A 57671-nucleotide genomic window follows, 5' to 3' on the forward strand; every position below is an offset into this window, starting at 1 on the left:
CTTTTTTCACTTCGGTGGTGCAGTCAGCCAGCACCTGAAAGTGGCCGTACCACTTAGAAACATTTTTCAGGGAAATCATCAAACAGTCCTTTTCTTCAAATAGTTAACCAGCATCGACGCGGAAAAACTGATAACGAAATACACCAAACCGGCAAACAGCACCATTTCGACCTGAGTCCCGTCCCGCTCACCAATGGTGGTCGCGGTGCGGAAGAAATCCGCCAGACTAAGGACATACACCAGCGATGTATCCTGAAATAATACAATCCCTTGGGTTAACAGCAATGGCACCATGGCGCGGAACGCCTGGGGCAGAATAACCAGTCTCATTGACTGACCTTGGGTCATGCCCAACGCCAGAGCTGCGGAAGATTGCCCACGAGAGATGCTTTGGATCCCGGCACGGATAATTTCTGAGTAATAAGCCGCTTCAAATAATGAAAAGGCTACCATGGCAGAGATTAAGCGAATATCAGTTTTTGGTGATAAGCCCAGCACATTTTGTAATAAGCTCGGGACCACCAGATAAAACCACAGCAGCACCATCACCAACGGAATAGAGCGGAACACGTTGACATAGGCGGTAGCGAACCAACGGATGGCTTTAATCGGCGACAGCCGCATCACGGCCAGAATCGTGCCCCAGATAATCCCAAAGACAATGGCGATAAGGGTTATTTTGGCGGTAACGGCCAAACCTTGCAGCAGATATGGCAGGCTGGGGGCGATGGAACTCCAATCAAATTCGTACATTATTTACTCCCCAGATTGCCGGGCAACTGCACTTTCTTTTCAACTAATCGCATCAACAACATGATTACAGCGTTGATCAGTACATAACCAAGGGTGATGGCAGTAAACGACTCATAGGCGTGAGCTGAGTAATCCAGCAATTTCCCTGCTTGTGCCGCCATATCCACCAGCCCGATGGTTGATGCAATTGCCGAGTTTTTAACCAAATTGAGCATTTCTGAGGTCATCGGAGGAATAATGACCCGATAGGCATTGGGCAATAAAACATAGCGATAAGTCTGCGGCAGAGTTAACCCCATCGCCAGACCCGCGGCTTTCTGACCTCGAGGCAGTGATTGAATCCCGGCACGTACTTGCTCACAAACACGGGCGGCGGTAAATAAACCCAGACACATCATTGATGAGAGGAAGAACTGGATATTCGGATCTAACTCACTTTTGAACCACATGCCAAGATTGGCCGGTAAAAGCTCAGGGACCACCAGATACCAGGTAAAGAATTGCACAATGAGCGGCACGTTACGAAACAGCTCGACGTAAGTGGCCCCTATAGTAGACAGAATGCGGTTGGGAACTGTTCTTAAAATCCCAAATAATGAACCAACGAAGAAAGCGATAACCCAAGCGCACAATGATAATGCGACAGTGACCTGAAAGCCGGACCAAATCCAGCCGAAATAGGTGGTATTACCGAAAGGGGCAGGTTGCAAGAAAATGCCCCAGTTCCAGTCTATTGACATAGCAAACTCCCTTAAAAGGATGGATAAGCCACCCTGATGACTGATGATCCAATGCGCTGCGGCTTCCCGAGGATTAACAAAAAAATGCGGAGTGGGGAACGGCCACCCCGCATCCTGTCTACCCATCGGTTCATCATCAATCTGTAGGGTAGGCATCGCCCACCCTGATTATTATTGTTAGTTCAATGCTTTATCGTTAGGGGCTTTGAACAGCACCTTCATTTCATCAGACAGTGAGAAATTCAGGTTAAGATTTTTAGGTGGAATTGGGTTTTTGAACCAGCGATCAAAGGACTTCTCAGCCACACCAGAGGTTTGTGCGGAGGCGATGGTCTCATCCAGCAGAGCTTTGAAGGCTGGGTCGTTTTTACGCAACATACAGCCGTAAGCTTCCTGAGATTGCGCAGTACCGACGATGTCCCACTGATCCGGTTTCTTGGCTTTTGCTCGCTCGCCAGCCAGCAAAGCATCATCCATCATAAAGGCCACTGCACGGCCACTTTCCAAGGTACGGAAAGAGTCCCCGTGGTCTTTGGCGCTGATGATACGCATATTCATTTTGTCTTTTTCATTTAATTTATTGAGCAAGACTTCAGAGGTGGTACCCGATGTCACGACCACAGGTTTTCCGGCCAAATCTTTGAAGTCTTTAATTTCAGAACCTTTTTTGGTTAGTAAACGGGTGCCGACAACAAAAATGGTGTTAGAGAATGCGGCTTGTTGCTGACGCTCGAGGTTATTCGTGGTGGAACCACACTCGAAATCAAAAGTCCCATTTTGCAATAACGGAATGCGGTTCTGCGAAGTAATGGGGATGAGTTTCACTTGTAGGTCGGGTGCATTAAGTTTTTTCTTGATCGCATCGACGATCAAGTTGGAATAATCTTGTGAATAACCAACCACTTTCTGTTGATTATCATAATAAGAGAATGGAACGGAAGACTCACGGTGGCCGACCACGATAACGCCGTTATCTTTGATCTTCTTCAGTGTGTCAGCAGAAGCATCTGCCTTTACTGCTTCTTCTGCTTGGGCTACACCACTTGCCATCCCAGCTAACAGTAGCGCTAACGCCAATTTACGCATATGCATGGTCCAACTCCTCTAATGTTGTTTTTTACTTAATATTTTCTAACTCGATGTTGTGAGACTTAAAATGTAGTCATGTTAAAAACAAGAAATACCCAAAAATCGTCTTATTTTTTGGTGCTTGCATAACCAAAGATATTTGTTGGTCAACCCGCTATTTTCATTGTTACTTGTATCAGATTATCTTTAAAAAATAGCAAATTGTTATGCAAATGATGAATAAATGTTTGTTTTTTGGGACGCAAATCGCACCAAATAGAGGCAGTAAAACAGTGTCGCACTATTATGGTGCGTGATGAGCCCCATAAATGTGCGGGCGAATAACCGCTATTCCTTCATTCGAAACTGACCTTCGCCGATTCACTGAGGGAATCCCCTTTGATGGCTGAATACAAGCTAGATATGAGGAAATAACTAACACTATTTGATTAGAAACAATGCAAGGTCTGTGCCAGTCGAGGGAAAGTCGTGCGGATAAATAGCCCTGTTTATCAGGGCTATGAAATATTATCTGGGGGAGGTGAGTAAATTAACCCGTAGCCAATTATGAAATACTATCAATTAGCTTAAGTATTACTCAGTTTAACAGCAGATTAGCTTAACTGATGACTAACTTAATTGATGATTATTGATAGCCAGATGAGCTTTAAAAACTTCCAGCGCTGTTGGAACGTTTTCTTTATCTACATGTTTCTCTGGGTTCCACAAGTCAGCAAAGGTGATTGCGCGGCCACAATGGATAAATACTTCATCGACTTCAATCACTAACACGCTGCGAGCGGGGTGGCCGTTTTGGCTAAAACGCTCACACAGTTGTGGGTCGATGGATATTTTTGCCCGGCCATTCACCCGAAAACCTTCAGTCCAACCAGGGATCAAGAACAAGATGCCGACAAATGGGTTATGCAGCAAATTACGAATACCATCCAGGCGGTTATTGCCCGCCCTGTCTGGCAACATCAGTGTTTTGCTATCCTGCACATGAATAAAACCCGCTTCCCCGCCTTTGGGCGAACAGTCTATTCCATTAGCGCCCAGAGTCCCCAACACCGCGAAGGGGGCTGCGGCAATTAGCTTTTTGGCATAATCATCAATGTGATCTATTTGTTTTTTCAGCACATTCTGATTGGGCGAAGCGTAATGCTCACTTAATTGTGCTTCAGTCGTGAGGATATATTCAGGTTTCAATGACATAAGGTGCTCAGGTTACTTTGGTTTATTTTTGTCAGGGCGACAGCGGACAGCACGATATAACGTCAATGCCCCCAGTACCAAGGTGATAATCCACATTGGCCACGAGCCAAAGCGGGCATAAGGGGTCGTGCCGGTCGTTGGCGTGACCTTCACTTCCAGGACTTGCTGGGTGAACTGTGGAATTTGTGCCAAGACTTCACCGCTTGGGCCAACTGCCGCCGTAATACCATTATTGGTACTGCGCAACAGAGGGCGACCTAATTCAAGGGCGCGCATGCGTGCCATCTGAAAATGTTGCCATGGCCCGATAGAGTGACCAAACCATGCATCATTAGAGACCGTTAGCAAGAAGTTGGTATCCGGCCTGAAGTTATCCCGAACCTGCTGGCCCAAGACGATTTCATAACAAATAGCGGCAGTCAGATTAAATCCGGCCACATTCAACTGTGGCTGTACATAATCGCCCCGGCTGAACGTCGACATAGGTAAATCAAACAACGGTGCCAGTGGGCGCAGTAGGGACTCAAGCGGCACAAACTCACCAAAGGGAACTAAGTGGTGTTTGCTATAGCGATTACGGGTCGGATATTGGTAGGGCTCTTTATCGCCTAACACAATGATACTGTTGAAGAAGTGGTAACCATTACCCTCCGGTCGGCGCTGTGCATCTACAATCCCGGTGATCAAGCTGCTGTGATTGGCCCGCATTAGGTCATCAACCATCGTTAGGAAGCCGGTTTGATCAGTTTCAATATCAGGAATGGCAGATTCTGGCCAGATGATAATGGGAGCTTTACCCATAAATGGGCGAGTCTCATCCAAATAGACTTGCAGGGTTGAGAGCAGGACTTTAGGGTCCCACTTCATTGACTGAGCAATATTACCTTGCACCATCGCTACATTAACCGTGCGTTCAGGTTCCGGCGTGAACCAATGTAATTGGCGCAGCGGCCACGGCAGTAATAACATGGCTACTGCAATAATTGCCGCAGTTATCCGGCGTTGATAACAGGCGTAAACCAGTAATCCGCTGATGGACATCAGCATGAAAGTGATGCCATCGACCCCAAGAATGGGGGCAATACCGCGGAGTGGGCCATTAATTTGGCTATAACCAAATTGTAGCCATGGGAAGCCAGTTAATACCCAGCCGCGCAAGAATTCAGTCAGTTGCCACACCACGGGTGCCGCAATCGCCAGTCTCCACCAAGTCGCCTTCGGGCATATGCGGGCTAATACACCGGCGAACAGCATGGTATAGAGCGAAAGATACGCCGCCAGCAATACCACCAGGAAGATATTGATGGCCGTCGGCATGCCGCCAAATTCAGAGATACTGACATAAACCCAGTTAACGCCAGTGCCAAACAGCCCCATACCCCAACAAAAGCCGATAAAAACGGCTTGTTTGGTACTGCGATTCAATGTCAGGCTGAGTAAACCAAACAGTGAAACAATAGCTGCGGGCCAACTATCAAATGGTGAATAAGCCAGCGTACCGCAGGCGCCAAAAAATAGCGCCAGTAGGGCGCGAACCCACTGGCGTTGAAGGAGTGAAGCGATAGGCATCGAGGATTTATTCTTCCAGTTTTGGTTGCGGAGCATCATCCGGGATTTTCACATGAACCTGAATAATACGTCGGCTATCTGCCATGGCAACTTTAAATAAGTAACCTTCAATTTCAATGGTTTCACCGCGGGCAGGTAAATGACCAAACGCCTGCATCACCAAACCACCGATAGTGTCCACTTCATCGTCGCTGAAATGGGTATTGAATACATCATTGAAATCTTCAATGGGTGTCAGCGCACGAATGGTATAAGTGTGCCGGCTGAGCTGACGAACGTCTCTGTCTTCTTCATCGTCATACTCATCTTCTATTTCGCCAACGATCAGCTCAAGAATATCTTCAATGGTCACCAGGCCTGAAACACCACCAAACTCATCAATGACAATAGCCATATGATAGCGTTGGGAGCGGAACTCTTTCAGCATTCGATCGACACGCTTACTTTCCGGCACGACAACCGCCGTCCGTAAGACTTTATCAATGCTGAATGGCTCGGAATCTGTGCGCATAAACGGCAGCAAATCCTTGGCCATTAGGATACCTTCGATGTGATCTTTATCTTCACTGATCACCGGAAAGCGGGAGTGAGCGGATTCAATAATCACATCCAGACACTCATCCAGCGTTTGATTACGCTTTAGTGTGACCATCTGAGAGCGAGGGATCATGATGTCCCGGACGCGCTGTTCGGCGATATCCATCACGCCTTCCAGCATGTCGCGGGTATCGGGATCGATCAAATCGTTTTGCTCAGAATCACGGATAAGCTCTACCAGATCGCCACGGTTCTTAGGTTCGCCGTGGAATAACTGGTTAAGAATGAGAGTAAAGAACCCTTTCTTGGGACTGGGGCTATCATTGTTTTGTGAGTGGTCGTCGCTCATGGCGTTTTAGTTAAGTTTACCCATATAAAATTAAATTTTATCGGCAGTGGTAAACTCACACCGCCGACAGCTTTTTTACTCATTCCCATCAAATAATTCATACTAATATGATGGGTTACTCGGGGTCTTTCTCTGAAATATACGGGTCTGGATAACCCAAATTTTGCATTATTTCAGTTTCGATCGACTCCATTTCTTCGGCTTCATCGTCAACGATGTGGTCATACCCTAGCAGATGGAGACTGCCGTGAACAACCATATGCGCCCAATGAGCCAGTAGTGCTTTCTCTTGCTCAACCGCTTCTTGTTCAACTACCTGACGGCAAATGATTAAATCACCGAGTAATGGCAGTTCAATCTCCGGTGGGGCCTCAAAGGGAAAAGACAAGACATTGGTCGATTTATCTTTACCGCGATAGGTCAGATTCAGCTCATGGCTTTCAGCTTCATCAACCACACGGATAGTGACTTCGGAGACTGCCTGAAATTGCGGTAATACAGCTTCCAACCAATGCTGAAAATCGGCTTCGGTCGGTAAGCCCTGGTTATCGGCACAGGCAATTTGTAAATCGAGAATAACTTGGCTCACGGAGCCTCCTGCTCAGACGGGGCGTGGGTTTCCCGCTTACGTTGTTCGGCAATCGCATCTTTACGTTTTTGTTCTGCGGCTTCCCAAGCTTCATAGGCAATGACGACGCGAGCGACAACTGGGTGGCGCACCACATCTTCGCTATGGAAGAAATTAAAGCTCAATTCCTCTACCTCTGATAACACTTCAATGGCATGGCTTAAGCCCGACTTCTGGTGGCGTGGCAAGTCAGTTTGCGTAATATCACCGGTAATCACCGCTTTGGAGTTGAAGCCCATGCGGGTCAGGAACATTTTCATCTGTTCAACTGTCGTGTTTTGGCTTTCATCCAGAATGATAAACGCGTCATTCAGTGTGCGGCCGCGCATATACGCCAGCGGAGCCACTTCAATTACATTGCGCTCAATCAGTTTTTCAACACGCTCAAAGCCCAGCATTTCAAACAGAGCATCATAGAGCGGGCGCAGATAAGGATCGACTTTTTGGCTGAGATCGCCGGGTAAGAAGCCCAGCTTTTCACCAGCTTCAACTGCTGGGCGGGTCAGTAAAATACGCCGCACATTTTGGCGCTCCAGAGCATCGACCGCCGCAGCAACAGCCAGGTAGGTTTTACCGGTACCGGCCGGCCCAATCCCGAAAGTAATATCATGGTCGAGAATATTGGCGATGTATTGTGCCTGATTTGGCGTGCGAGGTTTGACCATTCCGCGTTTGGTGCGGATGTTTACGGCTTTCCCGTAATCCGGCACACTCTCGGCGGTTTGCTCTAATACTCGACTTTCTTTCACCGCGAGGTGGATATCTTCGGGTGTGATATCCGGGATAACACCACGAATCGGGGCGGTATCGACATACAGATGGCGCAGGATATCTGCCGCTGCAACAACGCAGATATTCTTACCGACTAACTTGAAACGGTTATCTCGACGATTAATTTCAATACCTAACCGGCGTTCCAACTGCTTGATGTTGTCATCAAAAGGGCCGCATAAACTCAGCAGGCGCTGATTATCGGCGGGTTCCAGCAAGATTTCTTGTGTCACTACGTGCAAACTGTTTCTCTGAGTCACTGCGTTCCTCTGGGTCACTTAGGGCCGGTTTATTTGAAGCTTGGCTGTAACTCCCATTTCTGGGGGATATCATTCTCGAAAATTGGTTGTGTGATATCACTACGTCAATCATACATGTCATTTGTGAATTATTCATGGTGCACGGTACTGACGCAAGTTTACTTATGAATCCGTGCCTTCGACCCCTATTGAAATAGCGGCTCATAGATGGCGCAACTTAAAAAATCTGAATCTGCGCAGCGCGCCGCTAAAATAAAATAGGCACTGACAATGCAGTGCCTGCTGGTGCGGGCTGGCTCGAAAAATCGAAATCAGGGCTGATAAAGGCCGACACCTATCTCATTTTCTTTGCGGGTTCGGGCAATGACTGATTGCGGTGACTCATGAGTCCGCAGATCCATCTGGTCCTCAGTACGCACCAAAATGCCGCGGAGTGAACTGGCATAAACGTCAACAATTTCAACATCAACGAATTTGCCGATCATCTCAGGAGTGCCTTCAAAGTTGACCACCCGGTTATTTTCGGTGCGGCCCGCCAATTCCATGAGGTTCTTACGGGATGTGCCTTCCACTAAAATGCGCTGCACGGTGCCCACCATCTCGCGGCTGATTTCCATTGCTTGCTGAGTAATGCGCTCTTGCAGGATGTGTAATCGCTGTTTTTTCTCCTCTTCAGAAACATTATCCGGGAGTTCTGCCGCAGGTGTGCCGGGGCGTGAGGAGTAAATAAAGCTGTAACTGGTGTCAAAACGAATATCCGCGACCAGTTTCATGGTTTGCTCAAAATCTTGCTGAGTTTCACCGGGGAAACCGATAATAAAATCAGAGCTAATTTGGATATCAGGACGCGCCTGACGCAATTTGCGGATAATAGCTTTGTATTCCAGCGCGGTATGCGCTCGCTTCATCATGGTCAAAATGCGGTCAGAGCCACTTTGTACCGGCAGATGCAGGAAGCTCACCAGCTCGGGCGTATCTTGATAAACATCAATGATATCATCAGTAAATTCAATCGGATGGCTGGTGGTAAAACGCACTCTATCAATACCATCAATAGCGGCAACTAGCCGCAATAGCTCGGCAAAACTACAGATATCGCCGTCATAAGTAGCGCCACGATACGCATTTACATTTTGCCCGAGTAGGTTCACTTCCCGCACGCCTTGAGCCGCTAACTGTGCGATTTCAAACAAGATATCGTCGCTTGGTCGGCTGACTTCTTCACCTCGGGTGTAAGGTACAACACAGAATGTGCAGTATTTATTGCACCCTTCCATGATGGAGACAAAGGCCGTAGGGCCATCAGCGCGCGGTTCAGGTAGGCGGTCAAATTTTTCAATTTCCGGGAAACTGATATCCACCACCGGGCTGTGAGTGCCTTTTACGTGGTTAATCATTTCCGGCAAACGATGCAGAGTTTGTGGTCCAAAAATCACATCAACGCAAGGGGCGCGCTGGCGCAGATGCTCACCTTCTTGTGATGCGACACAGCCGCCCACACCGATAATGAGTTCCGGATTTTTTTCTTTTAGCAGCTTCCAGTGGCCTAGCAAGCTAAACACTTTTTCTTGGGCTTTTTCGCGAATAGAGCAAGTGTTGAGCAGCAATAAATCCGCTTCTTCCGGGATGTCTGTTAACTGGTAACCATGGGTGCTGGCCAGTAAATCAGCCATTTTAGACGAATCATATTCGTTCATCTGGCAGCCCCAAGTTTTGATGTGTAGTTTTTTTGTCATTGTTTATCTACCGCCAAGGTTTATCTACCGCCAAAAAATTCATCTTAAAAGTCACATCGCGCGGCGCAGTGCTCTGGGCTGTGCGCCGTTATAGAATAGTGGGTAGCACAAAGACTCCGTGATTATAGGGCTATTGTAGTCATTTGCAGTTGCGATGACCACCGCATAACGGCTTACTTATTCTGTGGAGTGATGAAAAATCCGGTACACTGCATGCAGACAAAATGCAGGTGTTATTTTAACTTTGAAGAATAGCCAAAATGAATAAATCGCAACCAAATTATGATGTTGTGGTCGTGGGTGGCGGTATGGTTGGGGCCGCCGCCGCACTTGGGTTAGCACAATCCGGCTGGTCAGTAGCGTTACTGGAGCATGAGGCTCCGCTGCCATTTGAAGCTGAAAGTGCTCCGGATTTACGGGTTTCCGCGATTGGATGCACTTCGGTGTCCTTACTTAAACAGCTTGGGGCCTGGTCACCGGTGCAGCAGATGCGCTATGCGCCTTATCGCCGGCTGGAGACATGGGAACAGCCGGGTTCTCAAGTCGTCTTTGATGCGGCCTCGCTGTCTTTACCTGAATTAGGTTTTATGGTCGAGAACCGGGTTTTACAGTTAGCGCTGTGGCAACAGATGGCAGAATGCCCCAATTTGACGTTACTGTGCCCATCACGACTGCAAACGATGGCCAGAATAGATGACTACTGGAAAATCACCTTAGATGCGCAGCAAGAGATACAGAGCCATTTAGTGATAGGCGCGGATGGAGCCAATTCTTTGGTACGCCGTTTAGCTGGAATTGGCACCAGTGGCTGGCAATATCGGCAGTCTTGTCTGTTAATTACCGTCGAGACCGATACTGCCCAGCAAGACACCACCTGGCAGCAGTTTTTCCCTTCTGGTCCAAGAGCATTCCTACCTTTGTTTGATAACTGGGCATCATTGGTTTGGTACGACAGCGCGCAGCGCATTCGGCAGCTTCAAATGATGCCGATGGCACAATTGAATCAAGAAATTATCGCAGCTTTTCCGTCCCGTTTAGGGGTCGTTAAGGCTATTGCCGCAGGTTCTTTCCCCTTAGTTCGTCGTCATGCGCAGCAATATGTGCAGCCGGGGTTAGTATTATTGGGCGATGCAGCCCATACCATTAATCCGTTGGCCGGGCAGGGGGTTAATCTGGGATATCGGGATGTGGATGCTTTGCTGGAGGTATTGAATCAGGCCCGCGAACAGGCTGAATCTTGGCATAGTGAGTCGGTGTTATTACGTTATCAGCGCCGTCGCCGTACCGATAATCTGATTATGCAAAGTGGGATGGATGTGTTTTACACCGCATTTAGTAATGATTTACCTGTTGTAAAATTTGCGCGTAATTTGGCACTGATGGCTGCTCAACGCGCCGGTAAACTTAAAGAGCACGCGTTGAAGTATGCATTAGGGCTGTAGATATTTTAATGACTTGTCGCCAGAAAAATTGTTTCCTGGCGACTGCGGGCGCAGTTCTTTTCATTTTGCTGAAAAGTAAAACTCAAATTTCATCGCAGCGAAAAACAAAATGCAGAAAAGCAAAAAGCCCGCCGAAGCGAGCTTTTCTAAATTTGGCTGGGGTACGAGGATTCGAACCTCGGAATGCTGGAATCAGAATCCAGTGCCTTACCGCTTGGCGATACCCCAAAAGATGGTGGCTACGACGGGAATCGAACCTGTGACCCCAGCATTATGAGTGCTGTGCTCTAACCAGCTGAGCTACGTAGCCATCTTAAAATCTTTAACCTTGAGAAATTGTATGGCTGGGATACCAGGATTCGAACCTGGGAATGCCAGGATCAAAACCTGGTGCCTTACCGCTTGGCGATATCCCAACTGAAATACAATTCTTTTACTGACTTGGCACAACTCGTGTCTGACAGTGTTTGTGTTTAACGACAAACCATTCCAGAGAAATGGCTGGGATACCAGGATTCGAACCTGGGAATGCCAGGATCAAAACCTGGTGCCTTACCGCTTGGCGATATCCCATCTACTGTGACAACCGATGAAAATGGTGCGGGAGGCGAGACTTGAACTCGCACACCTTGCGGCGCTAGAACCTAAATCTAGTGCGTCTACCAATTTCGCCACTCCCGCATACATGAAAAAAGATGGTGGCTACGACGGGAATCGAACCTGTGACCCCAGCATTATGAGTGCTGTGCTCTAACCAGCTGAGCTACGTAGCCATCTTTTTTCTGCACAACCTTCATCGGCGTTGCGGGGCGCATTATGCGTATATGGCCGAATTGCGTCAACTAATTTTTTCCCAAAAAAGCGCTGAAGGGGTTTGTTTGTTTGGCTTGTGAACAGTCTGGTGATTAAAGCAGCACTTATGGTGATTAATTGTTGAATTTGCCAACAAAAGATAAGGCCACCCGTGGGCGGCCTTGAGAGCAGAATAGTCGAACAAGCAGAGTCACTCCCTGCCAGTGGGTTCAATTATTTATAGGCATCCTGATGCACACCTACAGCGCGCCCTGATGGGTCATCCATGCTTTTGAATGATTCATCCCACTCAATAGCTTTAGCTGATGAACATGCGACTGACGGGCCGCCAGGTACGCACTCAGCGGCGCTTGGGAGTGGGAATAACTCTTCAAAAATTTCGCGATACAAATAACCCTCTTTTGAAGACGGCGTATTGTATGGGAAGCGGAAATGAGCAGTTTCCATCTGTTGATCAGTGACTTGCTCGGCTGCTTTCTCTTTCAATGTGTCAATCCAGCTGTAACCCACACCATCGGAGAATTGTTCTTTCTGACGCCATGCAACACTATGTGGCAGGTAGGATTCAAAACATTCCCGCAGGACATGTTTTTCCATTTTGCCATTGCCGCACATTTTATCCTGCGGGTTAATGCGCATCGCGACATCAAGGAAGTTTTTATCCAGGAAGGGGACTCGGGCTTCAACACCCCAGGCAGACATGGCTTTGTTGGCACGGGCACAGTCATACATATGCAAGGCTAATAGTTTGCGCACAGTTTCTTCATGCAATTCTTTGGCGTTTGGTGCTTTGTGGAAATAGAGATAACCACCAAAGACTTCATCAGAGCCTTCACCCGACAGCACCATTTTGATGCCCATCGCCTTGATTTTACGTGACATCAAGTACATTGGTGTTGAGGCGCGGATAGTGGTGACATCATAGGTTTCAATGTGATAAATCACATCACGGATGGCATCCAGACCTTCCTGCACGGTGAAATGAATTTCATGGTGCACCGTCCCTAAATGGTTGGCGACTTCTTTTGCGGCCCGCAAATCGGGGGAGCCAATCAGGCCAACAGCAAAGGAGTGCAGTTGTGGCCACCAAGCTTCACTGCGCTCATCGTCTTCGACACGGCGAGCGGCAAATTTTTTGGTGATGGCAGAAATCACAGAGGAATCCAGCCCACCGGACAGCAGCACGCCGTAAGGCACGTCAGACATCAAATGACTTTTTACCGCGTCTTCTAATGCATTCGCCAGTTCAACTTTGTCAGTTACGTTGTCTTTGACATTATCGAAATCAAACCAGTCACGATGATAATATTCGCGAATTTCGCCATCCTGGCTCCACAGATAGCTCCCAGCAGGGAATTCTTTGATGGTGCGGCAAACCGGAACCAAGGCTTTCATTTCGGAAGCAACAAACATATTACCGTGTTCGTCGTGGCCCATATACAGCGGGATAATACCCAAATGATCACGGCCAATCAGATAGGCATCTTTTTCTGTATCGTATAAAACGAAAGCGAACATACCTTGCAAATCATCAAGGAATTCAGACCCTTTCTCCTGATACAGCGCCAGAATAACTTCACAGTCAGACCCGGTTTGGAATTCATAGCGGTCAGCGTATTGTTGGCGCAATGCTTGATGATTATAGATTTCACCATTGACTGCCAGAATGTGCGTGTGAGTAGCATTATACAGCGGCTGAGCACCGGTATTGACGTCAACAATAGATAAGCGTTCATGGGCGAGTATGGCTTTATCATTTGCCCACACACCAGACCAGTCCGGGCCGCGGTGGCGCATTAAACGTGACATTTCCAGCGCTTTTTTGCGTAATTCAATGGGGTCGGTTTTAAGGTCGAGGACCCCGAAAATAGAACACATAATAATCTCCCTAACTTTCTGCTTTGGCGGTGATGATGTTGAATTTTAGTCGGTCATCGCTGGAACTGTTTTCTCATGCTTGCCTGTGATTGATGCAGGCGATGCCCAATGACGATGCATTCATCCGATTAGTTTGTAGAAAATATGCAAAAAATACGCCAATTTAGAACGCGATAGATTTGTCGCTATAGCTGGCATGACGGTGAGCACACATAACGAAAATGCGCCAAAATAGGGAGGATTAGCAAGAAGCTTTGGTGCGCTGCACTAAAAAAGGGCGGAGCTTGGAAAAGGATAATGGTGAAAAGGGGAGTATGGCGGTCATGACCGCCAACTGAAATTAGATGATGTCAATTTCTGCAACAGAGGGGTAAACGTAGCTTGGGCGGAATGGCATCGCTTCAATATCCGTTAATGTCGAGACACCGGATAGCACCAAAATAGTCTCAAGACCCGCCTGGAAACCGGCCAAAATATCAGTGCGCAGATTATCGCCCACAATGACGGTGCTTTCTGAATGCGCCTGCATTTTATTCAGTGCGGCACGGATAATCCACGGGCTAGGTTTGCCGACATAAAATGGCTTACGGCCAGAGATTTTCTCGATTGGGGCACACAATGCGCCACAGGCTGGTGAAAAACCGTGACCATGACTATCGGGGTTGGTGGCAATAAAACGCGCCCCATTGGCGACGAAATAGGCCGCTTTATGCATCATATCCCAGTTGTATGAGCGGGTTTCACCCACAATCACAAAATCAGGATTGATATCAGTAATAGTAAAACCTGCTTTATACAATTCGTGAACTAATGCACCTTCACCCACCACATAGGCTTTTTTACCATCCTGACGGCGCAGAAAATCGGCCGTTGCCATTGCGGAGGTATAAAAAGCACTTTCCGGCACTTCCAGCCCAGCAGAATGAAAACGGTTAGCCAGATCCTGAGCAGTTTGTGAGGGATAGTTGGTCAAAATAACCAGCGGCATTCCGGCTTCTTGAATTCGGGCCAGAAATACATCAGCACCGGGTACGGGGTGATTATCATGCAACAACACACCATCGATATCGCAAATAACACTTTTAATTGTCATTGTTTAAATTACTCTTTTAGCCGCAGCAATGAGTCACTATAACATGGCCGATGGTGAAACTGACCCTGCCGTTGTCTTATCTATAAGGGATTAATTTTCCAGCAAGCGTTGCAGTAATACGCCGTTCAACATGGCGCGCTTGGCCAAAGCAAAAGCCCCAATGGCTGATTGATGGTCAAGCTGAGAAGTGACCACGGGGAGATTTTGGCGGAAGTTTTTCAGCACTTGCGTATTTATGCAACCTTGAATGGCCGGGAGCAGGATTTTATGGGCTTCAATAATTTCCCCGGCAATCACGACTTTTTGCGGGTTAAACAAGTTGATCGCAATGGAGATGGCTTTCCCCAAGTAGCGGCCGACGTGTTCAATCACCTCACTTGCCAGTAAATCGCCTTTGTTTGCGGCCTTGCAGATGGCACCAATATGGCAATCATCCAAGGTTAACTTGCTCGGATAACCCTGCGTGAGCAGGTGACGTACGCGGTTTTCAATGGCCGCATTAGATGCCACGGTTTCCAGACAACCAAAATTACCGCAATAGCAGCGCTCGCCCAGGGGATCAATCTGAATATGGCCTATCTCACCTACGTTGCCATTACTGCCTAAAAATATTTGGCTGTTAACAATGATGCCAGCGCCGGTACCGCGGTGCAGACGAACCAAAATGGAGTCCTCGCAGTCACGGGTCGCCCCAAAATAGTGCTCAGCCAGTGCCAAACTACGAATGTCGTGGCCGACGAAGCTGGTGACATTAAACCGATTTTGCAGATTTTCGACTAACGGCCAGTTGCTAATGTTGATATGTGGCATATAGCGCACGATACCTTTGCTCGGCTCAACCAAACCGGGGAGAATGACGGCGATGGCGATCAGTTCACGTAATTTGCGCTGATAAGCTTCAATAAACTGGCTGATAATATTAAATAATGCGTGTTCGAGAGTTTCTTGTGTGCGCTCAGGTAGGGGATAGTGCTCTTCACCCAGCGACTTACCGCTCATATCAAACAGCGTGATAGTGGCATCATGGCGGCCCAAACGGACGGCGATAGTATGGAATTGGCGATTCTCGGTCACGATAGAAATCGCCCGGCGACCCCCGGTGGAGGCTTGCTGATCGACTTCTTTGATCAGCCCGCGCTCCAACAGTTGGCGAGTAATTTTGGTGACACTGGCGGGAGCGAGCTGGCTGAGATCGGCAATTTGAATGCGCGAAATCGGGCCTTGCTGATCAATGAGCCGATAAACAACGGCGCCATTGAGTTGTTTCACAAGATCCACATTACCAATTTGTGACTGTACGCCGGTGCTCATCAATAAAATTACTCGCTTATTTTAAAACCTCGTTACCGTTAACGATGGTTTTAGTGATTTTATAATCGCGGGTAAAGGCAGTCAGGTTGGCCACTTTGCCAGCTTCAATACTCCCTAACTGCTTATCCACGCCAATCGCGCGGGCCGCATAAAGTGTCGCCATGCGTAATGCTTCATCCAGCGCAATGCCAACATGCTCAACACTATTTTGTACCGCTTCTATCATGGTCAGTGCTGAACCGCTTAGTGTGCCATTTTCATCCACACATAAACCATTACGATAGTATATTGTTTTACCAGCAAAAATAAATTGATCAATTTCAGTACCTGCGCCAGCCGGAGCAGTGGCATCAGTGACCAGCACCAACTTCTCGCCTTTCAGCTTCTTCGCATTACGAATGTTGGCCCAATCTACATGCAGCCCATCAGCAATGACGCCGGTATACACTTCTGGCGTGTCGAAAATTGCCCCAATCAGGCCCGGTTCGCGCCCCGAAATGTAAGGCATTGCATTATAAAGGTGCGTGGCAAAGCGGATACCGGCGGCAAAACCTTGACGGGCTTGCTGATATGTCGCATTTGAGTGACCGGAAGAAACCAAAATACCGGCTTCTGTCAGCTGACGAATATATTTGGCGTCAACCATTTCTGGTGCCAAAGTCACTTTGGTAATGACATCCGCATTGGCACACAGATAATCAATCATTTCAGCGCTAGGTTTACGGATAAACGCCGGGTTATGAGTGCCTTTTTTCTGTGGGCTAATATAAGGCCCCTCCAGATGCAGGCCCAAAGCCTGATGCTGGTTTTTTTGCAGATATGAGCGCATGACATCAACGCCGTGCTTCATATATTCATCACTGCAAGTAATCAGTGTCGGCAGGAAGCTGGTGCATCCTGATTTTTCATTCGCGCGCTGCATGATTTCCAGCGTCTTTTCGGAGATGGCCTCAAGCGAATCATTGAATTGCACACCACCGCAGCCATTAAGCTGAACATCAATAAAACCGGGGGCCAGAATGGCACCACCCAAGTCGCGTACCTCAATGCCAGCCGGAAGTTCATCGGCAGGACAGATACGTTCGATCAATCCGTTAGCCACGACAACAGCGTGATTATCCAGTACTTCATGGCTGGTATAAATACGGCCGTGAGTTAAAGCGTACATCTTAGCCCCCTAATAACTGTTACAGATTCTTGATGTTTTCAGCTTCTAACTCGCTGAAATATTTTACAGTTTTAACCTTCAATTCCATCGTCGATGGTTCGTCACACACCATAATGGCTTTGGCATGCAGTTGTAGGCAACTGATGGTCCACATGTGGTTGATGCTGCCTTCGACTGCGGCTTGCAAGGCTTGCGCTTTACCGCGACCGGTCACCAGAATCATCACTTCTTCAGCATCTAACAATGTGCCGACACCGACGGTAAGTGCGTATTTCGGCACGAGGTTTGCATCACCACCAAAGAAGCGCGAGTTCGCGATGCGAGTTTCTTCGGTCAGGGTTTTGATGCGGGTACGAGAGGCTAAAGAAGAGGCCGGCTCATTAAAGGCAATGTGGCCATCAACGCCCACGCCACCCATGAACAGGTTAATTTTGCCGTAAGATTTCATTTTTTCTTCGTAACGACGACATTCTTCATCGATATCAGGCGCGTTACCGTTCAGTAGATTGATATTTTCAGCAGGGATGTCGACATGATCAAAGAAGTTTGTGTGCATGAAGGTGTAGTAGCTTTCTGGGTGCTCTTGCGGCAGCCCAACATATTCATCCATGTTGAAAGTGACCACGTTTTTGAAGCTCACTTCACCGGCTTTATACAGCGCAACCAAGTGCTTATACGCTTCCATCGGTGTGCCGCCAGTAGGCAGACCCAGTACAAATGGACGCTCGGCGGTGGGTTTAAATGCATTGATGCGGTTAAGGATATAACGTGCGGCCCATTTACCAACTTCTGTGGTGTTTTTCAGTGGGATAAGTCTCATCTTGCACCTCTTTGATTGCTAATAGTGGCTATACTCTACGCGGATTGAATCATTCAGATAAGCGTAACTCAGATTTTGACTCATGCGTTGGTACAATGCTTTGTTCATTTTTCGAATGATAAAATAAGTTTTGTGTCATGGCTAGTGTATTGGTGCTTTTTGACTGGTTTTTGGTGACGTTTATCACAAAATAGGGGGTTTTAATTTGCGTTACGAAATAAATTTTTTACACTCCGCAATGAGTCATTTGTATCGTGAATAAATAGCGCGCCGTGAATAAATAGAAAGTGTGCCATGCGTTTTTCTAAAAGGTAGTGAGTCAAATAAATAAACTACTTAAAGGGTCCGATATCGGACGAATAGGGGGAAAGGTGAATATTCTTAGTTACTTGCAAAAAGTGGGTCGGGCTCTGATGGTCCCAGTGGCGACACTGCCTGCAGCCGCGATATTGATGGGTGTGGGCTACTGGATAGACCCGGTCAGCTGGGGGGGTGATAATGCGCTAGCGGCATTGTTTATCAAGTCCGGTGCCGCCATCATCGATAATATGTCCGTGCTGTTCGCCATTGGTGTGGCTTATGGTATGTCAAAAGATAAAGACGGTGCTGCTGCATTGACCGGCTTTGTCGGCTTCCTGGTATTGACGACTCTATGTTCGCCAGCCGCGGTTTCGATGATTCAAAAGATCCCGGTTGATCAGGTTCCTGCTGCTTTCGGCAAAATCAACAACCAGTTCGTGGGTATCCTGGTGGGTATCATCTCAGCTGAGTTGTACAACCGCTTCAGCAGCGTTGAATTGCCAAAAGCACTCTCTTTCTTCAGCGGTCGCCGTCTGGTTCCGATTCTGACGTCTTTCCTGATGATCGTGGTTGCCTTCATTCTGATGTACGTTTGGCCACTGATTTATAACGCATTGGTGACTTTCGGCGAATACATCAAAGATATGGGTTCTGTGGGCGCGGGTATCTATGCCTTCTTCAACCGCTTGCTGATCCCAGTCGGTCTGCATCATGCCCTGAACTCCGTGTTCTGGTTTGACGTTGCCGGTATTAACGATATTCCTAACTTCCTGGGTGGCCAACAGTCCATCGATAGCGGTAAAGCTGTTGTCGGTATCACTGGCCGTTATCAGGCAGGTTTCTTCCCAATTATGATGTTTGGTTTACCGGGTGCTGCGTTGGCGATTTATCACTGCGCTCGTCCGGAAAACAGAGCGAAAGTGGCGGGTATCATGTTGGCGGGAGCATTCGCTGCCTTCTTCACCGGTATCACTGAACCACTTGAATTCTCCTTCATGTTCGTGGCTCCAGTGCTGTACTTCATCCACGCCGTGCTGACCGGTATTTCTGTGTTCATCGCCGCCAGTATGCATTGGATTGCCGGCTTTGGCTTCAGCGCCGGTCTGGTGGATATGGTGTTGTCTTCGCGTAACCCGCTGGCGACACATTGGTACATGTTGATCCCGCAAGGTCTGGTGTTCTTCGCCATTTACTACGTGGTATTCCGTTTCACCATCAAGAAATTCAACTTGCTGACTCCAGGCCGTGAACTGGCTGTTGAAGGCAGTGAAGAAGATGGTTATGACGTGAATGTTGATAAGACGCCTGAAGTTAACGAAAGCGAAATTAATGGTCTGGCGCGTCGTTACATTGGTGCCATCGGCGGTTCAGATAACTTGACAGGTATTGATGCTTGTATCACCCGCCTGCGTTTGAACGTGAAAGATTCTGCCTTGGTCAATGACGTTGTAGCCAAGCGTTTAGGCGCTTCTGGTGTTATTCGTCTGAACAAACAAAGTGTGCAAGTGATTGTGGGTACTCGTGCGGAACTGATTGCTTCGGCAATGCGTACGGTATTGGCCGGTGGCCCGGTTCCTGCGGCAAGTAGCTCTGTTGCTCCTGCTGCGGCCAAGCCTCAAGCGGTCATTAACACCACGAAAACAGCTTCTCTGATATTGGTTTCTCCCATCACCGGTGATGTTGTGGCTTTGGAAGAGGTCCCTGATGAAGCCTTTGCCAGTAAAGCGGTAGGTGAAGGTATTGCCATTCGTCCGACGGATAAAACAGTGGTTTCTCCGGCGAACGGTACCATCGTAAAAATCTTCAATACTGACCATGCTTTCTGCCTGGAAACTGAAACCGGCGCTGAGATTGTGGTTCATATCGGGATTGATACCGTGAAACTGAACGGCCAGGGCTTTGCACGTCTGGTTGAAGAAGGTGCCACTGTGGTTGCTGGTCAACCGGTGCTGGAACTGGACTTGGCTTATCTGAATGCTAATGCGCGCTCAATGATTAGCCCAGTTGTCGTCAGTAATATTGATGATTATGCCGGTATCTCGGTATTGGCAGGGGGTTCTGTGGTTGCCGGTCAAAGCCAATTGTTTGAGATCCAAGGCAAATAACTTGAGATCAAAGGTAAATAATGAGTTTAAGATTCGCAGTGAAAAAGTGCTGATGTACTGAGTCACTGGTCGGAGTTTTCATCAAAGCAGCGGGAAGAGAGCAATCTCTTCCCGTTTTTTTGTTTTATTTCGGTTGTTTCCAAGTCGGGCTTGTTGGATTATATGCGGTTATATTTGTTGCGTTTGCATTGAGGAATAGAACAATGAGTGAGGCAGAAGCCCGCCCGAGTAATTTTATCCGTCAGATTATTGACGAAGATTTAGCCAGCGGCAAACACACGTCGGTTCATACCCGCTTTCCGCCAGAGCCAAACGGCTACTTGCATATTGGTCATGCGAAGTCTATTTGCCTGAACTTTGGTATTGCACAAGACTATCAGGGCCAATGCAATCTGCGTTTTGATGACACCAACCCAGTGAAGGAAGATGTCGAGTTCGTCGAGTCGATTAAACGCGACGTCGAGTGGCTAGGCTTCACCTGGAGCGGTGATGTACGTTACTCCTCAGACTATTTTGATCAATTGTTCCAGTACGCTGTAGAGCTGATTAACAAGGGCTTGGCGTATGTGGATGAGCTGACTGCTGAGCAGATGCGCGAATATCGCGGCACGCTGACCGCACCGGGCAAAAATAGCCCTTATCGCGACCGCAGTGTGGAAGAAAACTTGGCACTGTTTGAGAAAATGCGTGCCGGTGGTTTTGCTGAAGGCACCGCTTGCTTGCGCGCCAAAATCGACATGGCGTCGCCGTTTATGGTCATGCGTGACCCGGTGTTGTATCGCATTAAGTTTGCCGAGCATCATCAGTCCGGTAACAAGTGGTGCATCTACCCGATGTATGACTTTACCCATTGTATTTCTGATGCGATCGAAGGAATTACCCATTCACTCTGTACTTTAGAGTTCCAGGATAACCGCCGCTTGTATGATTGGGTGCTGGATAATATCTCCATTGAATGTCATCCGCGTCAGTATGAGTTCTCTCGCCTGAATCTCGAATATTCCATTATGTCTAAGCGTAAGCTGAACCAATTGGTGACCGAGAAGGTGGTAGAGGGCTGGGATGATCCACGTATGCCAACCATCTCTGGCTTGCGTCGTCGTGGCTATACCGCAGCATCAATTCGTGAATTCTGCCGCCGTATTGGCGTCACCAAACAGGATAACAACGTTGAGATGATGGCGCTGGAATCCTGTATCCGTGATGATCTGAACGAAAATGCCCCACGGGCTATGGCCGTTCTTGACCCCATCAAGGTGGTTATCGAGAACCGTGCGTCAGGGGAAGAGTGGCTGACCATGCCAAATCACCCGAATAACCCGGATATGGGCACCCGTCAGGTCCCTTTCGACAGTGAGATTTATATTGATCGCGCTGATTTCCGTGAAGAAGCCAATAAGCAATACAAACGCCTGGTTCTGGGTAAAGAAGTGCGCCTGCGTAATGCTTATGTGCTCAAAGCTGAGCGTGTTGAAAAAGACGCAGAAGGCAATGTCACGACGCTTTATTGCAGCTATGACGCAGAGACTTTAAACAAAGATCCTGCTGATGGACGTAAAGTGAAAGGCGTTATTCATTGGGTTTCTGTGAAGCATGCATTGCCAGCGGAAATCCGGTTATATGACCGTTTGTTTAGTGTACCAAACCCAGCGGCGGCGGAAGATTTCTTGTCCACCATCAACCCTGAGTCTTTGATTATCCGTCAGGGCTTCGTTGAGCCAAGCTTAGCTGATGCGACACCAGAAAAAACCTATCAGTTTGAACGTGAAGGTTATTTCTGTGCCGATAGCCGTTATTCACGGCCAGAAGCTTTGGTGTTTAACCGCACTGTAGGTCTGCGTGATACCTGGGCGGCTAAAGTCACTAACTAGTATAGTTGCTGGATTTACCCCAATTGGCGTGGCTTAGTCCACGCCTTTTTCATGCCCATTATAGGGGTGTTGTTAGTTTTACTAAACACGGCCCCATCCTTTCAATTTCTTCTCTTTCCCATCCTATTCTTTGGTCAATCTCGACTGATTGTATTCTTTTCTCTCCTTTGAGTGGCTGTCTGTAAGTCTTTCTTAAATATTCGCTTTACGAATTAACTAAGAAAATAACACTGATTTACTCGGATAAATCTTATGTTTAACTGGTTAAGCTGAAACCATTCAAGATGTCAATATGAGACGATTTCGCTTCTAAATTATCCTCTTATGCATTGTTTTTTAAGCTTTTGTGAACTCTGTAATATTTTTTCACAGTTATGTGCTCATTGTCATACTTTGAATAATTAGCTCCTTTTTTGATTGATAATTCGCGTCGCGAAAAATAGTCTATATTCCAGCAACAATCTTCGTGAGTGTGTATTTCGACAGCGAAGTTTGTTTTTTTAATGAGCAACTGCTGGTGGAGATTTCTTCCCAGCAAAACTTTACCCACTAGGGTTTTTTTGAGGCTAAACCTGTGAGCTGTGGTGGACACAGGGACGGCACTTTAAATGTGATGTCAAAGAGGAATTTTTTCATATGGTTACGCACGGTGCTAAACGTAAAACATTGGCGCTCGCAGTCGCGGGTGCCTTGTTAGGAACGGGGTTTATGGCTGCCCCAGAAGCCAAGGCAGAAGGCTTTGTTGATGATTCATCACTGACGGGTGGTATTTACTATTGGCAGCGTCAGCGTGACCGTAAGGATTTAACGCCGGGTAGCGCAGAGTATGGCAAGTATGTTGCTAACCTGCATCACTCCACCTTTAACGCCAATCTCGATTTCTCATCCGGCTATGCCGCAGATATGTTCGGTATTGATTTAGCGGCTTTCGGTGCAGTTGAAATGACCAACAGCGGCCCAGCGGCTCCAAACGAAATTGGCTTCAGTGATGCCAAAACTCGTTGGGATGAAAAATGGACCGGCGATAAGAGTGGCGTCAGTATTTACAAAGCGGCAGCCAAATTCAAATTAGGTGATTTCTGGGCGCGTGGTGGTTATATCCAACCTACTGGCCAGACACTGTTAGCTCCACACTGGAGCTTTATGCCAGGCACCTATCGTGGTGCTGAAGGTGGCGCGAAATTTGATTTTGATACAGCGGGCGCACTGTCCATGTCTTACATGTGGACTGATGAATATAAAGCGCCTTGGTATCAGAATATGTACAACTTCCGTCAAGCTGATGGCAAGACCGGCATAAGTTACCTGCACTCAATTGGTGCCAAATACGACTTTAAAAACAAGCTGGTACTGGAAACCGCATTCGGTCAAGCCAAAGATTACATGGACCAATACTTTGCGAAAGCCTCTTATGCTTTCCCAGTTGCGGGTAATGATCTACGGACTTCTTATCAATTCTACGGTGCGAAAGACAAAGTTGATGGCGGTTTCAAAGATGTTAATGACGTCTATGACGGCCTTGCCTGGCTACAAGCATTGACTCTCGGCTATACCACTGGGCCATTTGATTTGCGCCTGGAGGGGACTTGGGCCAAAGCTGATGGTAACCAAGGTTACTTCCTGCAACGTATGACCCCAGGCTACGCAACCTCCAATGGTCGCCTGGACGTGTGGTGGGATTCCCGCTCTGACTTCAACGCCAACGGCGAAAAAGCGCTGTTTGGTGGTGTGATGTATGACCTGAAAAACTGGAATATGGCCGGTTGGTCAGTCGGGACTTCTTATGCTTATGGTTGGGATGCCAAACCAAGCACCAATCCAATTTATGACCAGAATGTGCGTTTGAAAGAATCGGCATGGAACTTTGACGTGCTGTACACCCTGCAAGAAGGCCGGGCGAAAGGCACATTATTCAAACTGCATTACACCATGTATGACAACCACACCAATATCCCAAGCTATGGTGGCGGTTTCGGCAACGTATTCCAGGATGAAAAAGACGTCAAATTCATTGTGATTGCGCCATTTACTATCTTCTGATTTTACCCCGTTTGATTGCCATCCCCGGCCACCGTGCCGGGGACATAATGGAGTGCCACCATGAAAAAAGTCCTTTTTATCATTGCCGCAGTAATGGGATTAAGTGCTTGTGCCACACAAGGCCCAATCCAGCCGGAAGACAGCAAACTTAAGCAAGCTTATAGTGCGTGTATCAATGCCAGTGAAGGCCAACCGGAAAGATTGATCCCGTGCAAGGCGGTGCTGAACGTTTTGAAACAAGAAAAAGCGCATCAAGCTTTTACTGACAAAGAGACTGTTCGGGTATTGGATTATCAGCGTTGTATTGATGCTGCCCATACCGGCAATGGTCAGGCCTATGACGCGCAGTGTGGCAAACTGTGGCAAGAAATTCGCAAAAATAATTAATTAAGTTAGTAAAAACAATTAATTAGATGAGAAAAGACAAGTAATTAAGTTCGCGACAGAAATTTAACTAACAATAATTACTGCCAGTAGCGATTTTGGCAGTAATTATTCATTACGGATGAGGTTAGTGATGAATAAATTCAGATTGAACGCGTTAGCGGCAATAACCGCAACCTTTGGCCTGATGGGGTACGCGCATGCGGATACCACCAACCAACAGCTGGTTGATCAACTCAGTACGTTGAAAGTTAACTATAAAATATTGGATAACCGCGCTGCTGAAAATGGCGTGGATTGTGCCAAGTTGGGGGCTGACTGGGCATCATGTAATAAGGTCTTGATGACTCTGACCAACACCGGGGATGAGATTAAAGGCCAAGACTGGGCCATTTACTTCCACAGCATCCGGCGGATTCTGACTGTCGATGACGACCAATTCAAAATTACTCACCTGACCGGCGACCTGCATAAAATTGAGCCTACCGCTAAATTCACCGGCTTCCCCGCCAACAAGGCGGTTGAAATCCCGATCACTGGCGAGTACTGGCAGTTATTTGCCACTGACTTTATGCCGCGTTGGTATGCCACTTCAGGTGATGCGAAACCAAAAGTTCTGAAAAGTACCGACACTGAGGATATTAATGAATATCTGACTCAGTTTACTGGCGATCAGTGGAAGCGCACTAAAGACGACAATAACGTGCTGATGACGCCGGAATCCCGTTTCGTTAAAAACGAAGCAGTGAAAACATTGGCAGCAACTAACCTGCGCGGGCAGATTATCCCGACGCCGATGGCAGTGAAGATTCACCAACAAGATGCTGATTTGAGTAAAGGTGTGGCTCTTGAGCTGAGCACTTTACCAAAACCGGCAGCGGATGCTGCACAACAGCGTTTTGAATTATTGGGTTTGAAATCGGATTCCGCTGGCTTCCCGATTAAAACGCTGATTCAGCCGTCTGCTTTTAAAGGTGATTTAGCCGCTTCTGGTGCATATGAGCTGAAAATCGGCGAAAAAGGGGCGCAAGTCATAGGTTTTGACCCGGCTGGGGTGTTCTACGGTTTGCAATCGATTCTTTCTTTAGTGCCGGTTGATGGTAGCAAGACGATTGCAACATTGGAGGCCAAAGATGCGCCGCGCTTTGAATATCGCGGTGTCTTCCTGGATGTCGGGCGTAACTTCAAAACCAAAGATGCGGTGCTGCGTTTGCTTGATCAAATGGCCGCTTACAAGCTGAACAAATTCCATTTCCACCTCAGTGATGATGAAGGCTGGCGTATTGAGATCCCAGGCTTGCCAGAACTGACGGATGTCGGTAGCAAACGTTGCCACGATTTAACGGAAACCACCTGTTTATTGCCACAATTGGGTTCTGGCCCGGATAGCAATAATCTGGGTTCCGGTCATTTTAGCCGCACTGATTACATCGACATTCTGAAATACGCCAAAGCGCGTCAGATTGATGTCATTCCTGAAATTGATATGCCAGCCCATGCTCGTGCGGCTGTGGTATCAATGGAAGCTCGCTACAACAATTTGATGAAGCAGGGTAAAGAAAAAGAAGCCAACGAATTCCGCCTGGTTGACCCAACAGATGATTCTCAAACGACTTCGGTTCAGTTGTATGAGCGCAAAAGTTATCTCAACCCCTGTCTGGATTCTTCTAAACGTTTTGTCGACAAAGTGATCGGCGAAATGGCTCAGATGCATAAAGAAGCCGGTATGCCGCTAAACACTTGGCATTTTGGCGGCGATGAGGCCAAGAACATCCGTCTGGGTGCTGGGTTCCAGGACAAAAACAGCCCGATTGAGCCGGGCAAAGGCATCATTGATAAGAGTGTTGAAGATAAACCCTGGGCTAAATCACAGGTTTGTCAGGACATGGTCAAGCAAGGCAAAATTCAGGATATTGAGCATCTTTCCAGCCACTTCGCCATTGAAGTTAGCAAGCTGGTGAATGCCCACGGCATCGAAAAAATGCAAGCCTGGCAAGATGGTCTTAAAGATGCCAAAGATTCGAAAGATTTTGCCACCAAACGTGTAGGCGTTAACTTCTGGGATACCCTCTATTGGGGTGGGGCCGACTCAGTCAATGATTGGGCCAATAAAGGCTATGAAGTGGTCGCGTCCAACCCGGATTATGTCTATTTCGACATGCCGTATGAAGTTAACCCAAATGAACGCGGTTATTACTGGGCAACTCGCTTCAACGACGAAGCTAAAGTCTTTAGTTTTGCGCCGGATAATATGCCGCAAAATGCTGAAACCTCGGTCGACCGCGACGGTAATCACTTCAGCGCCAAGAGTGATAAACTTTGGCCGGGTGTGCAGGGTATTTCAGGCCAATCATGGAATGAAACTGTTCGGACTGACGAACAGATGGAATACATGATTTTCCCACGGGTATTGCCGCTGGCTGAACGTGCCTGGCATCGTGCGCCATGGGAACAAGATTACAAAGCGGGCCGCGAGTACAAAGGTGGCGAAACCCATATGGTCGATACCAAGGCGTTGAACTCAGATTGGCAGCGTTTTGCCAATATTATGGGACAACGTGAATTGGCGAAACTGGATAAAGCCGGTGTTGCTTACCGCTTACCGGTTCCGGGGGCGCGTGTTGTTGCCGGGGAGCTGGAAGCTAACATTTCCTTGCCGGGGCTGATTATCGAATATTCCACTGATGGCGGTAAGCAATGGCAGAAGTATGATGCCAAAGCCCAACCTAAAGTCAGCGGTGATGTGTTGATTCGCTCGACAAGTCCGGATGGTCAACGTAGTAGCCGGGCAGAGCCGGTTAAAGTTTGATTATTGCTGTCAAAGTGCTGTGTCTGATGTTAACTCCTGTTTGCCAGATTTTTAGGTAAACAACATTAAGTGAAATTGTGTCGATGGTTTTTCCCCGGCGAGTCCGGGGTTTTTTTTTGCTTAAAATTCAGATGGGTGGCCGTTAAATGAGCAATAAAAAATGAATTTGTCACGAGGAGAGGGATGCAGGATATCAGTAACAAAAATGACCACCTGACTCCCAACTGAAATGACTTGTGGGAAAGGCGGCCATATTGCGAATTGCTTATTTCAGCATTATGTGAAAATCTTTATATGATCAATGAGATAAAACCATATTATTTTGGATCGTGCGCAGACTCATCTTCACGGCAATTGCCACTGGCACAGTGACCATATAGATACAGGCTATGATTAGTCAGCTTAATGCCATGCTTTTCAGCAATATCACGCTGCTGTTTTTCAATCTCTTCATTGCTAAATTCAATCACTCTGCCGCAATCCAGGCAAATCAGATGATCGTGATGATGCTGTTGCGTCAATTCAAAGACTGATTTACCGCCTTCGAAATTGTGGCGGGTCACAATACCGGCATCATCAAACTGGTTCAGTACGCGGTAAACCGTCGCCAAACCAATTTCTTCACCGATATCGATCAGCTTTTTATAAAGATCTTCCGCGCTGACGTGATGGTTAACCGGATCTTGTAACACTTCCAGAATTTTAAGCCGGGGCAGCGTTACTTTAAGGCCTGCATTTTTTAAGGCTTTGTTGTTGTCAGTCATGCGGATTCAGTCCTATTACTATCGATTCAAATTAAGGCCGTTCAGCCTATGACATCCGTGGCGCAATATTCTCAATTGCGTCTCATTATAGAACTGCTAGCCCCAAATGAAAACCGTGGTTGTTAACAAAGATATAATCGCACACTTTGCCCCATTAATCATGCAATGTATTGATGGATGGGATTGTTGCATCATTTAAGTATATGACTGCCAAGCGTAACGTTACAGATTTGTAGCGGTTTATTTTCATTTTGCACGGATGAATATGCGGATCTGTGGGCGGGTTAACAAGTATAGCGAGAGACATAAGAAGTCACGGAAACGCGGTTTGATGTTTAACATCACCCTCGCGTTTCCGACACGGCAAGTTAACCGGTAATTTCAGCGAGATTCAGTTCTTCACTGATCTGTTTTACCCAAGCGCTAACACGTTCATTTGTCAGTTCTGGCTGGCGATCTTCATCAATAGCCAAACCGACAAAGTGATCATCATCCGCCAAGCCTTTGGAAGCTTCGAAGTGGTAGCCTGCCGTTGGCCAGTGACCGACAATAGCAGCACCGCGTGGTTCGATGATATCGCGCACCGTCCCCATCGCATCACAGAAATATTCTGCGTAATCTTCTTGATCGCCGCAACCAAACAACGCGACCAGCTTGCCGTTGAAATCGATCTCTTCCAGTGTCGGGAAGAAATCATCCCAATCACACTGGGCTTCACCGTAATACCAGGTTGGGATACCGATCAGCAGAATATCGAAGCCTTCTAAATCTTCTTTGCTGCTTTTGGCAATGTCATAAACCTCAGCAACCTCTTTGCCCAGTTGCTTTTGGATCATCTTGGCAATGTTTTCGGTATTGCCAGTATCGCTGCCAAAGAAAATGCCTACAGTTGCCATATAACTTAATACCCTTAAATTCAAATAGTTATGCAAATTACTGAGCGCTCTACCCAATAATATAACACATGTATAGGGCGATATAATGCCAGAAAACCTCGCCAGGCCGATATCAAGTTTATGCGATATAAAATTTTTGTGAGCCGCTCAACCTTATAGGGTCATTGCCGATAACCTTTGTGTAACCGAAAGGTTGCAATTTGCGGTGCCAGGGGGAAAACCGCCAGATGAAAATTTGTCGGGAAGGAGTTGTCGTTAGCTGTATGGAACGTCCTTTATTGCTTTTCGGTCATCAAATAACATCAGCGTTTTAACAGTAAGTATCCGATATATAAGGGGAACGAACATGCAGTTTTTAAGAGATATTACCATCAGAGCCGCGCTCCTTTGGGTGCTTGGGGCATTTTGCCTGCTATGGGGTGGTGTATCGGGTTATACGTTGCTGTCACTGAATCAGCTGACACAATCCTCTAATGCCAACAGTGTGTTGGTTGAAAACATGAATTTAGTCAATCAGGGGACGGATCAATATTTTCGGATGGTGACACGTCTGGCCCGCTCAGTGGATTATCGACAGAGCGGTAATCTTGCGGATGCCGATAAAGAACTCAAATCATCCAATGTCGCACTTGAAAATCTGAAAAAAGAGTTGGCGCAGTTTAAAGCCATCGACCATGCACAGATTGATCCCGCATTGGTGAGTGAGGTGATTGATGGGTGGAGTGGATTAATTGATCAGGGGGTGACGCCGCTATATCAGGCGGTAATGGATAAGAATGACGCAGCCTATGAGGATTTAGCCAAAAAGACCGTGCCGGCGCTAAGTCGCCACTATGGTTCTGTTGCAGAGGATTTTACTCATGCTGCTTCACAGGCCATCGGCGTGGCTAAAGAGCAATTTGCTCACCTGACCCGAGTCAGTAGCATGACATTAATCTCTGCTTTGGTGGCGGGATTAGTGATTTTGCTAGTAACGGATCGCTACCTTGTTATCAACATGGTGCGCCCGCTGGATGATATCCGCGCACATTTTCGGGTGATTGCCTCAGGCCAGCTTGGGCAACCCATTGTAGATTTTGGTCGTAACTGTGTCGGGCAATTATTTCCACTGCTACGTGATGTGCAGGCCAGTTTAGCTAACACGGTAAAAGCTATCCGCAGCAGCACTGATGGGATTTATCACGGGGCGGCAGAAATTTCTGCCGGTAATACGGATTTATCATCGCGAACTGAGCAGCAGGCGGCTGCATTGGAAGAGACGGCCGCGAGTATGGAGCAATTAACGGCAACGGTAAAACACAACGCAGATAATGCACATCACGCCAGTCAATTGGCGGCAAATGCTTCTATCACCGCCAAAAAAGGGGGGGCGCTGGTGGCCGATGTGGTGCATACCATGGATGAGATCTCCGCCAGTTCACGCAAAATAGCCGAAATTACCACGGTAATTAACAGTATTGCTTTCCAGACCAATATTCTGGCACTCAATGCCGCCGTTGAAGCGGCCAGAGCCGGGGAGCAAGGTCGGGGGTTCGCCGTGGTCGCCAGTGAAGTCCGCAATCTTGCACAGCGCAGTGCGCAGGCGGCGAAAGAGATTGATAGCTTGATAGCCGAATCAGTAAGCCGTGTTAGCAGCGGTTCGGCATTGGTAGAAAGCGCCGGGATAACCATGGATGAAATTGTTCGTTCCATCACCAATGTCACCGATTTAATGGGCGAGATAGCGTCGGCGTCTGATGAGCAAAGTAAAGGCATCACTCAGGTCGGGCAGGCGGTGGCGGAGATGGACAGTGTGACTCAGCAAAATGCTGCGCTGGTGCAGCAAGCTTCCCGAGCAGCGGCTTCGCTGGAGGAACAGGCGGCTCAGTTAAACCAGGCGGTAGCCGTGTTTAAATTGCGCTCAGATGATGAGCGAGCAAAACCGGTAACCAAACCTCGGGCCAGGATTTTAGCGGCGACGCCGACGAGTAAGGTGGATAACAACACAAACTGGGAAACTTTCTAACCCTATTTTGCAAAGACTGTTTTGCAAAAACTATTTTCAAAAACGACTGTGAGGATATTGGCGTGGCGTAATCACTTACGCCACGCCGTCGTGATAACCGATGGGGGTAAAATCAATGGGGGTTAAAACCAACAGGATTAAAACCAACAGGATTAAAACCCTTCTTGTGAGTGTTCTAATTGAGCCAGTAACATCTGTTCAATCAGTTCACTACGGCTGATGTTGCGCTGCTCAGCAAGGCTATTGAGAGCATCGACGGCATCGGCATTAATCTTCAGTTCCACGCGTCGTAAGCCACGTACTTTATCGCGCCGTAGTTGATTTCGCTTATTAATTCTAAGCTGTTCATCACGGGATAATGGGTTTGTTTTCGGGCGCCCCGGACGGCGTTCATCTGCGAACAGATCCAGCGTCGTGCGATCCGTTTGTTCTTTTGCCATAGGTAGCGGTACTACAAGGGATTGACATCAGAAATTTCTGATGATTCGGTTTACACGTTTCAGGCCAATACTTTCATTATTTGGCGCTACTATAACTCTGCAATGTCAACTAATTTGAGTATGAACTAACAGCCTGAATTTGCATTTGCCACCAAACTCCGTAGCAAATTTATAGCGCGCCATAATACCCTAGCCAACCGAGCAACGACAATGCTTTACTGAGATAAGATTGGTCTAATTCATTCTTTTTTGCACAATTTTTCCACAGGAAATACATTTCTTTTCCCCAGGGTATGATTTTTAATCAACATCCATTGTGCAGGGTTCATTTTTTGTTCAGCGCTATTTTTCGCCACGGCTGTTTTTAGTGATAAAACCGCATTAATCTATAAATCGGTGAATTGCGCGTAATACAGAATCCGGTTTTTCCGCATGAACCCAGTGGCCAGTTCCGGCAACAACATGAGCTCGAGCTTGCGGAAACTGGCGCGCAATCTCATCGCGATAACTGTCTTGAATATAGGGCGACAGTTCGCCGCGAATAAACAGAATAGGGTGTGACCAAGGGGGGACCGGCTGCCAGCCAACAATATTTTCGTATTGATCCCACAATGCGGACACGTTAAACCGCCATTCACCATTGTGGAATGATTTCAATAAAAACTGAATAACGCCGTCTTCTTTTATGAATTCGCGCATCAACTGAGCGGCTTCCTGACGTTGCGTCAGGCCCGCGGCACTGACCGCATTAAGGGCAGCGAAAATGGTTTCATGGCGGCGCACTTGATAACTGATCGGCGCGATATCTATCGCGACCAGTTTTTCAATGCGCTCGGGCGCGATTGGCGTCATGGCCATTGCCACTTTACCGCCCATGGAATGGCCGATAATAATCGCTTTTTCTATCTTGAGGTTATCCATCAACTCCAGTACATCCTGCGCCATGCAAGGGTAATTTACTGTTGGTGAGCGAGGGGATAAACCATGGTCGCGCAAATCGACCTGAATTACGTCATGGTCTTGATGTAAGTCACGGGCCAGCACCCCGAGGTTATCCAGGTTACCAAATAGCCCGTGGATCAGAATAATCGGCAGGGAAGGGCTAGGAGAAAGTGCATTTTGTAAACGGAAGTTTAATTTCATGGCGATGTTCATACAGAAAGACATTCTGCTTAGGGTAGCATGACTGAATGTGCTTGAAACCATGCGGTTTAGTGAGCCCATCACATTGGCGGCAATCCAAAGTCATTGAGGGGAAAGTTGGATGCCCCCCTAGAGTCTGTTAATCTAACGCAAAGTGGCGAAGTATCGTAAAACCAGATGGTTGAAAAATGTAGATCAAAATTAAATTTTTCATGAACTGCCATAAAAAATATATAAAAATCAATTGAATTATTGTTTTGGATAAAGATGAAAACTATTGAACTCGACGAAGAGCTTTATCGCTATATCGCCAGCCATACGCAACACATTGGTGAGAGCGCGTCCGATATTTTGCGGCGCATGTTGAAGTTTACGGCCGGTCAGCCGATACCCAGCTTATCTACTCATCACTTATCAGCCAATAATGACGTAGCCAAAACCGCGCCAGCTTCAGCGCCACGGGATCGCGTGCGCGCAGTCCGTGAGTTGCTGCTGTCCGATGAGTATGCTGAGCAAAATAGGGCGGTTAACCGCTTTATGTTGGTGTTATCAACACTTTATACCCTGGATACACAGGCATTTGCTGAGGCGACCGAATCTTTACATGGCCGTACTCGAGTTTATTTTGCCGGTGACCAACAGACTTTGTTACAAAACGGGACACACACCAAACCCAAACATGTCCCTGGTACGCCATACTGGGTGATTACCAATACCAATACCGAGCGTAAACGCAGTATGGTGCAACATATCATGCTGACAATGCAGTTCCCGCCAGAGTTGACCGATAAAGTGTGCGGGACTATCTAATTTCGTTGAAACAATACCCAAACAACGTGAAATTGCAGCTAACCATCCTGCAATTTCAAGTGTGAAGGGGAGATAGGGAGTAGTGACTGTGGCTAATCACCCTCGTGCCGGGCAAGCTGCTCAGCAAAGCGATTTGATTAATGTTGCTCAGTTGACGTCGCAATATTATGTATTGCAACCTGATGCTGAAAATCAGGACCATGCAGTCAGATTTGGGACGTCGGGCCATCGTGGCAGCTCATTGCGCCACAGTTTTAATGAAGCACATATTCTGGCCATCGCGCAGGCGATTGCTGAAGTTCGCCATCAGCACGGCATTACTGGCCCATGTTATGTAGGTAAAGATACCCATGCGCTGTCTGAACCGGCCTTTATTTCGGTGCTGGAAGTGCTGACGGCGAATGGTGTCGATGTTGTGGTGCAGCAAGATAATGGCTTCACTCCTACTCCGGCCATTTCTCATGCCATTCTTTGCTATAACGCGCAGGGTAAAAATTTGGCCGATGGCATTGTCATCACGCCATCCCATAACCCCCCTGAAGATGGCGGCATCAAGTATAACCCGCCGAATGGCGGCCCGGCTGATACCAATCTGACCTCGGTGATAGAAAAGCGCGCTAATCAATTACTCAGTCTGAAATTAGAGGGTGTCAAACGCCAAACGTTGGATAAAGCCTGGCGCGGTAATCATCTGCGTGAGCAGGATTTGATTCAGCCGTATGTTGAAGGTTTGGTCGATGTCGTTGATATTCCTGCCATTCAACAGGCTGGTCTGACATTAGGTGTCGACCCACTCGGCGGTTCAGGTATTGCTTACTGGCAGCGTATTGGCGAGCATTATAAGTTAGATCTGACGTTAGTTAATGATGCTATCGATCAGACTTTCCGCTTTATGCATCTGGATCATGATGGTGTGATCCGCATGGATTGCTCATCAGAATACGCGATGGCGGGCTTGCTGGCTTTACGTGATAAATTCGATTTAGCCTTTGCTAATGATCCCGATTACGACCGCCACGGCATTGTGACGCCAGCCGGTTTGATGAATCCGAACCATTATTTAGCGGTATCAATCAATTACCTGTTCCAGCACCGCCCACAATGGGGTGCAGATGTGGCGGTGGGTAAGACGCTGGTATCCAGCGCGATGATTGACAGAGTGGTGGCTGATTTAGGCCGTAAATTGGTGGAAGTTCCGGTCGGTTTCAAATGGTTTGTTGAGGGTTTGCACGACGGCAGCTTTGGATTTGGTGGTGAAGAGAGCGCTGGGGCATCTTTCCTGCGCTTTAATGGCAAACCTTGGTCGACGGATAAAGACGGCATTATCATGTGCTTGCTGGCGGCTGAAATTACCGCGGTTACCGGTAAAAATCCACAGCACCATTATGATGATTTAGCGAAACGCTTTGGCGCGCCAAGCTATAACCGTATTCAAGCTCCTGCAACCCAAGCACAGAAAAACGCACTGTCCAAGTTGTCACCAGAAATGGTGAAAGCCAGTACGCTGGCAGGTGACCCAATCACTGCCCGCCTGACGGCGGCTCCGGGTAATGGCGCATCCATTGGGGGGTTGAAAGTGATGACCGACAATGGCTGGTTTGCCGCGCGCCCATCGGGTACTGAAGATGCCTACAAGATTTACTGTGAAAGCTTCTTAGGCGCGGAGCATCGCGAAAAGATAGAGCAGGAAGCGGTGGATATTGTCAGTGCAGTATTAGCCGGTAAATAGTCATTACAGGTAAGAAATAGCGCCGGTTGGCGCTATTTCGCCAACACCCATATAAGCAAAAAACCAACGGCGATATTCGCTATTGTTAATATTCTACAGTGACCAAACCGCCAGCAAAACTATCCATCGGTATTGGGTGTTTTAAATATTTTATATTGGACTGAGAGGCTTCCTTGGGGGCAAAAGAAGATAGCGCTTGAGTAATATAAGTTATATCAGGTAAGTTATCACCAAAATAGAAAGCACTTTCTACATACATTTCACGTAATGCATTATTCTTCTCAATTAGTACGTCAATCAGACTTTTTCCTGTTAACTTCTCAGTGTCAGGCATTCTTTGACCGAAAAAGAGAGATAAGTCTGTTTGGTAAAAATCGCCAAGATCTACATTGTCAGCCAACATGGCTAATGATTTTTCAGGGTCATTAGCATACTCTTTTACTATGTTATCAATTAGTTCTTTATAATCATCTATATCACTATCTTCGCCATAACGAAGATAGGATTTTGTCTCTAATTTTTTTATTTTAACACCATCTTGAGCATATTGATCTTTGATGATTACAACGACTTTGTTAGGGTGTTTTTCGGTGGTGGATATCATAAAATGATTACCATAACGACTAAATTGTAATTCATGAAAAAAATAATCATGAAAACCAATTGAATTATTCTCACCGCTATATTCAACTATTAAATTAATGCCATCAAATCTGGAAAATATATATGCATCATCCCCCTGTCCTCCTGCCAAGTAATCATTGTTTTTCCCGCCTTCGATTCGGTCATTACCATTGCCCCCAAATATTATATCACTTCCGCGCCAATTGGTTTTACTGGCAAAACAGGCAAAGCCATCAGCATCACCATGTAATTCATCGTTGCCATCACCACCATCAAGGACGTCATCACCCGCGCCACCGGCCAGTCCATCATTGCCTCTGCCTCCCACCAGGGTGTCATTGCCATTCTGGCCAAATAGAGAGTCAAAAGAATCATTACCAATGAGAATATCATTGCCATCCCCGCCGGTTAAATTATCATTTTTATTTCCACCGATAATAATATTATCGCCATCCCCACCAATAACTTCATTTCTGATATATTTATGCCCTAAGAAATTTTCATCTCTATTTAATAGGGTGCTTTTTGATGGTTGGGTATTCATGATTAAATGGTGTGCAGAGTAATACTCAAGATCTTTCCTTGTTAGTAGTATTTCTTTACTGGGGCCGTCGTAAAAATTCTTTCTTTTGTAGGTTTTTTCCAAGGTTAAAAATAACTCATATTTAGTGCCGGATGTATCATGTAAAATAATGGATTTAACACTAACACGACCTTTTCTAACCACTCTGAAGGTCATTATGGTAACAATATCCTTTCTTTTATCAAGAAAGATTATTTTAAGGTATGAAGACGAATATTTAAAAAACACCCTTTCGGGATGTACATTTTTTATTAAAATCGATTTGTTATTTTTATAGGTAATTAATTCGCCTGTTACTGTCTGGGCTATATCCCTTTTGTTAATTTTATTGTCACTCAAAATATTCCACCTTTTATATAATAAGTTAATAACTATGAGGGTATGAATTTTAAAAAAAACCTCTCACATAATTAAAATGGAGAAATTCTATATTTATCATATTTATCATATTTGAAATATTCAATGCTACAAATGCAACATGCATTAATAAAAGAGCACTTCATTTATTCTTAATGATAAATCATATGCTCTTAAGTAAAGATTGGTGATAACTATAGTCTATTCTTTATTGCAAGTGTATTACTCTGTCATTTTTATATTGTGACTTCTTATTAGAATAATAAATATTATCCCAATGCCACCATCAATGCGCCAGCAGTGATTAGCGCGACACCTAATCCGGCCACTAATGATATTTTTTCGCCAAACAGAATAAAGGCCAGAATCACGGCGAAAACCACGCTGAGCTTATCAATGGGCGCGACTTGTGAGACATTGCCATTCTTGATGGCCATAAAATAGAACAGCCAAGATAACGCCCCCGCGACACCACTAAGTACCACAAAAAGAAGCGCTTTTTTATCTGCTAATACTGTGCCGACCAGATTGAATTTTCCCTGAACCACCACCACGCCGACCAAAAATAGCGCCATCACCACAGCCCGCACGGCGGTCGCGGTATTAGCATCCAAATGTTGCAGACCGATTTTACCAAAGATGGCCACTAAAGATGCTGAAACGGCGGACAGTAGGGCATAAATCAACCAAGTGCTCATAATCAATAAGACCTATTATCATCAAAAACCTGATGCTACGCCGTTAAGTTTATTTTTCATAGTCTTGAAAGATATTTTATAGCTAATAAATCGTTACAGAATAAAGCGATAACCCACTCCAGTTTCCGTTAATAAATGTTTAGGGCGGGTAGGGTCGGTTTCTAATTTTTGACGCAGATGGCCCATATAAATGCGCAGATAATGGCTGTGTTCGACATAATTAGGCCCCCAAACTTGGTTGAGTAACTGGCGTTGGGTAATGACCTTGCCCGTATTCGCCAATAATGCTGAAAGTAACCGAAATTCAATCGGGGTCAGGTGGAGATCAACACCGGCGCGGGTGACTTGGCGGTTAATCAAATCCACGCTGATATCTGAAAAGTTTACCCGCGGGCTTTCCTGGCTGCCCCCACTGTGACGGCGCAAAGCAACGCGCACTCTCGCCAGTAATTCACTGATACCAAAAGGTTTACTGAGATAATCATCGGCGCCAGCATCCAGCGCGGCCACTTTGTCTTCTTCACTGCTACGGGCCGATAACACAATAATCGGGATGGCGCTCCACTGACGTAAATCCTGAATATAGGTCAGACCGTCACCATCCGGCAGACCCAAATCTAAAATAATGAGGTCGGGTTTACGGGTCCCAGCTTCAATCAGGCCGCGTTGCAGGGTTTCACTTTCAAATACGCGCCAGCCTTCACCCTCCAGCGCAATTCGAACAAAGCGCCGGATCTCTTTTTCATCTTCAACAATTAATATGTTAGTCGGGGATATCGTCACGTTTCCTCAGTATCAATGTGTTCACTGTCAATTTCCGGGGCTTTCTCCAGTGGCAGGGTAAAGTGGAAGCTCGCACCGCCATCTTGACTTTTTTCCACCCAGATACGCCCACCCTGTACATCAATAATGGCACGGCAAATGGCTAAACCCAAACCCACCCCCGGAATTGCGGACTCTTTGTTACCACGAGAGAATTTATCAAAAATCAATTGTTCCTGCCCAGCCGTGACTCCGGGGCCATTGTCCCAGACTTCGACATTCAGCCACTCGCCTTGCACCTTGGCTCTAATCCCCAACAATGCAGCGTAACCGGCGTATTTATGGGCGTTTTCAAGTAGGTTAATAAACACCCGCTCCAACAAGCTGCCATCACAGTTGATCAGCACCATTTCATCCGGTAATTCGACCTTAATCTGATGATGACTTAAGGTGGTTTCCAGCATATGCAGGGCGCTGCCGATGATTTCTTCCAGTGACTGCCACTCTTTGCGCAGGTTAAAACCGCCCGATTGGATGCGGGCCATATCCAGTAAATTGTTGACCAGCCGGGTGGTGCTCAGCACTTGTTGGCGGATTTGATTGGCTTGTGGCGCATGGCGTGAACCTTCGGCGGACAGATCCAATGTCAGGATTTCCGCCTGACCGAATAGCACGGTTAGCGGCGTACGCAAATCATGGGAAAGTGCCGCCAGCAGGGAGTTGCGCAGTTGCTCGCGTTCCGCATCCAGTTTGGCTAATTCGGCGCTGCGGGCCAGATGCAACCTTTCCAGCGCGTTGGCAATCAAGCTGGTAAAAGTCTGTAGCAAGCGCTGTTGCTCCGGCACCATCAGTTGGCGCAGGTTGGCCGGTTCAATCGCCAGCACGCCGTAAGTTTGTTTCGATGCCGTCAGCGGCAGTAATTGGTAAGGTACACCCGGCAAGGTATCGGTACCCGCGCCCGCTGGTGCGCCTTTGTCAAAGCTCCAGCGGGCAATGGCTTCGTCGACGGAAAGCGCGCCGCCATCATCGGTAGTAATTTGTTGTAAGCGCCCATCTTCTTGCGGCAGCAGCAGGTCGGTTTTGGCCTGAAAACTGCTGGAAAGAAAATGACGGCTGGTTTTGGCAATGTCTGCTGGGGTGAGGGCGCGGCTTAATCCGCGTGACATTTCATACAGATGTCTGGCGCGTTGCTCGCGGTAACGGGCAATTCTGGCTTGATAACGCACCCCGGCGGTCAGGTTCCCCACCACGATGCCAACAATCAGCATGACGCCAAAAGTCAGCAAATATTGCACATCAGTCACCGCCAGTGACCAGTGCGGTTGGACAAAAAACAGGTCAAAACTGGCAACATTAATAACCGCCGCCAAGACAGAAGGCCAGCGGCCATAAAACAGTGCAATAATCACTACGCCGAGCAAGTAAACCATCACCAGGTTGGCTTGGTCGAACCCCGGTATTAGCCACTGTGATAATACCGTGATCAGCGCACACAGGCCGATGGCCGCGACACAGCCGCGTAATTGCATCCGCCATTTTTCAGTGAAAGTTCGCGAGTCGGTCTCTTTCACGACATTGGCTGGGGCATCCTCCAGGGCGATAATCACCAGATCTAAATCCGGCCCGAGCTTGCCCAGACGGTCGGCAAAGCTGCCGCGTAGTTTCCAATGTTGTTCAGTGCGGCGGCCAATAATGATTTTGCCCAAATTATGTTCGCGGGCGTAACGTAATATCGCCTGTTCCTCACTGGGTTCTGATAAAGTTGCGGTTTCAGCCCCTAATTCTTGCGCCAGTTTTAGGGTGCGCAGAATGGCGCGACGTTTGGCTTCCGGCAGGCGGTGCAGCCGTGGGGTTTCGACATAAACCGCATGCCAAATACAGCCCAACCGCGCCGCCAGCCGGGCTGCGGTCCGCACCAGTTTTTCATTGCCGCTGTTGTGGCCGATACACAATAAAATCGCATCGCGGGTATGCCAAACACGCTCGCGCCCTTGCGTGTCGCGAAAGGCGCGCATCTGGTCGTCAACCCGATCCGCCGTGCGGCGTAGGGCCAGCTCGCGCAGTGCAATCAAATTACCCTTGCGGAAAAAATGCTCAATAGCGCGCTCGGCCTGCCCTGGAATATAGACTTTCCCCTCATTGAGCCGTTGGCGCAGGTCATCAGGGGGAAGATCGACTAAGACCACTTCCGTGGCCTCGTCAAACATATGGTCGGGTACTGTTTCTCGCACCCGAATACCGGTTACGCCACCGACCACATCATTGAGACTTTCCAAATGTTGCACATTGACGGTGGTCAGCACATCAATGCCCGCATCCAGCAGCTCTTCAACATCCTGCCAGCGTTTGGGATGGCGGGAGCCATGGGCATTGCTGTGGGCCAGTTCATCCATCAGGATAAGGGCGGGGTGGCGGGCGAGGGCGGCATCCAAATCAAATTCACGAACCTGCCGATTACGGTGATGAATCCGCTTTGCTGGCAGGATTGTCAGCCCTTCCAATAAGGCGGCGGTTTCACTGCGCCCGTGAGTTTCGACAACGCCGACTAACACATCCAGCCCTTGCGCCCGCAGGCGCTGGGCTTCTTGTAGCATGGCGTAGGTTTTGCCCACTCCGGCGCAAGCCCCAAAAAAGACTTTTAGTCGGCCACGAGATTTTTCATTCGCGGCCGCAAGCAGACTGTCGGGGTTTGGGCGGGTTGGTTCTGCATCCACCATGTTATGTCCTTAAGATTTTACCGGAGTAGCCGGGATTTTCACGTGACTTTGGGCATCCAGTGCCATATTCAGGTTCAGCACGTTGACAACGGATTCACCGAAGAAATTTGGCGTTGCTTTCTGTACATTGTCATCAATCAATTGTTTGACCTCAGACAGCGGCATTTGACGAATGCTGGCAATGCGTGGAGCTTGATAATAGGCGGCTTCCAGTGAAATTTGCGGGTCGAGACCACTGGCGGAAGCGGTCACCAAATCAACCGGCACCGGCCCAGTTTGGGTTGGGTTTGCCTGGCGCAATAATTTAACGCGCTCACTGATGGCTTTATCCAAATCCGGGTTGCTGGCAGCCAAGTTGCTGCCGCCGGATGACATTGGATTATAAGGCATATCGGCGGTTGCCGATGGGCGGCCAGCAAAATAACCCGGTTGAGTAAAGTTTTGGCCGATCAAGCTAGAGCCGACCACCTCATCACCCAGCATCACCAGTGAACCATTCGCTTGCTGTGGAAACATCAGTTTTGCCAGCCCAGTGGTCAACAGAGGATAAGCTATTCCGGTGATAAGTGTCAGTAATATCAGTAAAACCAATGCCGGGCGCAGCCAGGACATACTTTTTGTGGATGACATATTGGTGGTCGATGACATCTTTTATTACCTCAATTTGAGTCTTAAAACCGGCCACTACGCAAGCGGCAGTGGCCGTGACTTAGGTTAAATTTAACTGCCTTAGACCAGATTTAACGCCGTCAACACCAGGTCGATGAGCTTGATACCGACAAACGGCACCAGTAGCCCGCCCAGACCATAAATCCACAAATTGCGGCGTAGCAATGCGGCAGCGCTCATCGCCTTGTAACTGACCCCTTTTAGCGCCAGCGGGATCAGGAACACAATCACCAGCGCATTAAAAATAACCGCCGACAATATTGCCGAAGCCGGTGAATGTAATTGCATCACATTCAATGCGTTAAGCTGCGGGTAAGTGGCCGCAAACGCCGCCGGAATGATGGCGAAATATTTGGCGACGTCGTTGGCGATACTGAAAGTGGTTAGCGAACCACGGGTCATCAGCATTTGTTTGCCGATATGCACCACTTCAATCAACTTGGTTGGGTTAGAGTCCAAATCCACCATGTTGCCTGCTTCTTTGGCGGCTTGAGTCCCGGAGTTCATCGCCACCGCCACGTCAGCCTGTGCCAGTGCCGGGGCGTCGTTGGTGCCGTCGCCGGTCATGGCCACCAATCGGCCCTCTGCTTGATATTGGCGAATTAAGGCCAGCTTGGCTTCCGGTGTGGCTTCGGCCAGAAAATCATCGACTCCCGCTTCAGCCGCAATCGCCGCCGCAGTCAGGCGGTTGTCACCGGTGATCATCACGGTTTTAATGCCCATTTTGCGCAGTTCAGCAAAACGTTCTTTAATGCCGCCTTTGACGATATCTTTCAGCGCCACCACCCCCAGCACCCGAGGGCCATCGGCCACCACCAGAGGGGTACCGCCGGTGCGCGCCACACTTTCCACCGCATCTTCGACCGCGCGTGGGAAGTGACCCTGATTGGATTCCACATGGCGACGAATTGCATCGACCGCACCTTTGCGAATCATTCTGTCTTGTACATTCACGCCGCTCATGCGGGTTTGTGCTGAGAAGGGCACAAAGGTGGCATTCAAGCTGTGCAAGTCGCGTTCGCGCAGGTTAAAGCGCTGTTTAGCCAGCACCACAATACTGCGGCCTTCCGGGGTTTCGTCGGCCAGTGATGAGAGCTGCGCGGCATCCGCCAGTTGTTGCTCGGTCACTCCCGGTGCTGGCAAGAATTCTGATGCCTGACGGTTACCCAGCGTGATGGTGCCGGTTTTATCCAGCAGCAGCACATCGACGTCACCGGCAGCTTCGACGGCGCGCCCGCTGGTGGCTATCACATTAGCCCCTAACATGCGGCTCATCCCGGCCACACCAATAGCGGATAACAACCCGCCGATGGTGGTGGGGATCAAGCAAACCAGCAGCGCCACCAACACGGTGATGGTGACCGGTGAACCGGCATGGTTAGCTTCAACACTGAAGACCGAGAATGGGTATAAAGTCGCGGTCGCCAGTAAAAAGACGATGGTCAGTGCCACCAGCAAAATGGTCAGCGCCACCTCATTGGGGGTTTTGCGCCGTTTAGCTCCTTCCACCATGGCTATCATGCGGTCGAGGAACGTCTCGCCGGGGTTAACACTGCACTGAACCACCAGCCAGTCTGACAGCACCCGAGTCCCGCCGGTTACCGAGGAAAAGTCACCGCCGGATTCACGGATAACCGGCGCAGATTCACCGGTAATGGCGCTTTCATCCACCGAGGCTCCGCCCTCCAGCACTTCACCGTCGCAGGGCACGGTGTCACCGGCTTCAATCAGCACCACATCACCTTTGCGCAGACTGTCGGCAGAGACTTTTTCTTGCGGCGCATCAAAGCGGGCTTCGGTCAGTTTTTTCGCCCAACTGGTTTTTTTCACGCCGCGCAGACTTTCCGCCTGCGCTTTGCTGCGCCCCTCGGCCAATGCTTCGGCAAAGTTGGCGAACAGCACGGTAAACCATAGCCACAGGGCAACACTGCCGGTAAACATGGCGTTGCCAGTGGTCTGGCCGCTTAAGATAGCCAGCCAAATCAGGGTGGTCAGCCCACTTCCCAGATACACCACGAACATCACCGGATTGCGCCACTGGACGCGCGGGTCCAGTTTCTTCATGGCATCAAGCAGCGCAGTGCGAACCAGTGCTGGCTCAAAAATTGCGCGTTGTTTGCGGGTCATAGTTATTCTCTCGTTAAAGTGTTAACCAAATTTGCAGATGTTCGGCGACCGGGCCTAAGGCCAAAGCTGGGATAAAGGTCAATGCGCCCACTAATAACACGGTGCCCACCAGCAAGCCGATAAACAGTGGCCCCGCAGTAGGTAGGGTGCCGTTGCCAGCCGGTTGCCGTTTTTTCGCCACCAATGAACTGGCAATCGCCAGCACCGGCAGAATCACGCCGAATCGACCCAAGAACATCGCCGCAGCCAGCAGCAGGTTATAAAACGGTGTATTGACACTCAGGCCAGCAAAGGCGCTGCCGTTGTTATTGGCCGCCGAGGAGAGGGCGTAAAGCACTTCGCTAAAACCATGCGCACCGGGGTTAAGGATCCCAGCGCGACCGGCATCAGTACAGAGCGCCAGTGCGGTGCCTAACAGCACGATAGCCGGCGTGACCAAAATCGCCAGCGCGGTCATTTTCATATCAAATACATCAATTTTCTTGCCGAGGTATTCAGGGGTACGGCCAATCATCAGCCCGGCAATAAAAACCGTCAGCAGCACGAATAACAGCATGCCGTACAAACCGGAACCGACGCCGCCAAACACCACTTCACCAATCTGCATCAACCACATGGGCACCATGCCACCCAGCGCGGTAAAGGAGTCATGCATGGCGTTAACCGCGCCGCAAGATGCCGCCGTGGTGACCACGGCATACATGCTGGTCGCCAGGATACCGAAGCGGGATTCCTTACCCTCCATATTGATATTGCTGTCGGCACCCAACGGCATCAAATGCGGGTTACCGGCCAGTTCGGCGTACATCACCACCACCACTGCCACCACAAAAATCAGTGACATAGCCCAGATCAGTGCATGACCCTGGCGGTTATCCCCGACCACTTGGCCGAAAGCAAAACACAGTGCGCAAGGGATCAAGAAAATCGCCAGCATTTGCACAAAGTTGCTAAACGCCGTCGGGTTCTCAAACGGATGCGCGGAGTTGGCACCAAAGAAGCCGCCGCCATTGGTACCCAGCAGTTTGATGGCTTCCTGCGAGGCCACCGGCCCCATCGGCAAGGTCTGTTTTACCCCCTCGAGGGTAGTGATATGCAGGTAACTGTCCAGATTCTGCAAGACGCCTTGACTGACAAAAACCAGCGCAATGAGCAGCGAAATGGGCAATAAGACATATAAAGTGATGCGAACCAAATCGACCCAGGCATTGCCCAGTGTGTTGGCTGAATGGCGGGCAAATGCGCGGATCAGCGCAAAAGCCACCGCAATACCGGTAGCCGCCGACAGGAAGTTTTGTACTGTCAGACCGGCCATTTGGCTCAGATAACTGAGGGTATTCTCCCCGCTATAGGCTTGCCAGTTGGTGTTAGTGACAAAACTCACCGCCGTATTCAGCGCCAAATGCCATGATAGCCCCGGCATATTTTCCGGATTCAGTGGAAACGCGCCTTGCATCATTAACAGTGCGAACAGCAGCGCCACGCCCAGCAGGTTAAAACTGAGAATGGCCAGCGCATATTGCCAGCCGTTCATTTCCTGGTTTTTTACCCCACTACAGCACCATAAACCGGCCTCGATTTTTTGTAATGGCGCGAAGGGTTCACCCTCGATAAGACGCGCCAGGAAACTTCCCAATGGACGGGACAGCACCAACAACACCAACATAAAGCTGGCAATAAGCAGAAATCCGGATGCCGCCATTTAAAAGTCCTCCGCGTTAAATAAGGCATAAACCAGATAGCCCAGTAGCAGCAGAACCAGCAGCGCACCACAAATGATGCTGACACTCACGATATACCTCCACAGGTCTTATTTTTTGATAACAGCAGCTTAGGAAGTTGTAAGAAAAGTTCTTGATAAAAAAACGGGGCGGGGTGTAAAAAAAGTATAAAAACGGTCAATAAATAACCAGTAAGTGAGTGTAAATTACTCAGTGCCGATGTAATCTAGTCAATCGAGTTAGCTGGATCGGTATTTTTTTGGTGAATGTATTCGGTTTTCTAATTCATATGTGTCCAGCAACCTCCGTGAAACAAATAACAAAATGAAGTTAACTTTTCTGTAACAAAATTACAAAATTGGTGGTTTTTTTGTGCTTTTTACGCAATTGAGTGGTCGGATGAGTGGTAAACTTTCAATCAATGCGGTAAAATTTTGTCCAGTTACCCATTTTGTTTATTTTACTTTCAACGCCACGCGGTAATCGACCCTCTGCGAATTAGGGCTAGCGGTTACATAAAGGCGTTTTAAAGGAGGGTTATTATGTCCATGTACAACGCATACCCATTGCATCAGGTTATTTTGCGTCGCATCGCAGTGATTCTGATGGGGTTATTGGCGCTGCCAGTGATGCTTTTCCGCAAAGACCGCGCCCGTTTCTATAGCTATCTGCACCGTGTTTGGGTCAAAACCAGTGATAAACCGGTCTGGTTGGCACAGTCAGAAACGGCTCCGCAATATTTTTATTGATTGCTAAACTATCAGGTTTGCAACGGTAAATTGCAGTAAAGTGAAAGGCCCGTGAGTTAATGCTCATGGGCTTTTTTATTGGGTGATGGAGAATAAAATGCCGCAAAACCAGCCAGTAACACAGAATATTGTATATTGCCATGCGCGCGATGAACTCGATGCACTCTGTGAGGCGGGTATCACCCGTGGCAAATTAATGGAATTTCATAGCCGATATAAATTAGTGTTATTAGCGCATTCACAACCGGAATACCGTGAAATTGGGCCTTTTATTGCGGCAATGGATAAATGGCCATCACTGAGTGAATTTACTGCTGAGTATCGCCAGCGTTTACTGCATTTACTGTCCCATTCTCCGACGGTGGCTAACCACACTAATGTGCTGATGCATGTGCAGGGCTATTTTCGGCCTTATCTCACCTCAGCGCAGCGTCAGGCTTTGGCACAGCTTATTGATCAATATCGTCTGGGGAAATTGCCTCTCAGCGCGCCGATTGCGCAGATAGCAGCCTATCAGGTTGAATTCCCAAATGATTATCTAGCTGGGCAGCACTATTTTATGTTTTATTTAGCGCAAGGTTAAAGCATGGCCACACATCTTATTTGGTTCCGTAATGATTTACGCCTAACTGATAATCTGGCACTGCATGCGGCGTGTCAGGATCCACAAGCCATTGTGATGGCGGTGTTTATTGCCACACCGGCACAATGGGCGGTGCATGACATGGCACCGCGACAGGCGGTATTTTTGCTGCAAAATCTGCAACTGTTGCAGGATGCGCTCGCCGCACGAGGAATCCCGCTGCACTATCATCAGTGTGATGATTTTAAGGATTCGATTACCTGGCTGAATGATTTTTGTCAGCAACAGCAGGTGGATGCGCTGTTTTATAACCAACAGTATGAGCTGAATGAACGCGTGCGAGATGAGGCATTGGCGACATTACTGAGTCAGCGCGCTATCGCCTGTCACGGTTTTCATGACAGTGTGCTATTGCCGCCGGGCACTGTCCTGACGGGCAATAATGAAATGTATAAAGTTTTCACTCCGTTTCGCCGTGCATTTATCCAGCGGTTAATGATGAGTGATTGCCGCAGTGTTCCGGCACCGAAAGCCCGTGCCACCGCAGTTGTGTCCCCCTCGCAGCCCCTGGCACGGTTTGATTATCCACAACAGCCGGTCGACAATCAGCTATTCCCGGTGGGGGAAGAGGCCGCGCTACAGCGCTTGCGCCGTTTTTGTCGCGAGGATGCTCCGGACTATCAGCAGCAACGTGATTTCCCCGCCGTTGCGGGCACCAGTTGCCTGTCACCTTATCTGGCGCTGGGAATACTTTCGCCTCGCCAATGTGTTAATCGCCTACGAGCCGAATGCCCGGAGGTGCTGGAGAATGTCGATGGTGGGGCCTTTATCTGGCTTAATGAATTGATATGGCGTGAATTTTATCGTCATTTGCTGGTAGCCTATCCTCGGTTATGCCAGCACCATCCCTTTATTGCCTGGACTGATGCAGTAATATGGAACCACTCAGAACAGCAATTAATCGCCTGGCAGCAGGGGCGAACAGGGTATCCTATTGTTGATGCGGCCATGCGGCAGCTCAATGCAACAGGTTGGATGCATAACCGCTTGCGGATGATCAGTGCCAGTTTTCTGGTCAAAGACTTGTTGATCGACTGGCGGCACGGCGAACGCTATTTTATGTCGCAATTATTGGACGGTGATTTGGCCGCTAATAATGGCGGTTGGCAGTGGGCAGCATCAACCGGGACGGATGCCGCACCCTATTTTCGCATCTTTAATCCCACCACGCAGGGAGAGCGTTTTGATAAAGATGGCGCTTTTATTCGCCGCTGGTTACCTGAGTTGGCGGCAGTACCCGACAGCGATATCCATCAACCATGGCGTTGGGCCGAGCGACAGCAGCAACCATTGGATTACCCACCACCGCTGGTGGACCATAAGCAGGCCAGATTGGCTACACTCGCGGCATTTGAAGCCGCTAAGCGGGATGGCAGCAAGGATCCCTAATCACCTGGAGCCTTCATGTTTTTGACTTATATTTCGACTCAATCGGCAGCAACTGTCCGTCAAGTCAGCAGTAATAAGCGCCGTAACCGGCTGCTTAAAGCCGGATTGGTTTTCTCTTTTAGCCTCTATAGCACCTTGGCCGCCGCAGAGTTTGAAGTGGTGGCACTGGGGGTAGATGGCGGTGTCAGTGATGGCAATCTGACTTCCTATCTGATTCGTGATGATAGCCAGCCAGTGTATTTGGCGCTGGATGCCGGTTCGGTGTTGCCGGGGATAGCTAAGGCGCTAGATAAAGGCCATTTTTCTGATGTGACTGCCGAACAGGCCGCTCCGCTCACTCAGCAGGGTTATGTTTTTCGCCAAAGCATCAACAGCTATTTTATTAGCCATGCCCATCTTGACCATGTATCTGGCCTGATTATTGGTTCACCGGAAGACAGTAAAAAAACTATTTATGCATCAGCCGATACTATTGATGTATTGAGGAACTACTATTTTAACTGGCGTGTCTGGCCCAATTTTACCGACAGTGGCAGTGGCACACGTTTGGGGACTTACCGCATGCAACTGGTACGCCCGGCTCAATCATTAAGCTTGGGGCTGACCCGTTTAACCGGCGAGATGTACCCGCTCAGTCATGATAAATCGCCATCTTCAATGTTACTTATCACTAGCAATAAGGCGGCTTTTGCCTATTTTGGCGATACTGGCCCGGATGAGATAGAAAAGTCGAAAAATCTGGATACAGTGTGGCGAAAGTTGGCTGAAAAGGTGCAAAAGCAGCAGTTGAAAGGGATGATTATTGAAGTTTCTTACCCAAATGAAGTGGATGATGGCAAATTGTATGGTCACATGACGCCCAAGTGGTTGCTGAAAGAATTGAAAAATCTTGAGAAATACAGCGGCGCAGGGCAGCCATTAAAAGGCTTGTCGGTGGTCATCAGCCATATCAAACCCTCATTCAAGCAGGGCCAGGATGTGCGCAAAGTCATTGCAGCCGAGCTTACGCAAGGTAATGATATGGGGATAAATTTTATCTTGATGGATCAGGGTGATAGCCTGAGGTTTTGATGGTGTAGGGCCGCGAACAAAGTCAAATGAAGGGGAAACGTGCCGTTGGGGTCGTAGTCGCGTAAGCGACCAGAGCGCCCCTAGGTGCGGTCAATCCTTCACTCACTGAGTTATCATCAGCTTTGCCAATGTTTTGATGGTGTTTGATTTTTATAAAACACAGATTAATAAGAGTTAAATAATGCGAAATATAGAACTGGAAACTCTACTCAATAATCAGCTGAATATCTCGGCTTTTCAAGACTATGCACCCAATGGTTTGCAGGTTGAGGGAAAGACGGAGGTCAAGCGCATTGTTACCGGTGTCACGGCCAGCCAGGCGCTGCTGGATGCGGCGGTGGCGCAGCAGGCGGATGCCATTTTGGTGCATCACGGTTATTTCTGGAAAAATGAACCGGCAGTGGTGCGGGGAATGAAACGTAACCGGCTGAAAACCTTATTAACCAATGACATCAATCTGTATGGCTACCATTTACCGCTGGATGCGCACCCTGAATTAGGCAATAACGCGCAACTGGCGAAATTACTGGGGATTCGGGTGCAGGGAGAAATTGAATCTCTGCTGCCGTATGGTGAATTTGATGCGCCGCTAAATGCCGTGATTTTACGTCAGCGATTGGAAAAATTATTGGAACGCCCGGTATTACATTGTGGCGAGCACGCGCCGACGGATGTGCGCCGTATTGCCTGGTGTAGCGGGGGTGGGCAAGGATATATTCAGCAAGCCGCTGAGTTTGGTGTCGATGCATTTATAACTGGCGAGGTTTCTGAGCAAACTATTCATATCGCCCGGGAGATGGGGGTGAATTTTTATGCGGCTGGGCATCATGCAACCGAGCGCTATGGGATTAAAGCGCTAGGTGAATGGCTCGCAACCCATTATCAACTCGACGTTATCTTTATTGATATTCCTAACCCCGCCTGACCCATACGGCATTATGCACCGGTGATCAGTCTCGGTGCATAAGTTGCCGTTGATATTCCCTCTATTACGCAGTATTAAACCTCACAAAAAAAATGGTTTATCGGCTATTCAGCTATTTGAAATACTCATCTGGTCGCAGTTGGGTGATAAAACGGCAATTCTTAAGAATATATCCTCGCTTTCCCCTGATTCTAAATAAGAAAAAAGTCGCATTTTCCCTGCTATCTTTATGAAAAACCCTTAAAAATAAGCCATTACAGTGATTAATATTGGTCTTTTCACTCGGTTTAGTGATTGTTCACAGCTATGGGTTGATTCAGTTCTATTGACAGCGGCTAGGCGCTAACGCATAAATATAAGCTTATAACGATTATTTATATAAAAACAAAAGTGATAGGGGACGGGAGTGCAACGAGCTCGATGCTATTTACTGGGAGAAAGTGCGGTGGTTCTGGAGCTAGAACCGCCAGTCACATTAATAAGCCAGCAACGGATTTGGGGGTTAGCTGATCGCCTGATTCATCATCCCGATGTTCTTGAAGCCATCCCCGGAATGAATAACCTGACTTTATTGCTGACTGACCCACAGCATACCGCGTTGGATGCTATTGAACGGCTGCAACGCTGGTGGGAAGAGAGTGAGTCATTAGTGCCTGAATCGCGCGATGTCACTATCCCGGTTATTTATGGCGGTGAGGCTGGGCCTGATTTGGCTGAGGTAGCGCGTCATATCGGTATGACTGAGCGTCAGGTGGTTGAGTGCCATGCGGGGGCGAGTTATATCGTCTATTTTCTCGGGTTCCAACCGGGTTTTTCATATCTGGGGGGAATGCCGGAACAACTGGCAACACCACGGCGCGCTGATCCACGGCTGGTGGTACCTGCGGGGTCAGTCGGGATTGGCGGGAGCCAAACGGGTATTTATCCGCTGGCAACGCCGGGGGGCTGGCAGCTTATTGGCCGCACATCATTGGCGCTGTTTAATCCGTTAGAAATGCCGCCAACCTTGTTGCGGCCTGGTGACAATGTGCGCTTCCTGCCCTTAAAGGAGGGCGTATGCTGAAAATAATTCGTGCAGGTATTTATACCACGGTGCAAGACAGTGGCCGTGGCGGTTTTCGCCGTTTAGGTATCAGTCAGGGCGGGGCGCTCGACTTACCGGCGCTGAGCATGGCGAATATGCTAGTAGGGAATGAGGCGGGTGCCGCCGGGTTGGAAATTACATTGGGCCAATTTATCGCTGAATTTACCCAACCGGGCTGGATTGCGGTCACTGGCGCGGGCTGTGAGGCGATGCTGGGTGACCAACTGCTCTGGACGGGCTGGCGCTACCCGGTCAAGCCCGGCCAACAGTTAAAACTCAGTGTGCCGCACCGCGGTATGCGCAGTTATCTGGCGATTTCTGGCGGTATTGATGTGCCGGAAATGCTGGGGTCGCGCAGTACAGATTTAAAAGCGGGTTTTGGTGGTCATCAGGGGCGGTTGATTAAAGAGGGCGACAACCTGCCATTGGGCCAGCCGACGCGTTTACCGCGTGAATCTGTTGGCATCAAACAATCTGTTGGCATCAAACAATCTGTTGGTATAAAACAAATGTTATTTGGTAACCGGGTGCGCGCAGTACCGGGGCCGGAATATCATGAGTTTGACGATGTTGCGCAGGGCGCTTTCTGGCGCGAAGCCTGGCAACTCAGCCCGCAAAGCAACCGAATGGGATATCGCCTGACTGGGCGTGAGTTAACCCGCACCACTTCCCGCGAGATGCTGTCGCACGGTTTATTGCCCGGTGTGGTGCAAGTGCCGCATAACGGCCAGCCCATAGTGTTGATGGCGGATGCGCAAACGACCGGCGGTTACCCGCGTATTGCCTGCGTGATTGAAGCGGATCTCTACCATTTGGCGCAACTTCGACTCGGGGAGTCGGTGCATTTTGTCCAGTGCAGCGTCGAAGAGGCACTCCGCGCCAAGTCAGAACAACGCCATTATCTACAGCAGATTGAATGGGGTTTACAGCAAGGGTTCGATGCTCTGGAGGCTAAATGCACGGAGGCCCAATGAATGTTGATTTAAATGCAGATTTAGGCGAGGGCTGTGCCAATGATCAGGCGCTGTTGCAATTAGTCAGTTCCGCCAATATCGCCTGTGGTTTTCATGCTGGCGATGCCCAAACCATGCGCCAATCAGTGCGCTGGGCTATAGAGTATGGGGTGGCTATTGGCGCACACCCGAGCTTCCCGGATCGCGAGAATTTTGGTCGCACCGCCATGCAGTTACCGCCCGAGACCGTCTACGCCCAAGTGGTTTACCAACTGGGCGCACTGGCCGCCATCGTGAAAGCCGAAGGGGGAGTTATGCAGCATGTGAAACCGCACGGCATGTTGTACAACCAGGCGGCATTGGATTCGCAACTGGCGGAGGCTATTGCTCAGGCGGTCAAAGCCGTCGACCCGTCATTGCGCTTGGTAGGGTTAGCGGGGAGCGAACTCATCCGCGCCGGCGAGCGAGTGGGCTTAGTGACCCGGCAAGAGGTATTTGCTGATCGCCGTTATCAAGGCGATGGCACCTTGGTGCCGCGTAATCAGCCTGATGCGCTGATCGAAAGTGACGAGCTGGCGCTATCACAAACCTTGGCCATGGTACAACGTCATCAAGTGCAGGCGCGTGATGGCAGCTGGGTGCCGGTGCAGGCGGACACGGTTTGTGTGCACGGTGATGGTGCCCATGCATTGCATTTTGCCCGCCGTTTACGTGACAGTTTGCAGCAGCAAAATATCATCGTCACCGCGCAATAAGGGGCATTAAAACCCTACTTGGATCATAAAAAATTATCAGCGCCAGCCCTGAGCGCAATAGCGTCATAGATGTAAATCTATAACATTTTCAATATTATGACAGGAGCGTCATCTTGGAACAAACGGTAAACCTTTGGCCGCTGATAGGGATCGCGGCAATTGTAATCGGATTTTTACTACGCATTAACGCCGTCTTGGTGGTGATAAGCGCCGGGATCATCACGGGCGTGGCAGCATTGATGCCAATAGCCACCATTTTAGAAAAACTGGGCGAGGGGTTTCTCAACACCCGCAATCTGCCCCTGATTCTGTTACTGCCGTTGGCGGTTATTGGCTTGCTGGAGCGCCATGGCCTGAAAGAGCGAGCGCAGGCGTGGATTTCGCAAATTAAAAGCGCCACTTCTGGCCGCTTATTGATTGTGTATTTGTTTGTGCGTGAAGCCACGGCAGCGCTGGGGTTAACCAGCCTTGGCGGTCATGCACAGATGGTGCGGCCGCTATTGGCTCCGATGGCGGAAGGGGCGGCGAAAACCCGTTATGGCGAGCTGCCGGAAAAAGTGCGTTATCGTTTGCGCGCCATGTCGGCCGCGACAGATAACGTGGGGCTGTTCTTTGGTGAAGATATTTTTGTCGCCTTCGGTGCCATCATTTTTATGCATAACTTTATGCTGGAGTCCGGTGGCATCCAAACCGAGCCGCTGCATATCGCCCTGTGGGGGATCCCGACGGCGATTTGTGCTTTCTTGATTCATGCTTACCGCTTACAACGTTTAGATAAACATCTCGCCGCTGAATTAACCGCGCTGAATCAGTCTGCCCTGGCAACCAAGGGAGACAACAAATGATTTTCCAACAACAATATTTATATTGGCTAGCTGGCGCTGTATTACTGATGGTCGCAGTGATGTCGTTTCGGGATAAAGCCAACCCGCGTCGTGTGACCACCGGGTTGTTTTGGGGGCTGTACGGGCTGGTTTTCCTGGTGGGGGATTGGACTTACCGCCTGGCAAATACCTTGGCGGGCGAGGGGCCAGATGAGAAACGGGTTCTGAATATTACTGTCGGTGTGGTGGTCATTATCATGGCGCTCATTGCCGGTTTCGGCGGAGTAAAACTGGGCAGTTATCATCAGCGCACCGAGCAAGAGCGCGAAGTGAGCGCCAAGCGCCTCGGTAACCGGCTGTTTCTTCCGGCACTGACCATCCCTGTGGTGACGGTTATCGGCGTGCTGCTGTTTAATAATATTCCGGCTTTGGATCTGTGGCTATTTGGTAGCGGTAACCACGCCACGTTGGTGACCTTATTCTCAATGACCGTCGGCTGCGTACTCGGCTTGTTGATTGCGGTGTTCCTGACCCGCGAAACGGCTGCTCAGCCAGTGCAAGAAGCGCGGCGTTTGCTGGATTCCATCGGCTGGGCATTTATTTTACCGCAGATTTTGGCGACGCTCGGCCTGCTGTTTACCACAGCCGGTGTCGGGACGGCGATTGCCCATCTGACTCAGGAATATCTGGCGGTAGATCATCGCTTTATTGCCGTGGCGGTCTATGCTATTGGCATGGCGGTGTTAACCATGATCATGGGGAATGCCTTTGCGGCTTTCCCTATTGTCACTGCCGGTATTGGTATCCCCATTTTAGTGTTGCAGCACGGTGGTAACCCCGCGGTGATGGCCGCTATCGGGATGTTCTCGGGTTATTGCGGGACTCTAATGACCCCAATGGCGGCTAACTTTAACATTGTTCCTGCTGCATTATTGGAGCTGCCAGATAAAAATGCGGTGATCAAAGCCCAGATCCCAACCGGGGTCACTCTTTTGATTGTTAACGTGTTTTTACTGTATTTCTTGATGTTCCTCTAGGAGAGGCGATGAAAAGTGTATTAATTACCGGGTTTGAGCCCTTTGACGGGGAGCGGGTTAATCCTTCTTGGGAAGTGGTCAAACAGCTCAATGATCTGATGCTCGGCGGGGTCAAAGTGGTGGCCCGCCAATTACCTTGCGCTTTTGGCGAAGCACTGATTGCGCTGAATGCCGCCATAGATGAGGTTCAGCCAGTATTGGTGTTGGCTATTGGCCAGGCGGGAGGCCGTGCCGAGATTAGCATCGAGCGGGTGGCCATTAATATTGACGATGCCCGCATTGCCGACAATCTGGGAAAGCAGCCCATAGACCAGCCAATCGTGGAAAATGGCCCGGCAGCCTACTTCACCCGTCTGCCTATTAAGGCCATGGTGCAGGGCATTCGCGAGGCGGGAATTCCGGCTTCGGTGTCCCAAACTGCCGGAACCTATGTCTGTAACCACGTGATGTACGGGTTATTACATCGGTTACATCAGGCTAATGATGAAGTTAAGGGCGGTTTCATTCATATCCCTTATTTACCGGAACAGGCGGTTAATCACCCTGGCGCGCCCAGTATGTCAGCGCACTCAGTGGTGATTGCTTTGGAACTGGCCATTTCCATCGCTTTACAAATTGATCATGATTCGCACATTGCCGGTGGCGCAATCCACTGATCCTACCCTTCGTCCTTGAAGCTACAGGGGTGTTAGCTACGCTCACGCACCCGAATCACTTACTAATGTAAGCTCATCGGGACTTGTATGCTTGCTGCCTACCTGTAACTCCAATGAATTTGGGTATAAAAACGCCACCTAAGATGGTGGCGTCAGACTGCTGACAAAGTCAAATGAAGGGGAATCGTGCCGTTGGGGTCGTAGTCGCGTAAGCGACCGGAGCGCCCCGAGGTGCGGTCAACCCTTCACTCACTGAGCTATAAATCGCTTTATCATTAATTTCAAACGCCACCTCAGCGGGTGGCGTTGTTACATCAAATAGCAAAAAGTCGGCCTATTACTTCAGTTGGCTCTTAAAATCACGTTCTGCATAACCGGTATAAAGTTGGCGCGGACGGGCAATTTTAATGCCTTCGTCGTGCATTTCATTCCAGTGAGCAATCCAGCCAATGGTACGGGCGATAGCAAAGATTACCGTGAACATAGAAGATGGAATTCCCAACGCTTTCAGGATGATACCTGAATAGAAATCGACGTTTGGATACAGTTTTCTCTCGATGAAGTACGGGTCGTTCAGCGCAATATGCTCTAACTCCATCGCCACTTTCAGCAGGTCGTCTTCCAGTTTTAGCTCTTTCAGTACTTCATGACAGGTCTCACGCATAACGGTTGCGCGCGGATCGTGGTTTTTATACACACGGTGACCGAAGCCCATCAGACGGAATGAGTCATTTTTATCTTTTGCACGACGGATAAACTCTGGAATGTGTTCAACAGTTTTAATCTCTTCCAGCATCTTCAGACAGGCTTCATTAGCACCGCCGTGAGCTGGCCCCCACAGGGAAGCGATCCCCGCAGCGATACAAGCAAACGGGTTGGCACCAGAAGACCCGGCGGTGCGCACCGTAGATGTGGATGCGTTTTGTTCGTGATCAGCATGCAGGATAAAAATGCGATCCATAGCGCGTTCCAATACCGGGTTAACTTCGTATTTTTCACAAGGTGTAGAGAACATCATGTTCAGGAAGTTACCGGCATAAGACAGGTCGTTACGCGGATAAACAAACGGCTGGCCGATGGAATATTTATAACACATCGCGGCAACCGTCGGCATTTTGGACAACAGACGGAAAGCGGTGATTTCACGATGGCGCTCATTATTGACATCCAGCGCATCGTGGTAGAAAGCTGCCAGTGCGCCCGTCACCCCACAGAGCACTGCCATTGGGTGTGAATCGCGGCGGAATCCGCGGAACAGACTGGTTATCTGTTCGTGGATCATGGTATGGCGGGTGACTGTTGCTTTGAAGGTTTCATACTCTTCTGCGGTCGGAGTTTCGCCATACAATAAGATGTAGCAAACTTCCAGATAAGTAGAGTTCTTGGCCAATTGGGCAATTGGGAAGCCGCGGTGCAGCAGAATACCTTCGTCACCATCAATATAAGTGATTTTTGATTCGCAGGATGCGGTAGAGGTAAAACCGGGGTCAAAGGTAAAATAACCTTTAGAACCTAGGGCACGAACATCAATAACGTCAGTGCCGATGGTTGGGGATAGCACGCCCAGTTCGATCGCAGCTTCGCCTTCCAAATTCAGCGTCGCTTTTTTGTTAGCCATTTACAGTCTCCTTAGCGCTTATTTTAAAACCCCTAACAAGCTAAATGTCTTGGATACCCGCAGGGCATCCCCTCATCAGCACGTCTCTGTGTTCACCTTGAAAAGTGAATTAGGGTACAGAGTGTCTTACCAATGCGGCGGACGATTCAATCGTGCGGATCGTCAACTGACGTTACTTGTTTGTTAAGGATTTGTTGGATTCTTATAATTCGTTTTTTATTTTCCTACGAAACATATGGGGATAATTACTGAGTACACTGTT

The 57671-nt window shown here is 48.6% G+C and carries 48 protein-coding genes and 6 tRNA genes (1 of these 54 running past the window's edge); 20 read left to right on the plus strand and 34 right to left on the minus strand.

The features are described 5' to 3' along the window. The 10 genes from FTA91_RS01550 to miaB all read right to left on the minus strand — a co-directional run. On the minus strand, positions 1–79 hold the 5' end (the start) of the coding sequence (locus tag FTA91_RS01550) for an amino acid ABC transporter ATP-binding protein (RefSeq protein WP_004390594.1). 647 nt of this gene lie to the left of the window's left edge; the window shows 79 of its 726 coding nt (coding positions 1–79); its start codon is at positions 77–79; its stop codon lies beyond the left edge, outside the window. After that, positions 79–753 (minus strand): glutamate/aspartate ABC transporter permease GltK, encoded by a 675-nt coding sequence (gene gltK / locus FTA91_RS01555; protein WP_032819850.1) that lies wholly within the window; start codon positions 751–753, stop codon positions 79–81. Before gltK ends, FTA91_RS01550 begins: the two co-directional genes overlap by 1 nt. Further along, positions 753–1493, minus strand: coding sequence for an amino acid ABC transporter permease (locus FTA91_RS01560; RefSeq protein ID WP_004390593.1), 741 nt, complete (start codon positions 1491–1493; stop codon positions 753–755). Before FTA91_RS01560 ends, gltK begins: the two co-directional genes overlap by 1 nt. A 177-nt stretch (positions 1494–1670) precedes the next feature. After that, positions 1671–2585, minus strand: a complete 915-nt coding sequence (locus FTA91_RS01565) for an amino acid ABC transporter substrate-binding protein (protein ID WP_145535860.1) — start codon at positions 2583–2585, stop codon at positions 1671–1673. Between the two features lie 606 nt (positions 2586–3191). Then, positions 3192–3776 carry an MSMEG_1061 family FMN-dependent PPOX-type flavoprotein gene (locus FTA91_RS01570; protein ID WP_145535858.1) on the minus strand — a complete coding sequence of 195 codons (585 nt, stop codon included), beginning with the start codon at positions 3774–3776 and terminating at the stop codon, positions 3192–3194. 12 nt (positions 3777–3788) lie between these two features. Then, positions 3789–5345 carry an apolipoprotein N-acyltransferase gene (lnt, locus tag FTA91_RS01575; RefSeq protein ID WP_050112643.1) on the minus strand — a complete coding sequence of 519 codons (1557 nt, stop codon included), beginning with the start codon at positions 5343–5345 and terminating at the stop codon, positions 3789–3791. Positions 5346–5352: 7 nt separating this feature from the next. Further along, positions 5353–6231 carry a CNNM family magnesium/cobalt transport protein CorC gene (corC, locus tag FTA91_RS01580; RefSeq protein ID WP_050112645.1) on the minus strand — a complete coding sequence of 293 codons (879 nt, stop codon included), beginning with the start codon at positions 6229–6231 and terminating at the stop codon, positions 5353–5355. A 115-nt stretch (positions 6232–6346) separates the two neighbouring features. Continuing rightward, positions 6347–6820 (minus strand): rRNA maturation RNase YbeY, encoded by a 474-nt coding sequence (gene ybeY, locus FTA91_RS01585; RefSeq protein WP_050112647.1) that lies wholly within the window; start codon positions 6818–6820, stop codon positions 6347–6349. Continuing rightward, the gene (locus tag FTA91_RS01590; RefSeq protein ID WP_174634729.1) at positions 6817–7890 is read right to left on the minus strand and encodes a PhoH family protein; all 1074 of its coding nucleotides are present in this window, start codon (positions 7888–7890) and stop codon (positions 6817–6819) included. The genes ybeY and FTA91_RS01590 overlap by 4 nt, the downstream gene beginning before the upstream one ends. A 311-nt stretch (positions 7891–8201) precedes the next feature. After that, positions 8202–9626 carry a tRNA (N6-isopentenyl adenosine(37)-C2)-methylthiotransferase MiaB gene (miaB, locus tag FTA91_RS01595; RefSeq protein ID WP_050112649.1) on the minus strand — a complete coding sequence of 475 codons (1425 nt, stop codon included), beginning with the start codon at positions 9624–9626 and terminating at the stop codon, positions 8202–8204. A gap of 260 nt (positions 9627–9886) precedes the next feature. Here miaB and ubiF point away from each other — a divergent pair, with 260 nt between their 5' ends. Then, positions 9887–11068, plus strand: coding sequence for a 3-demethoxyubiquinol 3-hydroxylase (gene ubiF / locus FTA91_RS01600; RefSeq protein ID WP_050112651.1), 1182 nt, complete (start codon positions 9887–9889; stop codon positions 11066–11068). A gap of 153 nt (positions 11069–11221) precedes the next feature. Here ubiF and FTA91_RS01605 read toward each other — a convergent pair. The 11 genes from FTA91_RS01605 to nagB all read right to left on the minus strand — a co-directional run bounded on the left by FTA91_RS01605 (position 11222) and on the right by nagB (position 18151). Beyond that, a tRNA-Gln gene (locus tag FTA91_RS01605) sits at positions 11222–11296 on the minus strand. A 5-nt stretch (positions 11297–11301) separates the two neighbouring features. Then, positions 11302–11378: transfer RNA gene (locus FTA91_RS01610), tRNA-Met, on the minus strand. A 31-nt stretch (positions 11379–11409) separates the two neighbouring features. Continuing rightward, positions 11410–11484 (minus strand) — tRNA-Gln (locus FTA91_RS01615). Positions 11485–11566: 82 nt separating this feature from the next. Beyond that, positions 11567–11641 (minus strand) — tRNA-Gln (locus tag FTA91_RS01620). Positions 11642–11664: 23 nt separating this feature from the next. Beyond that, positions 11665–11749, minus strand: a tRNA-Leu gene (locus FTA91_RS01625). A gap of 15 nt (positions 11750–11764) precedes the next feature. Continuing rightward, positions 11765–11841: transfer RNA gene (locus FTA91_RS01630), tRNA-Met, on the minus strand. A gap of 253 nt (positions 11842–12094) precedes the next feature. After that, positions 12095–13759 (minus strand): asparagine synthase B, encoded by a 1665-nt coding sequence (asnB, locus tag FTA91_RS01635; RefSeq protein WP_145535856.1) that lies wholly within the window; start codon positions 13757–13759, stop codon positions 12095–12097. Between the two features lie 340 nt (positions 13760–14099). Beyond that, complete coding sequence (locus FTA91_RS01645; RefSeq protein ID WP_038634749.1) at positions 14100–14852, minus strand: HAD-IIA family hydrolase; 753 nt, start codon at positions 14850–14852, stop codon at positions 14100–14102. Between the two features lie 90 nt (positions 14853–14942). Continuing rightward, a complete protein-coding gene (gene nagC, locus FTA91_RS01650) occupies positions 14943–16163 on the minus strand; it encodes a DNA-binding transcriptional regulator NagC (RefSeq protein WP_004390580.1) in 1221 nt (406 codons plus the stop codon). 16 nt (positions 16164–16179) lie between these two features. Continuing rightward, the gene (gene nagA, locus FTA91_RS01655) at positions 16180–17331 is read right to left on the minus strand and encodes an N-acetylglucosamine-6-phosphate deacetylase (protein WP_050112655.1); all 1152 of its coding nucleotides are present in this window, start codon (positions 17329–17331) and stop codon (positions 16180–16182) included. A gap of 19 nt (positions 17332–17350) precedes the next feature. Further along, complete coding sequence (gene nagB / locus FTA91_RS01660; protein WP_050112657.1) at positions 17351–18151, minus strand: glucosamine-6-phosphate deaminase; 801 nt, start codon at positions 18149–18151, stop codon at positions 17351–17353. Positions 18152–18522: 371 nt separating this feature from the next. Between nagB and nagE the strand changes: the two genes are divergently transcribed. From nagE to FTA91_RS01685, 5 genes are all read left to right on the plus strand, one after another. Continuing rightward, positions 18523–20556 (plus strand): N-acetylglucosamine-specific PTS transporter subunit IIBC, encoded by a 2034-nt coding sequence (gene nagE, locus FTA91_RS01665; protein WP_145535854.1) that lies wholly within the window; start codon positions 18523–18525, stop codon positions 20554–20556. A gap of 203 nt (positions 20557–20759) precedes the next feature. Next, positions 20760–22427 carry a glutamine--tRNA ligase gene (glnS, locus tag FTA91_RS01670; RefSeq protein WP_050112661.1) on the plus strand — a complete coding sequence of 556 codons (1668 nt, stop codon included), beginning with the start codon at positions 20760–20762 and terminating at the stop codon, positions 22425–22427. Between the two features lie 636 nt (positions 22428–23063). Then, complete coding sequence (gene chiP / locus FTA91_RS01675) at positions 23064–24467, plus strand: chitoporin ChiP (RefSeq protein ID WP_050112663.1); 1404 nt, start codon at positions 23064–23066, stop codon at positions 24465–24467. Between the two features lie 60 nt (positions 24468–24527). After that, on the plus strand, positions 24528–24854 hold the full coding sequence (gene chiQ / locus FTA91_RS01680) for a ChiQ/YbfN family lipoprotein (RefSeq protein WP_050112665.1): 327 nt from the start codon (positions 24528–24530) through the stop codon (positions 24852–24854). Positions 24855–24984: 130 nt separating this feature from the next. Further along, positions 24985–27660: a beta-N-acetylhexosaminidase gene (locus FTA91_RS01685; protein WP_145535850.1), complete on the plus strand. Its 2676-nt coding sequence runs from the start codon at positions 24985–24987 to the stop codon at positions 27658–27660. 317 nt (positions 27661–27977) lie between these two features. Here FTA91_RS01685 and fur read toward each other — a convergent pair whose 3' ends face one another. Together fur and fldA are read right to left on the minus strand one after the other, a co-directional pair. Next, positions 27978–28424 carry a ferric iron uptake transcriptional regulator gene (gene fur / locus FTA91_RS01690; RefSeq protein ID WP_050112669.1) on the minus strand — a complete coding sequence of 149 codons (447 nt, stop codon included), beginning with the start codon at positions 28422–28424 and terminating at the stop codon, positions 27978–27980. Positions 28425–28792: 368 nt separating this feature from the next. Beyond that, positions 28793–29320 (minus strand): flavodoxin FldA, encoded by a 528-nt coding sequence (gene fldA / locus FTA91_RS01695; protein ID WP_050112671.1) that lies wholly within the window; start codon positions 29318–29320, stop codon positions 28793–28795. A gap of 346 nt (positions 29321–29666) precedes the next feature. Here fldA and FTA91_RS01700 point away from each other — a divergent pair, with 346 nt between their 5' ends. Beyond that, on the plus strand, positions 29667–31325 hold the full coding sequence (locus tag FTA91_RS01700) for a methyl-accepting chemotaxis protein (protein ID WP_050112673.1): 1659 nt from the start codon (positions 29667–29669) through the stop codon (positions 31323–31325). A gap of 152 nt (positions 31326–31477) precedes the next feature. On the opposite strand, the gene ybfE is transcribed toward FTA91_RS01700, so the two are convergent. Beyond that, a complete protein-coding gene (ybfE, locus tag FTA91_RS01705) occupies positions 31478–31765 on the minus strand; it encodes a LexA regulated protein (protein WP_004715753.1) in 288 nt (95 codons plus the stop codon). Between the two features lie 381 nt (positions 31766–32146). Next, positions 32147–32908: an esterase gene (gene ybfF, locus FTA91_RS01710; protein WP_050112675.1), complete on the minus strand. Its 762-nt coding sequence runs from the start codon at positions 32906–32908 to the stop codon at positions 32147–32149. Between the two features lie 267 nt (positions 32909–33175). On the opposite strand from ybfF, the gene seqA reads away from it, so the two are divergent. Both seqA and pgm read left to right on the plus strand, forming a co-directional pair. Further along, positions 33176–33718 (plus strand): replication initiation negative regulator SeqA, encoded by a 543-nt coding sequence (gene seqA / locus FTA91_RS01715; protein ID WP_050112677.1) that lies wholly within the window; start codon positions 33176–33178, stop codon positions 33716–33718. 88 nt (positions 33719–33806) lie between these two features. Continuing rightward, positions 33807–35447 carry a phosphoglucomutase (alpha-D-glucose-1,6-bisphosphate-dependent) gene (gene pgm, locus FTA91_RS01720; RefSeq protein WP_145582813.1) on the plus strand — a complete coding sequence of 547 codons (1641 nt, stop codon included), beginning with the start codon at positions 33807–33809 and terminating at the stop codon, positions 35445–35447. Positions 35448–35532: 85 nt separating this feature from the next. On the opposite strand, the gene FTA91_RS01725 is transcribed toward pgm, so the two are convergent. The 8 genes from FTA91_RS01725 to FTA91_RS01760 form a co-directional block, all read right to left on the minus strand. Next, positions 35533–36993, minus strand: a complete 1461-nt coding sequence (locus tag FTA91_RS01725; RefSeq protein ID WP_235896815.1) for a calcium-binding protein — start codon at positions 36991–36993, stop codon at positions 35533–35535. Between the two features lie 287 nt (positions 36994–37280). Beyond that, positions 37281–37709: an EamA family transporter gene (locus FTA91_RS01730; protein WP_004390561.1), complete on the minus strand. Its 429-nt coding sequence runs from the start codon at positions 37707–37709 to the stop codon at positions 37281–37283. Between the two features lie 93 nt (positions 37710–37802). Further along, complete coding sequence (gene kdpE, locus FTA91_RS01735) at positions 37803–38492, minus strand: two-component system response regulator KdpE (RefSeq protein WP_050112679.1); 690 nt, start codon at positions 38490–38492, stop codon at positions 37803–37805. Beyond that, the gene (kdpD, locus tag FTA91_RS01740; RefSeq protein ID WP_145535845.1) at positions 38489–41188 is read right to left on the minus strand and encodes a two-component system sensor histidine kinase KdpD; all 2700 of its coding nucleotides are present in this window, start codon (positions 41186–41188) and stop codon (positions 38489–38491) included. The genes kdpE and kdpD overlap by 4 nt, the downstream gene beginning before the upstream one ends. Positions 41189–41197: 9 nt before the next feature. Further along, on the minus strand, positions 41198–41836 hold the full coding sequence (gene kdpC, locus FTA91_RS01745; protein ID WP_050112683.1) for a potassium-transporting ATPase subunit KdpC: 639 nt from the start codon (positions 41834–41836) through the stop codon (positions 41198–41200). An 81-nt stretch (positions 41837–41917) separates the two neighbouring features. Then, positions 41918–43984, minus strand: coding sequence for a potassium-transporting ATPase subunit KdpB (gene kdpB, locus FTA91_RS01750; RefSeq protein ID WP_145535843.1), 2067 nt, complete (start codon positions 43982–43984; stop codon positions 41918–41920). Positions 43985–43997: 13 nt separating this feature from the next. Beyond that, positions 43998–45686 carry a potassium-transporting ATPase subunit KdpA gene (gene kdpA, locus FTA91_RS01755; RefSeq protein ID WP_050112686.1) on the minus strand — a complete coding sequence of 563 codons (1689 nt, stop codon included), beginning with the start codon at positions 45684–45686 and terminating at the stop codon, positions 43998–44000. Further along, on the minus strand, positions 45687–45776 hold the full coding sequence (locus tag FTA91_RS01760; RefSeq protein ID WP_032819844.1) for a K(+)-transporting ATPase subunit F: 90 nt from the start codon (positions 45774–45776) through the stop codon (positions 45687–45689). Positions 45777–46247: 471 nt separating this feature from the next. Here FTA91_RS01760 and FTA91_RS01770 point away from each other — a divergent pair, with 471 nt between their 5' ends. The 11 genes from FTA91_RS01770 to pcp all read left to right on the plus strand — a co-directional run bounded on the left by FTA91_RS01770 (position 46248) and on the right by pcp (position 55791). Then, complete coding sequence (locus FTA91_RS01770) at positions 46248–46454, plus strand: YbfA family protein (RefSeq protein ID WP_050112688.1); 207 nt, start codon at positions 46248–46250, stop codon at positions 46452–46454. A gap of 97 nt (positions 46455–46551) precedes the next feature. Then, positions 46552–47037 (plus strand): YbgA family protein, encoded by a 486-nt coding sequence (locus FTA91_RS01775; protein ID WP_050112690.1) that lies wholly within the window; start codon positions 46552–46554, stop codon positions 47035–47037. 3 nt (positions 47038–47040) lie between these two features. Then, positions 47041–48486: a deoxyribodipyrimidine photo-lyase gene (gene phrB, locus FTA91_RS01780; RefSeq protein ID WP_145582815.1), complete on the plus strand. Its 1446-nt coding sequence runs from the start codon at positions 47041–47043 to the stop codon at positions 48484–48486. Between the two features lie 15 nt (positions 48487–48501). Next, positions 48502–49557 (plus strand): MBL fold metallo-hydrolase, encoded by a 1056-nt coding sequence (locus tag FTA91_RS01785; protein WP_186377335.1) that lies wholly within the window; start codon positions 48502–48504, stop codon positions 49555–49557. Between the two features lie 181 nt (positions 49558–49738). Continuing rightward, positions 49739–50482, plus strand: coding sequence for a type 2 GTP cyclohydrolase I (locus FTA91_RS01790; protein WP_050112697.1), 744 nt, complete (start codon positions 49739–49741; stop codon positions 50480–50482). Between the two features lie 406 nt (positions 50483–50888). Further along, positions 50889–51545 (plus strand): 5-oxoprolinase subunit PxpB, encoded by a 657-nt coding sequence (gene pxpB / locus FTA91_RS01795; RefSeq protein WP_050112699.1) that lies wholly within the window; start codon positions 50889–50891, stop codon positions 51543–51545. Further along, positions 51539–52540, plus strand: coding sequence for a 5-oxoprolinase subunit PxpC (gene pxpC / locus FTA91_RS01800; RefSeq protein WP_050112701.1), 1002 nt, complete (start codon positions 51539–51541; stop codon positions 52538–52540). Before pxpB ends, pxpC begins: the two co-directional genes overlap by 7 nt. Beyond that, complete coding sequence (gene pxpA, locus FTA91_RS01805; RefSeq protein WP_145535839.1) at positions 52537–53274, plus strand: 5-oxoprolinase subunit PxpA; 738 nt, start codon at positions 52537–52539, stop codon at positions 53272–53274. Before pxpC ends, pxpA begins: the two co-directional genes overlap by 4 nt. A 113-nt stretch (positions 53275–53387) precedes the next feature. Beyond that, complete coding sequence (locus FTA91_RS01810) at positions 53388–54119, plus strand: DUF969 domain-containing protein (RefSeq protein WP_050112705.1); 732 nt, start codon at positions 53388–53390, stop codon at positions 54117–54119. After that, the gene (locus FTA91_RS01815; protein WP_050112707.1) at positions 54116–55135 is read left to right on the plus strand and encodes a DUF979 domain-containing protein; all 1020 of its coding nucleotides are present in this window, start codon (positions 54116–54118) and stop codon (positions 55133–55135) included. Before FTA91_RS01810 ends, FTA91_RS01815 begins: the two co-directional genes overlap by 4 nt. Before the next feature lie 8 nt (positions 55136–55143). Further along, on the plus strand, positions 55144–55791 hold the full coding sequence (gene pcp / locus FTA91_RS01820; RefSeq protein WP_145535837.1) for a pyroglutamyl-peptidase I: 648 nt from the start codon (positions 55144–55146) through the stop codon (positions 55789–55791). A gap of 337 nt (positions 55792–56128) precedes the next feature. On the opposite strand, the gene FTA91_RS01825 is transcribed toward pcp, so the two are convergent. Next, positions 56129–57409 (minus strand): citrate synthase, encoded by a 1281-nt coding sequence (locus FTA91_RS01825; RefSeq protein WP_050112711.1) that lies wholly within the window; start codon positions 57407–57409, stop codon positions 56129–56131. Positions 57410–57671: the final 262 nt, after the last annotated feature.

This window comes from Yersinia thracica, assembly GCF_902170565.1.
Classification (GTDB): Bacteria; Pseudomonadota; Gammaproteobacteria; order Enterobacterales; family Enterobacteriaceae; genus Yersinia; species Yersinia thracica.

Bases quoted from the DNA above. Each gene is read 5' to 3' on its own strand.
- gltK (WP_032819850.1), bottom strand. From the start codon at position 753: ATGTACGAATTTGATTGGAGTTCCATCGCCCCCAGCCTGCCATATCTG.
- FTA91_RS01560 (WP_004390593.1), bottom strand. From the start codon at position 1,493: ATGTCAATAGACTGGAACTGGGGCATTTTCTTGCAACCTGCCCCTTTC.
- FTA91_RS01565 (WP_145535860.1), bottom strand. From the start codon at position 2,585: ATGCATATGCGTAAATTGGCGTTAGCGCTACTGTTAGCTGGGATGGCA.
- FTA91_RS01570 (WP_145535858.1), bottom strand. From the start codon at position 3,776: ATGTCATTGAAACCTGAATATATCCTCACGACTGAAGCACAATTAAGT.
- lnt (WP_050112643.1), bottom strand. From the start codon at position 5,345: ATGCCTATCGCTTCACTCCTTCAACGCCAGTGGGTTCGCGCCCTACTG.
- corC (WP_050112645.1), bottom strand. From the start codon at position 6,231: ATGAGCGACGACCACTCACAAAACAATGATAGCCCCAGTCCCAAGAAA.
- miaB (WP_050112649.1), bottom strand. From the start codon at position 9,626: ATGACAAAAAAACTACACATCAAAACTTGGGGCTGCCAGATGAACGAA.
- ubiF (WP_050112651.1), top strand. From the start codon at position 9,887: ATGAATAAATCGCAACCAAATTATGATGTTGTGGTCGTGGGTGGCGGT.
- asnB (WP_145535856.1), bottom strand. From the start codon at position 13,759: ATGTGTTCTATTTTCGGGGTCCTCGACCTTAAAACCGACCCCATTGAA.
- FTA91_RS01645 (WP_038634749.1), bottom strand. From the start codon at position 14,852: ATGACAATTAAAAGTGTTATTTGCGATATCGATGGTGTGTTGTTGCAT.
- nagC (WP_004390580.1), bottom strand. From the start codon at position 16,163: ATGAGCACCGGCGTACAGTCACAAATTGGTAATGTGGATCTTGTGAAA.
- nagA (WP_050112655.1), bottom strand. From the start codon at position 17,331: ATGTACGCTTTAACTCACGGCCGTATTTATACCAGCCATGAAGTACTG.
- nagB (WP_050112657.1), bottom strand. From the start codon at position 18,151: ATGAGACTTATCCCACTGAAAAACACCACAGAAGTTGGTAAATGGGCC.
- glnS (WP_050112661.1), top strand. From the start codon at position 20,760: ATGAGTGAGGCAGAAGCCCGCCCGAGTAATTTTATCCGTCAGATTATT.
- chiP (WP_050112663.1), top strand. From the start codon at position 23,064: ATGGTTACGCACGGTGCTAAACGTAAAACATTGGCGCTCGCAGTCGCG.
- chiQ (WP_050112665.1), top strand. From the start codon at position 24,528: ATGAAAAAAGTCCTTTTTATCATTGCCGCAGTAATGGGATTAAGTGCT.
- FTA91_RS01685 (WP_145535850.1), top strand. From the start codon at position 24,985: ATGAATAAATTCAGATTGAACGCGTTAGCGGCAATAACCGCAACCTTT.
- fur (WP_050112669.1), bottom strand. From the start codon at position 28,424: ATGACTGACAACAACAAAGCCTTAAAAAATGCAGGCCTTAAAGTAACG.
- fldA (WP_050112671.1), bottom strand. From the start codon at position 29,320: ATGGCAACTGTAGGCATTTTCTTTGGCAGCGATACTGGCAATACCGAA.
- FTA91_RS01700 (WP_050112673.1), top strand. From the start codon at position 29,667: ATGCAGTTTTTAAGAGATATTACCATCAGAGCCGCGCTCCTTTGGGTG.
- ybfE (WP_004715753.1), bottom strand. From the start codon at position 31,765: ATGGCAAAAGAACAAACGGATCGCACGACGCTGGATCTGTTCGCAGAT.
- ybfF (WP_050112675.1), bottom strand. From the start codon at position 32,908: ATGAAATTAAACTTCCGTTTACAAAATGCACTTTCTCCTAGCCCTTCC.
- seqA (WP_050112677.1), top strand. From the start codon at position 33,176: ATGAAAACTATTGAACTCGACGAAGAGCTTTATCGCTATATCGCCAGC.
- FTA91_RS01730 (WP_004390561.1), bottom strand. From the start codon at position 37,709: ATGAGCACTTGGTTGATTTATGCCCTACTGTCCGCCGTTTCAGCATCT.
- kdpD (WP_145535845.1), bottom strand. From the start codon at position 41,188: ATGGTGGATGCAGAACCAACCCGCCCAAACCCCGACAGTCTGCTTGCG.
- kdpC (WP_050112683.1), bottom strand. From the start codon at position 41,836: ATGTCATCGACCACCAATATGTCATCCACAAAAAGTATGTCCTGGCTG.
- kdpB (WP_145535843.1), bottom strand. From the start codon at position 43,984: ATGACCCGCAAACAACGCGCAATTTTTGAGCCAGCACTGGTTCGCACT.
- kdpA (WP_050112686.1), bottom strand. From the start codon at position 45,686: ATGGCGGCATCCGGATTTCTGCTTATTGCCAGCTTTATGTTGGTGTTG.
- FTA91_RS01770 (WP_050112688.1), top strand. From the start codon at position 46,248: ATGTCCATGTACAACGCATACCCATTGCATCAGGTTATTTTGCGTCGC.
- FTA91_RS01775 (WP_050112690.1), top strand. From the start codon at position 46,552: ATGCCGCAAAACCAGCCAGTAACACAGAATATTGTATATTGCCATGCG.
- phrB (WP_145582815.1), top strand. From the start codon at position 47,041: ATGGCCACACATCTTATTTGGTTCCGTAATGATTTACGCCTAACTGAT.
- FTA91_RS01785 (WP_186377335.1), top strand. From the start codon at position 48,502: ATGTTTTTGACTTATATTTCGACTCAATCGGCAGCAACTGTCCGTCAA.
- FTA91_RS01790 (WP_050112697.1), top strand. From the start codon at position 49,739: ATGCGAAATATAGAACTGGAAACTCTACTCAATAATCAGCTGAATATC.
- pxpC (WP_050112701.1), top strand. From the start codon at position 51,539: ATGCTGAAAATAATTCGTGCAGGTATTTATACCACGGTGCAAGACAGT.
- pxpA (WP_145535839.1), top strand. From the start codon at position 52,537: ATGAATGTTGATTTAAATGCAGATTTAGGCGAGGGCTGTGCCAATGAT.
- FTA91_RS01815 (WP_050112707.1), top strand. From the start codon at position 54,116: ATGATTTTCCAACAACAATATTTATATTGGCTAGCTGGCGCTGTATTA.
- pcp (WP_145535837.1), top strand. From the start codon at position 55,144: ATGAAAAGTGTATTAATTACCGGGTTTGAGCCCTTTGACGGGGAGCGG.
- FTA91_RS01825 (WP_050112711.1), bottom strand. From the start codon at position 57,409: ATGGCTAACAAAAAAGCGACGCTGAATTTGGAAGGCGAAGCTGCGATC.